The organism is Azospirillum sp. B510, from assembly GCF_000010725.1.
In the GTDB taxonomy this organism is placed as follows: domain Bacteria; phylum Pseudomonadota; class Alphaproteobacteria; order Azospirillales; family Azospirillaceae; genus Azospirillum; species Azospirillum lipoferum_B.
Genome location: NC_013857.1, coordinates 401,192 through 458,463, shown reverse-complemented (window position 1 = coordinate 458,463; position 57,272 = coordinate 401,192). Strand labels below are relative to the sequence as shown.

Sequence of the window (57,272 nt, the reverse complement as noted above, 5' to 3'; positions counted from 1 at the left end):
GCGCTGGACCATTGGGAGCGCTGCGAAGCGGATCTGCGCGCCCTGGCGCAACGGCTGGAGGAGGGCAGCGCCGCCGGCGCTTTTCCGTTCGAGCCGAAGACCGCCATGGCGCCGCTGCCGCGGACCTGCCAGTTCGTGGACGCCTCCGCCTTTCTCAACCATGGCAATATCATGGAGCGGGCCTACAACCTGACGGTTCGCAAGCAGGAGGGGGTGCCGATCCTGATCCAGCGCCAGGGCGACGATTTCCGCGGCCCCCGCGATGACTACCCGATGCTGGACGAGGACGAGCAGGGCGACTTCGAGGGGGAGTTCGCGGTCATCACCGGCGATCTGCCGATGGGCAGCAGCCCGGCGCAGGCGGAAGGCGCGATCCGGCTCGTCACTTTGTTCAACGACATGAGCATGCGCCGCCACCTGTTCGCCGAAATGCAGCTTGGTTTCGGCTTCATCAAGGCCAAGCCGGCCACGGTGTTCGCCCCGGTGGCGGTGACGCCGGACGAGTTGGGTGAAGCCTGGACCGATGGCCGCATCGCGCTGGACCTGCGCATCCACCGCAACGGCGCCTGGTTCGGCCATCCCAACGGGCGCGAGATGGATTGGAGCTTCGGCGAGCTTCTCGCCCATCTGGCGTACAACCGCGACCTGCGCGCAGGGACGATCCTGGGGTCCGGCACCGTGTCGAACCTTGACGCGGCGACGGTCGGCTCCGCCTGTCTGGCCGAGCGCCGGGCGCTGGAGGTCATCGCCAAGGGGGAGGCGACCAGCCCGACCCTGCGGTTCGGCGACCGGCTGCGGTTCGAGGTGGTCGATGCCGCGGGACAGTCGCTGTTCGGCGCCATCGACCACGCCATCGTTCCGGCGCGCCTCCCGGCGGCCGTGAACCGGTGATCGCGGGCCGATGATCCCCGGCTTTCCATCCTCCCGATTTTTACAAGGTGAGATGATGCGACGTTGCAGTGGAGCGGTGTCGGTCGCCCTGGCGGGGCTGCTTGCCCTCGGCGGCCCGGCGCTGGCCGCGCCGGTGCCCGAACCGCTCGACCGGCCCGCCACCCTGGTCCGCCAGCCGGACCGCGCCGCCTTCCAGGCGGTTACGGCGGCGGGCGGGCGGCTGGTCGCGGTGGGCGAGCGGGGCCTGATCGTCCTGTCCGACGACAAGGGCGCATCCTGGCGTCAGGCGAAGGTTCCGGTCAGCGTGACCTTGACCGCCGTGAGTTTTCCCACCCCCACGCTGGGCTGGGCGGTCGGCCATTACGGCGTCGTGCTGCACAGCCGCGACGGCGGGGAAAGCTGGGTCCGGCAGCTCGACGGGCTTGCCGCCGCCCGCATCGTCGCCGACAGCGTTCCGAAGGACGGTTCCTCCCCCCGTCTCGGACGGATCGTCGAGGAGGGGCCGGACAAGCCCTTCCTCGACCTTTTTTTCCCGACCAAGGATGCCGGCTTCATCGTCGGGGCCTTCGGTCTGGCGTTGCGCACCGACGACGGCGGCAAGAGCTGGTCGTCCCTCACCCTCGATCTGCCCAACCCGGACGGGCTGCATCTCTACGCCATCCGCGCCGGGGGCGACGCGCTCTACATCGCGGGAGAGCAGGGGCTCCTGATGCGCTCCGACGATGGCGGGCGCAGCTTCCGCCGCCTGTCCACCCCCTATCGCGGCAGTTGGTTCACGTTGGCCGCGGACGCCTCCGGCGGGGTGGCGCTGGCCGGTCTGCGCGGCAACGCCTTCCGCTCCGCCGACCGGGGTGAAAGCTGGCAGCCGATCGAGCTGCCCGGCCCGGTCTCGGTGACGGCGTCCGGACGAGCGCCGGCGGTGAACGGCGCTCCCGACCGTCTGCTGCTGGCCAATCAGGCCGGGCAGATCCTGGCGACGCAGGAGGGGGGTGGCGTGTCTCTCTCCGTTTCGCCTCTGCCCCTGCCGCCGCTGCCGATGCCGACCGGCCTTCTGGCTGCCGGCGACGGGTCGCTGGTCGTCGCCACGCTGCGCGGTTTGTGGCGGGTTCCCGCCTCCGGCGCCTCCGCCGCGCCCTGACCTCTGTCCTTCCCTGAATTCTCCGACAGTCTGGAACCACCATGGCAGTCTCCCCCACCGTCAGCCCGCCCGAGATCCAGGACCTCGCCGACTTCAATCCGCGAACCGGGTCCCGTGTCGAGCGGATCCTGTTCAACAACCGCCTGATCGTCGTGTGCCTGTGTCTGGCGATCACGCTGATCCTGGGGTGGCAGGCGTCCGGTTTGCGGTTGAACGCCAGTTTCGAAAAGACCATTCCCCACCAGCATCCCTTCATCGCCGCCTATACGGAGCACCAGCAGGATCTGCGCGGCCTGGGCAACGCCGTGCGCATCGTCGTGTCGAACGGTGGGCGCTCGATTTACGAGCCGGCCTATCTGGACACGCTGCGCCAGATCAACGACGCCGTGTTTCTGATCCCCGGCGTGGACCGCAGCTTCATGAAATCGCTGTGGACGCCCAACACCCGCTGGATCGGGGTGACCGAAGACGGCATGGACGGCGGGCCGGTGATTCCCGACGGCTATGACGGGTCGCCCGCCAGCCTCGGGCAATTGCGGGTCAATGTGGCGCGGTCGGGCGAGATCGGCCAGATCGTGGCGCTGGACGGCACGTCGAGCGCGCTCTACGTGCCGCTGCTGAGCGCGCTGCCCGATGGCAAGCCGTTCGACTATGCCGTGTTCTCCCAGCGGCTGGAGGAGATCCGCAAGCGCTTCGAGCGGCCGGGGCTGGAGCTGCACGTCACCGGCTTCGCCAAGATCGTCGGCGATCTGCTCGACGGGCTGCGCGAGGTGCTGCTGTTCCTGGCCGTCGCCATCGCCATCACCACGGGGTGCGTCCTGTGGTTCACCCGCTGTGTGCGCTCCACCGCGCTGGTGGTGGTCAGCTCGATGACGGCGGTGGTCTGGCAGCTCGGGCTGTTGCCGCTGCTGGGCATGGCGCTGGACCCCTATTCGATCCTGGTGCCGTTCCTGGTGTTCGCCATCGGCATGAGCCACGGCGCCCAGAAGATGAACGGCATCATGCAGGACATCGGCCGCGGCCTGCACAAATACGTCGCCGCCCGCCTGACCTTCCGCCGCCTGTTCCTGGCCGGTCTGACAGCGCTGCTGGCCGACGCCGTCGGCTTCGCCGTGCTGCTGGTGATCGACATCCAGGTGATCCGCGAACTGGCGATCGCCGCCAGCCTGGGGGTGGCGGTCCTGATCTTCACCAACCTGATCCTGCTGCCGATCCTGCTCTCCTACACCGGGGTCAGCCCGTCCGCCGCGGCGCGCAGCCTGAAGACCGACAACGCCCGGCAGACGACCGGCGTGAAACATCCGGTCTGGGCCTTCCTCGACCGCTTCACCGGGCGCGCCGGCGCGTCGGTCGCGGTGGCGGGCGCGGTGGTCCTGGCCGTCGTCGGTCTGTGGGGAGCCGAGGGGCTGAAGATCGGCGACCTCGACCCCGGCGCGCCGGAACTGCGTCCGGACTCCCGCTACAACCGCGACGTCGCCTACATCAACGCCCATTACGGCGCCAGCAGCGACGTGTTCGCGGTGATGGTGGAGACCAAGGGGGAGGGAAGCTGCGCCGGCTACGAGGTTCTGCGCCGTCTCGACGCGCTGGAGTGGGAGTTGCAGCAGTTGGAGGGGGTCGAGGCGACCAACTCCCTGGCGCGCCTGAACCGCGAGGTGCTGTCGGGCCTGAACGAAGCCAATCCGAAATGGATCGAGCTGATCAAGAACCAGTCGATGCTGAACTTCGTCACCGCCGGCGCGCCGCGCGGCCTTTACAACGAAGCCTGCAACCTGCTGACCCTGTTCGTCTATCTCAAGGACCACAAGGCCGACACGCTGGACCGCGTCGTCGCCCGCGTCGAGCGGTTCGCCGCCGACAACGACACGGAGACCATCCGCTTCCGTCTGGCGGCGGGTAGCGCCGGCATCCAGGCCGCCACCAACATCGTGGTGAAGCAGGCGTGGCGGGAGATGCTGTATCTGGTCTACGGCGCGGTGATGGCGCTCAGCTTCATCACCTTCCGCTCCTGGCAGGCGGTTCTGGTGGCGGTGCTGCCGTTGATGCTGACCTCGGTCCTGGCCGAGGCCCTGATGGTGGCGCTGGGCATGGGGGTGAAGGTCGCGACCCTGCCGGTGATCGCGCTGGGGGTGGGTATCGGCGTCGATTACGCGCTGTACATCCTGTCGGTGACGCTGGCGATGATGCGGGCCGGAATGGGGCTGTCGGAGGCCTATTACCGGGCGCTGATCTTCACCGGCAAGGTGGTCATCCTGACCGGCGTGACGCTGGCCGCCGCGGTCGCGACCTGGGGCTTCTCCGACATCAAGTTCCAGGCCGACATGGGCATCCTGCTGGCCTTCATGTTCTTGTGGAACATGGCCGGCGCGCTCATCCTGCTGCCCGCCCTGGCCTATTTCCTGCTCCCCGGCGCCAGGGCGGCGGGCGGGGCGCGGGGCGGGGCAGGCGACCGCGCGCCGGCGGCGGGCGTCTCCGCGCTGCCGGCGCCCTGAGGGTCAATCCAAGAAAGAGAGAGGGAGAGTCATTCCATGGCCTATCTGATGAACAGTTGGTACGTGGCCGCCTGGGATCACGAGGTGACGGCCGACCGTCCGCTGGCCCGCACCCTGCTGGATCGCCCGGTCGTGCTGTTCCGCGACGCCGCCGGGACCGCGCGGGCGCTGTTCGACCGCTGCCCGCACCGCTTCGCGCCGCTGTCGTTGGGGACGGTGCAGGGCGACAGTCTGCGCTGCGCCTATCATGGGCTCGAATTCGACGGGCGGGGGGCCTGCACCCGCAACCCCCACGGCAACGGAACCATCCCGAAGGCGGCGAAGGTCGAAGCCTTCCCGCTGGTCGAGCGGCACAGCCTGATCTGGATCTGGATGGGCGACCCGGCCAAGGCCGACCCGGCGGCGATCCCCGACTTCGGCTGTCTCGACCCGGAAAGCCAGCATGTGGGCAAGCGCTACCTGCGGGTGAACGCCAATTACATGCTGGAAAACGACAACATCATGGATCTGTCGCACATCCAGTTCCTGCACGCCAGCACGCTGGGATCGGACGCGGTCGCCCAGGCCGTCACCGAGGTGAAGGAGGAGGGGAACACGGTGTGGTCGCTGCGCACGACCCATGGCGAGATCATGCCCGATTTCCTCTACCAAGCGATGGGGATCGAACCGGGCATTCCGGTGGACCGCTGGATCGACGTGCGGTGGAACGCCCCCGCCAACATGGTGCTGCTCGCCGGAGCGGTGCCGAGCGGACGGCCGCGCGCCGAAGGGCGCGACACGCCGACCTGTCACCTGTTCACCCCGGAAACCGCGACCACCACCCATTACTGGTTCAGCATCTCCTTCCCCAAGGCGATGGGACCGTTCGGCGCTCAATTGGCCGAAGAACAGATTGACGGTTTGAGCGTCCCCTTCCGCACCGAGGATCTGCCGATGCTGGAAGCCCAGCAGAAGGCGATGGGGGATGCCGAATTCTGGTCGCTGAAGCCGGTGCTTCTGGTGGGCGACGCCGCGGGGGTCCGGGCGCGCCGCGTCCTCGACCGCCTGATCGCCGCCGAGCAACAGGAGCTTGCCCGGTCGCAGAGCGCGCCGGAGGCGGCCGGCGCATGATGGAGCTTCTGGTCACCCGCGTCCGCCTGATCGCCGAGGACATCCGGCTGTTCGAACTGACGCGGCCGGACGGCGGGCCGCTTCCGGCCTTCACCGCCGGGGCGCACATCGATGTGCGGGTGGCGGACGGACTCGTCCGGCAATATTCGCTGTGCAACTCGCCCGAGGAGCGCCACCGCTACGTCATCGCGGTCCTGCGCGACCCGGCGTCACGCGGCGGCTCCATCGCAATGCACGACCGGGTGCAGGAGGGCGACCGGCTGGAGGTCGGCGAGCCGCGCAACCTGTTCCCCCTGAACGAGACGGCGGGGAAGACGCTGCTGTTCGCTGGCGGCATCGGCATCACGCCGATCCTGTGCATGGCGGAACGGCTGGTGACGCTGGGTCGCCCGTTCGACTTGCACTACGCCGCCCGCACCCGCAACCGCATGGCCTTCCGCGAGCGGTTCATCGCGCCGCCCTTCGCCGGGCGCAGCTGGCTCTGGTTCGACGACGCGCCGGCCACGGAACGTCTGGACGCCCGGAGGATTCTGGCCGATCCGGCGGCGGACGCCCATCTCTACGTCTGTGGTCCGGCTCCCTTCATCGCCCATATCCTGGAGACCGCGACGGCGCAGGGGTGGGCGGAAGAGCGGCTGCATCGGGAGTATTTCGGCGCGGCGCCGGCCCCCGCCGTTTCGCAGGACGGCGCCTTCGAGGTGGAGATCGCCAGCACCGGCGCGGTCTACCGGGTCGGGCCGGAGGAGCGGGTGATCGACGTGCTGGCCGGGCAGGGGATCGAGATCCCGGTGTCCTGCGAACAGGGCGTCTGCGGCACCTGCGTGACGCCGGTCCTGTCGGGGATCCCCGATCATCGCGACCTGTTCCTGACCGAGGCCGAACGCGCGGCCAACGACCGTTTTACCCCCTGCTGTTCGCGGGCGCGGAGCGGCCGGCTGGTTCTGGATTTGTGAGGTCTTCATGAAACGCATCGTCATCACCGGGGCGAACGGCTTCGTCGGCCGGGCGCTGACCCGGCGGCTGCTGGTCGACGGGACGGTTGAGGCTCTGACGCTGGTCGATCTGACGCTGGATGATCGGATGGCGGACGACCCCCGCGTGCGCCGGGTGACGGGTTCGATCGCCGAGGACGGCGTTCTGGCGACCGCGCTGGAGGATGGCTGCGACGCGGTCTTCCACCTCGCCAGCATTCCCGGCGGCGCCGCCGAACGGCAGTACGAGCTGGGGTTGGACGTCAATCTGCAGGCGACGCTGGAGCTGCTGGAGCTGCTGCGCCGCCATGCGGTCGCCAACCCCGATCTGCCGCCGGCGCGGCTGGTCTTCACCAGCACCATCGCGGTGTATGGCTCTCCGCTGCCGGCCCTGGTGGACGACGCCACCCCGCTACGCCCGTCGCTGAGCTATGGCGCGCAGAAGCTGGCCGCCGAGGTCCTGCTGCGCGACTACGCCCGGCGCGGCTGGGTCGATGGCTGCGCCTTGCGGCTTCCCGGCATCGTCGCCCGGCCCCCGGCGCCGAACGGCCTGCTGTCGGCCTTCATGAGCGAGATCTTCTGGACCTTGTCGGAAGGGCGGCCCTTCGTCTGTCCGGTGTCGCCGCGGGCGGTCGCCTGGTGGATGTCGGTCGGGGCCTGCGTCGACAACCTCCTGCACGCCGCCGCCTTGCCGTCCTCGGTCCTGGCCGCCCGGCGCGAGTTCACGCTTCCGGTGCTGCGGCTGAGCATCGCCGAGCTGGTGGACGGTCTGGCCGCGATGTTTGGCGAGGATCGCCGCGGCCTGATCAGCTATGCGCCCGATCCGGCGCTGGAGGCGGGGTTCGGCGCCTATCCGCCGCTCGACGCCACGGCGGCGCAGGCAGCCGGCTTCCGCCACGATGGGGAGGTCAGCCGGTTGATCCGGCGCGCTCTGCAATCATGATGCCCCCGCTTTGGCCCAGGGAGGAGGATGCGATGGACGAGCGCCGCGAAGGACCGACGCATCAGCCTGTCTCGCGGCCGCCCGTGATCAGGCCGCTCCTCCGCCGTCTGTTCGTCCCGTGGAACCATCTGCCGATCGTGGTGAAGATCATGGTTCCCCTGGCGATCATGATGGGGGTGTCGGTGGCGACCTTGTGGTACGGCATCGCGCAGACCGCTCAGATCAAGGACGATTATCAGCGGGTGGTCGATCTGTCGGAGCGGGGCAAGGCCGCCTATGCCGCGTCCGGCGCCGCCCGCTCGATCAACGGTATGGTGCGGGAGATGGTCGCCGAGGAGGATCCGGAAAATCTCGGCTTCCTGAAGCGCGACCTGGAGACGCTCAAGCAGAGTTTCGTCGCCAATGCCGAGGTCCTGAAGCTGATCCTGCCGCAACGCGACCAGGATATCGACTCCGGCATCGCCCAGTTCATCACCCTGATGACCGTCGTGGACGAGGCGCGGGCGGAGGTGGAGAAGGGCGACCGCGCCGCCGCCGCCAATATCCTCAGCAGCGGGCGTCTCGATCCCAGCTTCGTCATTTCCCAGTTCGAAGGGTTGAGCGGCGACGTGCATCAGGCGATCGAGGCCGCCGACCGCTCGGCCCAGGCCCGCTATGACGAGACGATCCGCGTGACGGTGACCAGCGGGGCCGCCGGGGCGGGGCTGACGCTGGTGCTGGCCCTGCTGCTGGCGCTCTATTCCGTGTCGCGACCCCTGGGCCGCGCCGTCCGGGCGTTGACCCGGCTGGCCGACGGCGAGCTGGGCATCGCCATCCACGGCGTCGAGCGTCGGGACGAGATCGGCGCGACCGCCCGCGCCGTGATGGTGTTCCAGCGGGCGATGAACGAGGCCGAGCGGCTGCGCGCCGAGCAGGATCGGTTGCAGGCCGCGGCCGAGGCGGACAAGCGGCTGACGCTGGAGCGGCTGGCCGACAGCCTGAAGGCCGAAATCGCCGATGTCGTCCAGTCGGTGGGAACGGCGGCGGCGCACATGCGTCGGACGGCGGACGAGCTGGCGGCGGTCGCCGGCACCGCAAACCGGCGTTCCACCGACGCCGCCGGCAGCGCCGGCCAGGCCGCCAGGAGCGTGGACGTGGTGGCGGAGGTGGCGGAACAGCTCTCCGCCAGCATCCGCGACATCGGCGAACGGGTGGTCGCGTCGGAACGGATCGCGGCAAACGCCGTCACCGGCGCGCGCCGCTCCGAAGAGGCGATGGATGAATTGCTGAAGGCGGCCGAGCGGGTGGGGGAGGTGGTGCGTCTGATCGACTCCATCGCCGGACGCACCAATCTGCTGGCGCTGAACGCCACCATCGAGGCGGCCCGCGCGGGCGAGGCGGGCAAGGGATTCGCCGTCGTCGCCCAGGAGGTCAAGGCGCTGGCCCGGCAGACCTCCGACGCGATCCTGGGGGTGGAACGGCATATCGAGGACATCCGCGCCGCCGCCGCCAAGGCCGCCGAGGCGATCCACGGGGTCGGAAGCGTGATCGCCAGCATGTCGGAGATCTCCGGCGCGATCAGCGTCGCCGTGACGGAACAAAGCCAGGCGACCCAGGAAATCGCCGAGAGCGCCAGCCGCGCGGCCAGCGGCGCCGGCGACGTCCGCACCATCATCGACGACGTCATCGACGGGGCCAACGAGACCGGAACCATCGCCGATCTGGTGCTGGCGGCCGCCAACGGTCTGGTCGGGGAATCCACCCGGCTCGGCGCGGCGGTGGACTCGTTCGTCCATAAGGTCCGCTCCGCCGGCTGAGGCCGGACCCGGCGGTTCGATGAAACTTTCCCTATGGAAGAACTTGCCTTGGCCGCCCGACTGGCCCGTCCGACTGGCATGCACACGCCGACCCGGCGGCGCCAGCGTCATCCATGCCCGGCTTTATGGATAGCCCAACAGCTCACCTCCCGAAAGCGTTCCGCAACCGAACAAGTAACCCGGTGTCCTTTCGGCCGCGGGACGCTCCAGCCCCGGGGTGGCGTCAGCTGCTGCGGCCGCCGATCATCGACACCGCGTCGATCCCCTTCACATACTTCCAATAGGCGTCCAGGGCATTCTGCTGCGCCGCCTGATACTGCTCCGGCAAAGGCGCCTGAAGCTCATCGGGAAGAAGCGTGGTCATCAGCGTGTGGAGCAGCTCCCGCGCCGCCGGACTGTCGGCCGTACTGGTCATTTCCAGTTTGCCATCCGGGGCGGTGTAGTCGTAATACTCGACCTCCTGGCCGGCTTTCAGGGGCTGCCCGCCATTCGTGCTGGGATCCCAGAAGGCATAGGTGCCGAGCTTGCCCTGTTGCGTGACCACCCCGATGGCGTGGAACGGAGCGTTCAGGTAGTTGTAGCTGGTCGGAAACGCCTCGTCCGTCGTGTAGAGGGCGTATTTGCGGCCCGGCGCACCGGGGTCGCGCAGGATGTCGAGCAGGCGCGCCCGCGTTCCGTAGAGCGCCTTGTAAGGCTCCTCCTGCATCCATTCGGTGCCGTCGCGGGCGATCGACACCAGCAGCGGAACCAGATCGACGGAGGACGCGAGCTGTTCGCGGATGATGTCCGGCGCGGAAACCACGCCGTCCGGACGCGGATCGACGACGATCAGGGGAACGTTCAGGCATTCCTTGTAGACGCTGAAGCCCTTGCCCTGCAAACCATGGGCGCTGGCATATTCGCCATGGTCGGAGGTGAACACGATCACGGTGTTGGCGGCGAGATCCTCGGGCAGGTTGCCGATCAGCTGGCCGATCTGGATGTCCACCTGATTCATCGCCCAGGTGTACATGTCCAGCGCCTTCGTCCAATAGCCGAAGGGGGCATAGGGAACCACGCTATCCGTCACCGGGGTGGGCGCCATGGTGAAATCGGTCTGGTTGGGATCGTCGCTGACGTCGCCGGTCATCACATAGGAGAAGAAATCGCGGCCCAGCCGGGGCAGCTTCACCCCGCTTTCCAGCAGCGCGTCGGCCGGCTGCCAGTTCGCCGGCAGCTGATAGCCGTAGTCCGGCGGGTCGGACTGGCCGGCGACGATGCCGGTGTAGGCGACCGGCGCCGTCTTGCCGGCCTTCTTGTATTGCTCCTGATAGACGGCGCCCTCGATGCCGGCCCAGAAGAACTGCTTGTCATGGGGGTTCACCAGCCCAACCGTCAGGCAGAACGGCTTCTGGTTGCCGCTGCTCGAACGGCTCTTCAGCCAGTAATTCGCCTGGGCTACGATGTTCGCATCGCTCAGGACCGGGTCGGCGCCGACCGGCGGAGGGCTTGCCACAGTGGCGCCCGATCCCTGGCCCGGCTGACCCAGCGGGTCCGGCATGGTCAGCCCCTCGAAGCCGTAGGGTTCCAGGTAATCGTAGGCGGCGGCCGAGGTCGGGCCGGCGGGGTAGTTCGACATGTGCCACTTGCCGATCAGGGGTGTGTCGTACCCCTGTTCGCGCAGCAGCTTGCCGTAGGTCGGAAAGGCCGTCTCCAGGGATGGCTGCGGCGCCGCCGTGCTTTGCGCGTTGAACATGTTGGCGCGCGTCAGCATCAGCCAGGTCTGCTGCGCGTAGAGACCGGTCGCCATGACCCCGCGGGACGGCGTGCAGTCGGCCGCGGCGGTCTGGTAGTTGCTGAACTTCACCCCCTTCTCCCAAAGCATCCGGTGGGTATAGGGCATGTATTTCGCCAGGAATTCCCCGGCGGACTGGACACCGTTGGGAAATTCGCTGGGAAAGCGCATTTCATCCAGGGTCAGCAGAATGATGTTTGGCTTCGTACCGGTCTGGGTCGCCATATCCGTCTCCGCAGGAATGAGAATGGGGGCTGCCCACTGGTGACCATGCCCCGGGGTAGATATCGATAATTTCAAGAGCAATAAGGCCCGGCCAATATCTAGCTCTTCTTTGGATGAAAGGTACAGGTGATCTATATCAACAAACATCACAATATCTAACCACACCGCGGTATGCAGAATGAATAGTGATGTCTTTTGTATCATTTCGTGATTGTAATTGAATGGCTCGATGGATTCGGCGGGTATGACTTGATGTTGTTTTTGTTATCTGTGGAAGAATGCGGTTGGCGTGCAGTTCGTTCGGAAATGCCCGCAATGAATTAAGCTTGCGCGGCCCGGCAGGCCGGTGCCGGAAAAGGCGGGGGAGCGGACGGTGCGAAGGGGTGTCGTCATCGGGCTGCTGGTCGGTCCTCTGGCCGTGGCATTGACCGTGGTGCTGGCCGCGCCGTGGCTGGTCAGGGCGGTTCCGGTGGATCCGCCCCCGCCGGCGGCCCCGCTGACCGTCCGGGGGGAGGATCAGTCGCTGTCGCTGGCGGGCCATCTGGAGGTTCTGTCCGACCCGGGCGGCGGGCTGGGCCTGGACGACCTGCGCTCCGGTCCGGCGGCCGGCTCGTTCCGGCCGATTCCCGGCTTCCTCGCCCACGGATTCGTTTCCGGGGCGACCTGGGTCCGTATCCGCCTGCGTTATTCGCCATCCGACACGGCGCCCGCCGCCTCACCATCCGCCGCGCCGGCGGCGATCGACCGTCTGCTGGAGATGAAGCCGCCCTATCTGAACGAACTGCGCGTCTATGCGCCGGCCGGTGACGATGACGGCGCGTTCGTCGAGACGGTCCTGGGAGATGGTCTGCCCTATGCCGGGCGGCCGATTCCGTTTCCCTCCCTCGTCGTTCCCGTGACCCTGCGCTCCGGTCGCGAGACGGTGATCCTGATCCGCATCGCCACGGCGCGGACCACGGCGCTCAGTCTGCGGCTGTGGTCGCCGTCCGCCTTCATGACGCATGCAACGCTGGACCTGTCCGTCCTCGGCGCCTGGTTCGGCATCGCCGTCATGATCGGCACCATCAACCTCGTCTTCTGGCTGTGGCTGCGTGATCGGGTCTATGGCTGGTATGGCCTTTACGTGCTGGCGATGCTGGCGGGCAACCTGCCGGTCAGCGGAATGCTGTTCCTGCTGTGGCCATCCGGCGCGCACCGCATCGCCGACTGGCTGATCGGGACGGCGCTGTGCGCGGTCTTGCTGTTCGGGGCGCTGTTCACCGGGGCGCTGTTCGATCTGCGGCGGGGCAATCCGGTGCTGCGGGGGACGATCACCGTCATGGTCGCGGTCGGTCTGGCCGGCACCCTGGTCGCACTCGCCGGGCAGTATGCGGCGATCGGCGCCGTTATCCAGTTCGTCGCCGCCATGCTGTTCATCCTGGCGGCGCTGCTGTCGCTCAGGCTGGCGCTGCGCGGGCATCGTCAGGCCCGGCTGTGGCTGCTGGCCTTCCTGCTGCCGCTTGTCGGCGGCGTGATGCTTCTGCTGCGCAATGTCGGGCTTCTGCCGATGATCGAGTCCATCGAATACGGCAACATGGCGGGGGCGCTATTCCACATGCTGCTGATGACCCTCAGCCTCGCCCAGCGGGTCAAGCAGGCCGAGCGCGACTGGCGGGAGGCGCAGCAGGCGGCGCTGGCGGCGGCACGCGATGCCGAGGAGCATGCCCAGACCCTCGCCGCCGGCCGCACGCGGCAGCTGATGGAGGCCACGCACCAGCTCGAGGAGGCGCTGATGGCGGAACGGCAGGCGGCCCGCGACCGCACCCAGTTCGTCGACATGATCTCGCACGAATACCGCACCCCGCTGTCCGTGATCAGCGCCAGCCTGGACGTGCTGGCTCTGCGGATCGGGAGCGATATGGACGGCGTCGACCGCAGCGGGCTTGAACGCCCGCTCGCCCGCATGAGACGGGCGGTTCACCGGTTGGTCGAGATCGTCGATGTCGGCTTGCAGCGCGCGCGGATCGATGTCGACGGGCTGGCGGCGACCAGGAAGCCGATGGCCCTGTCCGAGTGCCTGGACGAGGCGCTGTCGATCGTGCGCAGCCACTCCCCGGACCGCGTGATCGTCCTGACCGAAGGCCAACCGATGGAGGACCGGGCGACGGACGGCTGGGCGATGGATGAGCGGCCGGTGGGAGGGGGCGCTGCGGATGTCATGCTGCTGGCCGACCGGCCGCTGCTGACCACGGTGTTCGTCAATCTGCTCGACAATGCGCTGAAATACTCGCCGGCCGACCGGCCGGTACGGATCGGCGTTACGATGGCGGAGGGTTGGCTGCGGGTGGAGGTGAATGATCGCGGCATGGGGATCGCCGAGGCCGATCTGCCACGGGTGTTCGGCAAGTTCTTCCGGTCGCAGCAGGCTCAGAGCATGCCGGGAACCGGCATCGGGCTGGCGCTTGCCCGGCGCATCGTCGAACTGCATGGCGGCCGCCTGTCCCTGGCGAGCCGGATCGGGGTGGGGACCACGGCAACGGTTGAAATCCCGGCATTGGACATGGGGGCGGCCGGCGCCCCGGCGGTCACCGGAGAGAGTTAGGGGGGAGGGAGATGGAAATGACCGATCCGAAGCCCGCAGGCATGGCCGGGCATGATCAAGCAGGCGCCTTGCGGCCGCGCGTGATCCTGGTCGAGGATGACGGCGACCTGCGCGAGAGCATCGAGGAATATCTGAAGCTGACGGGGTTCACCACCATCGGCGTCGGCACGGCGTTGGAGTTCTTCCAGGCGTTGGCGACCATGGATATCGATGTGGCGGTGATCGATGTCGGGCTGCCGGATCAGGAGGGATTCGAGATCGCCTCCCTTCTGCGCCGACGGCGGGAGATCGGCGTGGTGATGCTGACCGCCCGCGGCGCCTCCGAAGACCGCATCAAGGGGTTTCAGAGCGGCGCCGACCTTTATTTCGTCAAGCCGGTGGATTGTCGCGAATTGGCCGCCGCCCTGCTCAATCTGGTCGGGCGGCTGCCCAGACGGACGGCGGCGGCAAGCGAGAGCCCGGCGTCGGGCCGGGTCGCCGCCGTGGAGAGTCCGGCGGCCGACGCCTGGGTGCTGGACCATGTGGACTGGCTGCTGCGCGACCCCCGTGGGCGGACGGTGCAGGTCACCTCGTCGGAGATGCGTCTGCTCGACGCCATGCTGCTCGAACCGGGGGCGACCGTTTCGCGCGGCGCGCTGCTGGTGGCGCTGGGCTATCGCGAGGACGAGTCCGGCAACCGCAGCCTCGACGTGCTGGTTTCCCGCTTGCGCCGGAAGATAGAGATCACCATGGGCGGCAAGGCGCCGATCCAGACGGTGCACAACCGCGGCTACCTGTTTTCGGCCCCGGTGCTGGAAATCGGAGGTCCGGACAAGGCGGTCGACAGGACGAGGCCGCAATGACCGCCGGAGCGGGCAAGGGGACGGGCCGCCTCGCCCATCCGTTTCACCGTGGCTAGTACTACAGCCGGTCGCGAAAGACGGAATATGCGGCCGGGCGGCCTGTTGAGCTTGGAACCGACTGGAGGGTCCGAGCATGACCGAGATGACGGAAGCGGCGGAATGGTCCGATGCCCTGGAAGGGCTGGTCGGCGGATTGAGGTCCTTCTACAGCGCGGCCGGTCGCCAACGGGCTCTGCGTTACGTGAGAGGTCTTTTGGCGCCGCTGGATCGCAAGAATGGCTGGCAGTTGGCCGAAGCCGCCGGGGATTGCTCGCCGGCGGCGATGCAGGATTTCCTGGCCCGGACCCGTTGGGATGCCGACGCCGTCCGCGACGACCTCCAGGCCTATGTCATCGAACGGTTGAGCGACGATGAGGCCGTGCTGGTCCTCGATGAAACCGGCTTCGTCAAGAAGGGCACCCGCTCGGTCGGGGTGAAGCGGCAGTATTCCGGCACCGCCGGACGTATCGAAAACTGCCAGATCGGCGTCTTCCTCGGCTACGCCAGCCGACGCGGCCGGGTGCTGGTCGACCGCGCTCTCTATCTGCCCGAGGACTGGGCTGGCAACGACGAACGCCGACGGATGGCCGGCGTCCCCAACGCCGTCGGCTTCGCCACCAAGCCGAAACTGGGGCGGGCGATGCTGGAGCGCGCCGTGGCAGCCGGCCTGCCCTGCCGCTGGGTGACCGCCGACTCCGTCTACGGCGGGGACTACGCGCTGCGGCTATGGCTGGAGCGCCAACCGCTGGGCTACGTGCTGGCGATCACCAGCAAACAGCGCGCGCCCATGGGCTTCGATACGGTCAAGGAGCGGACGACCGGCTTCACCGCCACCGACTGGCAGCGGTTGAGTGCTGGCGACGGAGCCAAGGGGCCACGCCTCTACGACTGGGCGCACAAAACCTACGCTTCCCTGCGCGAGGGCTGGTGCCGCGGTCTGCTGGTGCGCCGCTCCATCGCCGAGCCGGACAAACTCACCTACTATCTGACCTTCGCCCCGGAAGGCACGCCGGTCGCCACATTGGTCCGGGTCGCCGGGTCGCGCTGGACCATCGAGTCCTGCTTCGAGGCGGCGAAGGGCGAGGTCGGGCTCGACCAGTACGAGGTGCGCTCGTGGACCGGCTGGCACCGCCACGTCACCTTGGCCATGCTGGCCCTGGCCTTTCTCACCGTCGTGCGCACGGCGGCCATCGGGGGGAGAGGATCAACTCGACCTGTCCGCCGATCTTCTGCCCTTGACCGTGCCCGAGATCCGCGCCCTCCTGGTCGCCTTGATCGGCCGGCCCCCCGCGCCACCCACCGCCATTATCGATTGGTCCATCTGGCGAAGACGCCACCAACAGCGAGCACGGCGCTCCCATTGGAAACGACGCACCCAAACCGATAAGGACCGGCTGTAGTACTAGGGCCTGTTGACATTCGCGTTGAGAAGGGGCTTCCGATGGTCGTAGAAATTTGATTCAAGGCTACCAAAAGGGAGGTGGCCTTGGATCGGATTGTATCGCGAGATGATCAGTGGAAGCGGATAGCGCCGCTTCTTCCCTGCAAAGTGGGCGCCCCCGGCCGCTCGGCAGCGGACAATCGCCTGTTTTTGGAGGCGGTCCTGTGGATCGTCCGCGTTGTAGCGCCCTGGCGGGACTTGCCCGCAGCGTTCGGCAATTGGAACTCGGTGTTCCAGCGCTATCGCCGATGGGCCAAGGCCGGTGTCTTCGACGAGGTCTTCGCCGCTTTATCGAGCGACGCGGACTTCCGGTACGCGATCATTGACGACCCGATTGTCCGGGTGCATCAGCACGGTACCGGCGCAAGGGGGGCTCAGGCGCAGGCCATAGGTCGCTCTCGTGGCGGGCTGACGACCAAGATCCTGGCCGTCGTCGATGCGCTGGGGAACCCCGACGCATCGCCACACGATACGACAAAACTGATACAAGCTTCGCCGCTGCCATTAACCTCGTCGCTACCATCTTGGTAACGCGGTGAACGTCAACAGGCCCTAGCAGAGATGTCCACCGATTCGGAGGAGGGTCACCTCATTCCTCCCCGACTTTGGCCGACAGCCTCGGCCCCGAGCGGTTCACCCGCCAGGGCATTCTCTTTGCCTGCTTCAGGCAAAGCCGGTGGCCGGTCAGTTCTTCAGCTTATAGCCCGTGCGGAAAATCCACCACACGACGGCAAGGCAGATCACCAGCAACAGGGCGGTCATGCCGAGGCTCAATGCGACGGGCATGTCGGAGGCGCCGTAGAAGCTCCAGCGGAAGCCGCTGACCAGATAGACCACCGGATTGAACAGGGTGACCGTCTGCCAGAACGGCGGCAGCATGTTGATCGAATAGAAGCTCCCGCCCAGGAAAGCGAGTGGTGTCACGATCAGCATCGGCACGATCTGCAACTTTTCCCAGCCGTCGGCCCAGATACCCAGAATGAAACCGAGCAGGCTGAAGGTCACCGATGTCAGCATGAGGAAGGCGATCATCCAGACCGGGTGCGCGATGGAAAAATCCACGAACAGCCGCGCCGTCAGCAGGATCAGCGTTCCAAGGATGATGGACTTGGTCGCCGCCGCGCCGACATAGCCGATCACCGTCTCGAAGGCGGAGACGGGGGCCGACAGCAGTTCGTAGATAGTGCCGGAATAGCGTGGCATATAGATGCCGAAGGACGCGTTCGACACGCTTTCCGTCAGGACCGACATCATGACGAGGCCGGGGACGAGAAACGCGCCGTAGCTGACGCCCTCGATCGATGCGAAACGCCCGCCGATCGCCGCCCCGAACACGACGAAATACAGCGAGGTGGAGATCACCGGGCCGGCGATGCTCTGGAACAGCGTGCGCCAGGTGCGGGCCAGTTCGAAGACATAGATGGCCTTGATCGCATGAAGGTTCATGCCCGCCCCCTCACCAGATTGACGAAGATCTCCTCCAGGGAGCTCTCTTCGGTGCGCAGGTTCGTGTAAGTGATGCCGTGGTCGCCCAGCTTGCGGAGAAGCCCGGCGATGCCGGTGCGCTCCCGCTGCGTGTCGAAGCTGTAGACCAGTTCCCGCCCGCCCTCCGACAGCGTGAGCGGGTAGTCGGCGAGTTCGGATGGGATGGCGTTCAAAGGGGGCTGCAATTGCAGGGTCAGCTGCCGCTTCCCCAACTTCTGCATCAACGCGGCCTTTTCCTCCACCAGGACGATCCGGCCGCCGGAGATCACGCCGATGCTGTCGGCCATCTCCTCCGCCTCCTCGATATAGTGGGTGGTCAGGATGATGGTGACGCCGCTGTCGCGCAGGCGCCCGATCATCTCCCACATGCCGCGGCGAAGCTCCACATCCACACCGGCGGTCGGTTCGTCCAGGAACAGGATGCGCGGCTCGTGCGACAGCGCCTTCGCGATCAGCACGCGCCGCTTCATGCCGCCGGACAGCGCCATGACCTTGGTGTCCTTCTTGTCCCACAGGGACAGGTCCTTCAGGATCCGCTCGATCACCGCGGGGTTGGGCGGCTTGCCGAACAGGCCCCGGCTGAAGCTGACGGTCGCCCAGACGCTCTCGAACGACTCGGTCGTCAGTTCCTGGGGGACCAGACCGATCAGGGACCGCGCGGCGCGCCAGTCGCGCCGGATGTCGTGACCGTCCACCGTCACGCTGCCCGATGTCGCCCGGACGATGCCGCAGACGATGCTGATCAGCGTCGTCTTGCCGGCACCGTTCGGACCGAGCAGTGCCAGGATCTCGCCGCGGCGGATGTCGAGATCGACTCCTTTCAGGGCCTGGAAGCCGGATGCGTAGGTCTTTTCCAACCCACGGATCTCAATTATAGGCTGCATATCTTCCCTCGGCTTGGGGCCAACTCCCGGGTGCGGACGCCACCATAGCGCTGCACGGTGCCCGGCGGAATTTTTACCTGAGTGGTATGACCCGGCGCAGGGCGACCTCGAACAGGGCGCCGCGTTCGGAGGGTAGCAGGGTGATGCTTCCGCCATGGGCCTCCACCAGCCCCCGCGCAATTGTGAGGCCGAGACCGGTGCCGCTGCGGTCGCGCGCGGTGGTGAAGAAGGGGACGAAGACCCGGTCGGCATTCGCCGGCGAGATGCCCGGCCCGTCGTCGGCAACCCGCAGGATCGCCCGCTCGCCCTCGGCCCGCAGAGTGACGGTCACCCGCGCGTCCGCGCCGGCATGGTGTCTTGCATTCTCGATCAGGTTCGCCAGGACGCTTTCCAGGGACTCCTGCCCGATGGCGACCGGCAATGACGCCGGCAGGGACGTGTCCGCGCCATGACGATCGGCCAGACGAGCGGCGACCGGCACGGCGTCGGTCACTGCATCGTCGGTCACAGTCATCACGTCGGCACGTGCCAGTTCGAGCAGGCGGCGGACGAGGCGGGACAGCCGTCCGGCCTCGGAGTCCATGTTGGCGAGGAAGCGGTCCCGCTCTTCGGGAGGCATGCTGTCCGTGTGATCGCGCAGCAGCTCGACGGTGCCGCGGATGGTCGTCAGCGGTGTCTTGAACTCGTGCGAGACGTGGGCGGCAAAGTCGCGGATGTAGTCGGCCCGCTCCTCCAGCGTCCTCGCCATCCGGGTCAGCGCGTCCGACAGTTCGGCGACCTCGCGCACCACCGGGCGCGGCAGCGGGACCATCACGCCCCGTTCGCCGTCCGCCGTGCGCTTCGCCAGCCCCGTGACCGCCCGGAGCGGGCGGGCGATGGCGACCGTCCCCAACCGCGCCAGCACCCCGACTGATGCCAGCAACAGCACCGCGAGCCCTGCGAGGTGCCAGCGCTTGCCGTAGAGGGTGTCGGCGATGCTGCGCGGCGTGCGCGACACCACCACCACGCCGACGACGCGCCCGTCCTCGAGCACGGGCTGGGCGGTGAAGACCCTCACCGACCGGCTCCGATCCGGCACGGCCGGGCTGTCTGAAGCGGACCGGTAGCTCACACGGTCGTGGCTTGTGCGTTCGCGCAGGACGCTGGCGGCCTCGCCGGCCAGGGCGCGGCGGACCTCGTCCTGCCGCGCCAGGGACAGGCCCATCTCCTCGCCGGTGCTGGCGACGACCACCCCCTGGCGATCGGTGACCCTCATGCCGGCCAGGGTGATGCGCTGCGCCTCGCGCAGGATCGGGCCGAGCGTCGATCCGGCAATGGCGGCTGTCGGGTCGCCCGCCATCGCCGGGACCGGATCGGGGGCAAGGGGAAGGATCGGATCCTCGGCAAGGTCGAGGCTGGCGAACCGCGGCGTCCAGGGCGGATCGAAGCCCGGCGGGCGTGTCCAGGCCGGATCGACCGGGGGCCCGAGCTCCTCCGCCTTTCCGCCGGCCCGGCGCCAAGCGTCGCGGTAGAAGGCGGCGACCACCCCGGCCTGGGCGATCAGTTCCGATTCCGTCTGGCGGATCAGGGCGCTTTCGTAGAGGCGCAGGATCCACAGGCCGCTCAGCGGCAGGACCAGTGCCGCCACCGTCATGACCAGCAGCACGGTCGCGATCGACGGCCGCCGTCCGAACGGCGATCTCATCGGCAGTCCGACAGCTTGTAGCCCAGCCCATGCACGGTTTCGACAGGAGCGCCGCCCACCGCCTGGAATTTGGCTCGGACCCGGCGGATATGGCTGTCCACCGTGCGGTCGGCGACATAGCGTTCGGTGGCATAGGTGCCGTCCATCAGGGCGTCGCGGCTGAACACCTTTCCAGGCCGGTCGGCGAGGGTGCGCAGCAGGCAGAACTCGGTGGCGGTCAGCACCACTTCCATCTCGTCCCAGAAGGCACGCACGCCGTCCAGGTCCAGGCGCAGGCGGTTGTTGCGAAGGACCGGTGCCGGCCCCTCTGGAACCGGCGGCTCCGGCGGGACCACCCGCCGCAGCACCGCCTTGACCCGCGCCGTCAGCTCGCGCGGCGAGAAGGGCTTGGTAACGTAATCGTCGCCCCCCAGTTCGAGGCCGAGAATTCGGTCGATCTCGTCGTCGCGCGACGACAGGAAGATGATGGGGACCCGGCTCTCCCGGCGCAGCCGGCGGCAGACCTCGGTTCCGTCGATCTCCGGCATGCCGATGTCGAGCAGGATCAGGTCGGGAGAGTCCGCCTGGGCCAGCGCCAGCCCCTGGACGCCATCCCCGGCCTCGACCACGGCGAAGCCCTCCCGCTTCAGGGCGAAGCGGACGATGTCACGGATGTGGGGATCGTCGTCGATCAGCAGGATCTTGGTCATGGCAGCGCAACCCTACCCGATAATCTGCACAAGTTCTGCACGGAGATTCCTTTCCGGCTGCACAACCGCGTCATCGCCGCGGCATGCCGGGGCGTCACGCTGGGGACCGGTTTGCCATCGCCTCGTGGAGTGTCCGAATGACCGTTCCGTCCGATTCCCCAACCAATCCCCCACCCGTGCGCCGGAACCGCCGATCCGCGAAGTTCCTGCGGATCGTCCTGCTTCTGGCGGTGACCCTCATCGCTGGCCTGCCGGTCTCCGGGATCATCGGCGAACGCTCCGACCGCCAGGCGGAGATGCAGGAGGAACTGGTGCGGAGCTGGAGCCCTGAGCAGATCGTGCGGACACCAGTCCTGGCGGTTCCCTATCTCGCCGCCGACGGCAAGACCCGCGGTTACCTGAAGATCGCGCCCGCGACCCTGGCGACGCAGGCGGCCCTGGTGCCGGAGCGCAAAAGGCGCGGCCTGTTCTCCGCGACCGTCTACACCGCGGCGCTGGAAATGACCGGCACCTTCGCGGTCCCGTTCGCGTCCAGCCTCGAAAAGCTGGTTGGGCGTAGCGGTTCCATCTCCTGGCAGGACAGTGTCTTCCTGCTTCAGGTATCGGGGCTGGCCGGCATGACGGCCGAGGACCGCGTGGTCTGGAACGGGGAGACCATCCCCTGGCGCGGCTGCCAGGAGCTGGTCGCCCGCGTCGAAGACTGCCGGGGCGCCGCGCTGGCCGCCCGTCCGACCATCGCGGCGGCCCCCGCCACCAACGTGGAGATGAAGTTCCAGGCGACGGTGACGCTGCGTGGTACCGGGGCCTTCCACCAGACCCTCGACAGTCGGCAGGCCATCGCGGTCATCAAGGCGCCGTGGCCGACGCCGAGCTTCGTCGGCACCGTGCTGCCGTCGGACCCGACCGTGACCGCCGACGCTTTCGAGGCGCGGTGGAACGTCTCCGATTATACCAGGCCGCCGCTCCGCTCCGACGCGGCGCTGCTGGACTCCGCCGAAGCCCAGTATCTCCCCTCGGTCGGCGTCGAGCTGCTGGAGGCGGTTCCCACCTACCGCATGATCAACCGGGCCTCGAAATACGCCAGTCTCTTCGTCGTGCTGTCCTTCACGGTCTATGCGCTGTTCGAGCTTCTCTCCAGCGTGCGCATCCACATCGTCCAGTATGGCCTGCTCGGGCTGTCGATGACTCTGTTCTCCCTTCTGCTGGTGTCCTTCGCCGAACCGTGCGGCTATGTTGCCGGCTACTGGATCAGCGCGGCACTCGTCCTGGTCCAGGCGACGGCCTACACCGCGGCGGTCACCCGGCGCGCAGGTCCGACCCTGGTCTTCGCGGCGGCGCTGGCGGGCCTGTTTGCCTTCCTCCACCTCCTCATCGGACTGGAAAACTACTCGCTGTTGGTGGGGACGATCGCCCTGTTCCTGGTCCTGTCGGCGGTCATGGCCGTCACCCAGCGCGTGGACTGGCAGGGAGAGGAACCGTGAGGGCTTTCGCCTGGCGGGCCGGCCGCCTGCTGCTGGCTCTCACCGGTGCCAACATCCACGATCCCTATCTGACCCCGGTCAAGGGCTGGTCGCTGCCCCTGATCGCGACGGCCGCGGCCGGCTCTCCCTGCGGCGGCCGATGCTCGTCCCGCTCTGGCTGGTCGTTCCCCTCCGCACGGTGGCGGCGCGCGGGTGTCCCGGCTGTCGCCCTGGCTGCCGCATCGCTCGGCCCCGGTGGCGCCGGCCGGCCGGCCCCTCCGACGAGCGCCGTGCCGCAGCGCGTGCTCTCGCGCAGGCGCATGGGCGGGACCTGCAATCGATCGGCGTGACCGTCAACCTCGCGCCGGTCCTCGACCTGCGCCGCGGCCGTCCGCCCGATCCGTTGGATTTCCAAAGCCTCATCGCTCAGCGGGCGATTTCCGGCGATCCGGAAATGGTGGCCGAGGTCGCCGCGACCTATGCCAGGGGCCTCGCCGACGGCGGCGTCCGCCCGACGGCGAGGCATCTCCCCGGGTTGGGGCGGGCGCAAAGCGACACCCACCATTTCCGCGCCGTCATCGGCGAATCGCGCGAGGTTCTGGAGGCGACCGACTGATTGCCCTTCCGCCGCGTGCTGGCCGGCGATCCACAGACTCTTCCGATGCCCGGCCGAACCGCGGAAAGCAACCATGCCGCCGGACTGGAGGCTTGCCTCCCCACGGCAAAGCGTCGTCAGGCGCGCTTGCCGAACTCGGCGGTTTCGCGTGTCCAGATCGCGACGTTTTCGCTCAGGCTGACGCCGAGACCGGGCCGGGTCGGAACGATCATGCGGCCGTCTCTGACCTCCAGACGCTCGTTGAACAACGGTTCGAGCCATTCGAAATGCTCGACCCACGGCTCGCGCTGCATGGCTGCGGCAAGGTGGATGTGCAGTTCCATCGAAAAGTGCGGCGCGATCTGGAGGCCGGAGAACTCCGCCAGGGTCGCCACCTTCAGGAAAGGTGTGACGCCGCCCACACGGGGGCCGTCGGGCATCAGGAAATCCGCGCCGCCCTGGCGGATGAAGTCCCAGTGCTCCAATACGCTCGTCAGCATTTCGCCGGTTGCGATCGGCGTGTCGAGTTGCGCGGCCAGGGCCGCGTGGCCGGCCGCGTCATAACAGTCGAGCGGCTCTTCGATCCAGATCAGGTTGAACTGTTCGAGGATGCGGCCCAAGCGCATGGCAGTCGGGCGATCCCATTGCTGGTTGGCGTCGACCATCAGCGGGAAAGCGTCGCCGAGATGCGCGCGCACCCTGGAAACGCGCTCGATGTCGAGCGCCCAGTTCGGTTGGCCGACCTTCAGCTTGATGCCGCCGATGCCTTTCTCGCGGGAAATGTCGGCGTTGACCAGCAACTCGTCCAGGGGGGTGTGCAGGAAGCCCAGGGCCATTCAAAGAAAGCCGTTTTTGACGGTTGCGATTGTGGCACAGCGATCTTCGGCGCATGCCATGCGGACGGCGGGGAGTGGGGCGCCGAAGAGATTGGCGATGCCCAGCATGGTGTTGCGCAGCATCGCCATGGCCTGTGGCACGGCGCCGGATCGCACCCGGCTGGCGTCTTCGCTCAAGAGGACGTCACGCCTCCAGTGCAGGCGGTTCTCGATGCCCCAGTGGTCGCGGGCGAGCGCGAGCAGCGCCGCAGGCGAGGCGTGGTCGCGGTCCAGGCTGGTGATGACGTAGACGGTTTCGTGCGAGATCGCGCCCTTGACCTCGCGGGTCCGCTCGATGCGGCAGACCTGCGCCACGCCGGGCCAGTCGAGCGCGGGAACGACCTCGCGGCTGACGGTGATGCGGCGGGTTTCGATGCGCCCGTGCCCCTTCTCCACGGTCTGCGCGCCCTCACGGTCCGGCGGCGGCCCGTCCAGGGCGGGAGGCGGGGGCTGGCCCTGGAACGCCGCCACCAGCTCCGGGGGGAAAAGCGTCACCGAAGGCGACGGCGAGATCGGCCATCAGCGCCGGTTGGTTGGCTTTGACGGTGAACAGATAATCGCCGCCGCCGTCGCGGATGGCTTGGCAGATGGCGCGCTGACAGAACACCGCATCCCCGGTGATTACCGCACCGCCCAGCGGCAGGCTCTTGAGCAGCGTCAGCGCGGCGGTGATCTCGTTGGCTTCGGGCGGCACCCGCAACTGGCCGATCACCGTCCCCAGCCGGCTGGCGAAGGCGGCCAGCAGATGCACGCCTTCGCTGCCATCGTGCCCGGCCGGCGCGCTGCCCTTCAGGCGCTTGCCGTCGAGCGCCACATGTCCGACCGGGCCGGAGCCGCGCGCCCATTCCCCCAACACCGCCTCGGCCGCCGTAACGTCCAAAGCCTTGAAGAAATAGTGGTACATGGCGTGACACGGCGCCCGCTCCAGGCCCAGCAGGTAAAGAGCCTCGGGCGGCAACCGTCGCCCCCAGCGAAAGATCGCCATCAGGTCGTTGGCCCCCGCCAGCATCGCCGAAAGCGCCAAATCAAAACCGATGCCAGAGGGTACTGCCGCCCCTTCCGGCCCCGGCGATCCGGGATCGCTCCCACAACCTCCCACAACGTCCGCGGTCCACCCCTCATCGCTCCGACTCTCCGGCTCGGTTCCTGCCGATAGCCTTGTGAATCAACCGACGACTCGCGTCACCCGAATTTCATCCACCTTCTCTGAATCGCCCTGGCAGGAAGCCGCCGGACGTGTTGTAGCAACGCACCGACTCGCGCTGGGCTCCCAGCAGCTTCGCCAGAGAAAGGCCGGCGCGCTTGGCCTTCAGGTCCCACAGGGCCACGTCGAAGGCGCCGATCGCCTGAGCCGCGAGGCCGGTCCGGCCGACGGAGGCGCCGGCCCAGCACAGCTTGTCCCAGGCCTTGGCGATGTCGCTGGGGTCTTCGCCGATCAAAGCGGGGGCGATCTCCTTGGCATGGGCGAATTGTCCGGGACCGCCCGCCCGCTTGGAATAGCTGAAGCCCAGGCCACGGTTCCCCTCGCTGGTCTCGATCTCGCAGAACAGGATGGCGATTTCCGTCATCGGCTTCTGGCGCCCCGTCAGCACCTTGGCGTCGCTGATCGGGTTCCTTAGCCGCCTTTATTCACCAGGGTGGCGAGCGGTCTGGTCGCCGCGTTGAGATGATCAACGTTGGGCTGTATGGGCGCGCGTCGTCGGCCGCCGCGCTGACGGCGGCGTGACGGTGTCGGAGTTGGTGGTGGAGGGGATTGGGTGACGGCTGGGGCACGCTGCCCCGGTGCTCAGCAGATGAGCCGGGGCATGCGGCCGAGGGCGAGGTGGATGATCGCCTGATCAGGCGCGCTGGTCGGCAGGTGCACCTTGATCTGCGTCTTCATCTCCACGATACGCGCGGCGGTCTTCACCAAGCGCAGCCGCAAGGTGTCGAATTGCACCGTGCGCCAGCGGGAGCGTTTCGGCATCAGCGAGCGCAGGCTCCACAGCAGCCAGTACGCCCCGGCGTGCAGGAACAGGCGGAACTGGTTGGCCGTCGCCTTGGTGCAGGAGGTCCGGTCTGCGGCAAGGTGGGATTTCCAGGCTTTTATATGATTTTCCGCCTGTCCCCTCGCGCAATACAGGCCGGCATACAGCCAGCGACCCGTGCCGTGGCGTAGGTTGGTGACGATGAAGCGGCTGTCGGTGCCCTGGTCTCCTGCCTCGACGCGCGCGACGATGCGGCGGACCCGGCTCCAGGTGCTGGCCCCGTCATAGAATTCCTTGAAGCGGCGCACCTTGTCGGCTCCGGGCATGGCCTGGAAGCGCGCCGCGGTGCTGGCCTCCAGCGTGGTGACGTGACGGCGCAGTGTGCTGCTGGTCGGCAGACCGAGCACGTAGTCGAGCCCCTCCGCCTCGCACCAGTCCAGCACCTCCGGGCAGGCGTAATGGCCGTCGGCGCGCAGCAGGATCTCGGTCTTGGGCCAGTTTGCCCGAATGGCGCGGAGCAGGCGACGCAGGAAGGTCCGGATCTCCGTCCCCTTGGGCCGCTTGGCTGGGCGCAGCACAGCGGTGACAAAGCGGCCGTTGCCGTCGAAGACAACGATGGGCTGGAAGCCGTACTCGTCATAATGGGCGTTGAACAGGCGCAACTGCTGACCGCCATGCACCGTGTCGAAGGTGTCGTCTACATCCAGCATGATGCGCTTGGGCACCTGGCGAAAGGACGCGCAGTAGAGATCGACCATGGCTCGGCCCATGCGCAGCAGTGCGCGGGTATCCGGCAGGTTCTCCAGGCGCGAGATGGTGGCTTGCGAGCAAAGGTCACGCTCGGACGGCAGGCGTTCCAGGGCCATCTTGAACAGCGGGTCGGAGCGTAGGCTGCCGGCGTCGTTGCCGTCCTCGTAGCCCGCCGCGATGGCCAGCAGGCGAAAGCCGATGATGTCGGCCAGCGAATGCACGGTGCGCGTTGGATCGCGCGGGTCCTCAATACAGGCGGCCAGCCGATCGGCAATCCGCAGCCGCTTCGCCACCTCCCGCAGCACCAGCAGCCCGCCATCGGAGGACAGGCGGCCGCCATCAAAGCGCCCGATCACCGGCTTTCCAGCAACGGGTGACAGGCCGGGCAGCGGCAGGGTATGATCAACCATGGCGGGTGGGCGCTCCGGAAACGGCAGGAGTTGGCGTCAGCACCCAAATCCTACGGCCGCTCAACGGATGCCGCTACACCCGCCAACCCTCATGAATTTTCCCGGTTAGCGGCAGAAAGGTCGATTGCAGCTTGATCCAGCTTACGGCTTCGTTTCGAGAAGACATCGTGTTCGTCCTTGTGGGCTTGTCGCCGGGGCGTGGGCGCTCCGGTCGGGCAAAGGGCGCGCGCCAGCACGTCATCCTTCGCGTTCAATTTATGTTATCGTTATTATATTATTCCATTGCGAGCAATCGTGTTCTGGCGCGAGGGGTGGTCTTGGCGCCGATTTCAAGAGGTATATCGGAAATAAATCCGAGAATCCGAGCGACCATTGGCATGAGCTGTCCATGGCCGCTATATGTGATCGATATCATCCGGGGGGTGAGTGTAGTCGAGTTTGCTGACCGCGGCGCGTGATTCCGGCGCTTGCCGTTCTCGACCGATGATAGAATGACGGAAGTTGACCCATGGATGGACTGATGGATTCCCGGACACCCCCACGAGCCCAGCGCCAGCAGAAAAAGCGAGGCAAGGAAGCCAGCGCGGTAACGCTCAAGGAGGTCGCGCGCCTTGCCGGCGTTTCCACGATGACCGTGTCCCGCGCCATCAACCAGCCTTCCATGGTGTCCGAAGAGACACTGACATCCATCCGTAGATCGATCGATCAGCTCGGTTACGTTCCGAACCTGATGGCCGGAGGGTTGAGGTCGAACCAAAGCCGCCTTGTCGCCGCCATCGTTCCGAGCATTGGAACATCCATGTTCGCGGAAGCGGTCGAAGCGCTGACCGATCGCTTGAGCGGCGCCGGATACGAGGTTCTTCTGGGCCTCTCTGGGTTCGACGGCTCACGCGAGGACAAGCTCCTGTTGGCTGTGTTGAGCCGGAAGCCGGATGCGATCTTCGTCACCGGCATCGACCACTCGGCGCGTACGCGCCAGCAGTTGCTTGCGGCCGGGATCCCCATCGTCGAGAGTTGGGATTTGACACCGAACCCGATCGACATCGCCATCGGTTTTTCCCACGAAGCCGCCGGGCGGGCTGCGGCGAGGCACTTTTTCGGCAAGGGCTATGATCGCATCGCGGTCGTTTCGGCGTCCGATAAACGCGCCCTTCGGAGGCGCGACGGGTTTTTGCGGGCCTTGGCGGAGCATGGAAAGAGCGACGTCGCGGTCAGGTTGACCGGGACGCCCGGCAGCTTGGAGCGCGGTCGAGCCGCTCTGGCGGATCTGCTGAACGCCGGGGTCCGGCCGGACGCCGTCTTCTGCACCGTCGATCCCCTGGCCCAAGGAGCCATCACCGAGGCACAGGTGCGAAAGCTGGACGTGCCGGGGGACATCGCCGTCATGGGATTTGGAGACTTCTCCTTCAGCGCGCACATGCATCCCTCCCTTTCCACGATCAGCTTCAATCGCCGGAAGATCGGCGAGCTTGCCGCCGAACTCATCCTCGCGGAGCTGGGCGGAACGCCATCATCGGATCGTGTCGTCGACATTGGTTTCAGCCTTGTGGAGCGGCAAAGCACGGCGTGACGGCGAATCTTCAATCGGGGTGCCAGCAAACTGCCGCGACGAGCCACGAACGATCAGCCTGGGGCGGAAGCTGCGCGGAGTCCGCGGCGTGTCGGGCGCCGACGTTGCGTCGAGGGGAAGCGTCAGCCATTCCTCCATCATCGCCACGCAGTCTTCGACCATCTCGCGAACCGGCAATTCCATCGCCGTCATTCCCCCGTCGAAAAACGTATACTGATGTGATGTGGTGGACGGCCCTTCCACCTTCTGGGATCGGTGGCGAGCTGGAACGTGGCGCGTGAAATCTGAAACTCCAGCGTCCGTCTGTTTTTTCGTGCGATTCACGCTTCGGACGATTCCATCTGAACCGATCGCGCTCTCGCAGTCCGGATTTTTAGGCGGGGGCCGGCATACCGATCGATGCCGCCATGCATGGCGCGCCACCCCCTTTGCCGGAGTGGCACTTGATGTCGTCAGGCCCCGGAGTTCCGCAGGGCCGTGGCGGGGCTCACGCGCAGGGCGGTCACGGCCGGGATGATCGAAACGATGGCGGCGACGGCCATGCAACCGAGGGCGAGGAGGAAATCCTCGGCGGCGAATTCGACGGGCATCGGAACCGCGGTGGTCTTCGCCAGCCAGAAGCCAAGTATCCGAGCCGCGCCATAACCGATACCGATGCCCATGACCAGTCCCACGGCAAACAGCACGAACAGTTCGCCCCAGACCAGGGCGATGATCGATCTTGCCGGCGCTCCAAGCGCCCGAAGCGCCCCGATCTGCCGCCGCCGGTTGCCGAGATGCATGATCGTCACCAACAGAATGGCGGCGACGACGATGGTCTGGGTGCCCATGGCGATCGCCATCAGCAATCGGCGCGCATCGCCGAGCGTGGCGTAAAGGCGCGTCAGCACCTCCGCCGGGAAGACCGCCAGCGTGGTGGCTGCGCGATATTCCTGCCTCAATCGGTAGGCGTCGGAAATCCGTCTCGGCTTGACCAGCACGGCAGGCACATCCGGTGTCGCGGCGCCGAACCGCTCGTCGATCGGCGCATCGGCGTCGACGGTGGCGGTTTCATGGGTGCCGGCTTCGCGTGTGGCGGCGGCGCGCTGTGGCGCGGGGGTACCGTCATGGGCATCCCCGTCCACATGATCGTGATCGGAGCCATGATCATGCTCCTCATGGTCATGATCATGGTCTTCATGCCCATGATCATGGTCCTCTCCACCGGCCATGCCGTGCAACCGCCAGACGGCCATGATCGGCACCAGGATCGCCCGATCCCAGGCCGTGCCCGTCGATGCCAGCCGTCCGGTTACCCGGAAGGTCAGGCCGCCATGCACATGGCCGTGCGATTCGGCCGTGCCATGCATCGGCTTGATGCCGCTGCCGAGCGCGAGCGGCACGTCCGCCCCTATCACCGCGTCGCCGAGCCGGACGAAACCGGCCCCCTCCGCCAGTGTCGGCGACAAAGCGGCGACCAGCGCCGTCGTCGTGCCGACGATGGGAAAGCCGGAGGCGGAATCCCCGAACCCGATGGGGGCGGCAAGGGAGACGCGGGGGTCCGCCGCCAACTTCGCCAACACCGCTCCAGGCATCAGGGGCAGGGGGGCGGGCTGCAAGAACACCGTCGAGAGCGTGAGCTGCGTCTCGCTGCCCGCCGCGCCGACAACGAGGTCGAACTTCTCGGCCGCGCGGGCGCTTCCGAGCCGCAGGGCGCGCTCCTGTAGGGTCACCGTCACGCTGAGGGCGACGGACAGCGCCAGCAGCAGCACGACCGCGGCGGCGCCGGCTCGGAAACGCCACAAATCGGCCAGGATGAACGCGATCATGCGGATGCCGCCTTTGCGATGTCCTGATCGATCCGGCCGCTTGCCAAGCGGATGCACCGGTCCAGACGGTCGGCAAGGAACGGATCGTGTGTCACCACGATCAGCGTGGCCCCTTCCTCCACCGAAAGGCGGATGAGGAGTTCGGACACCTCTTCGCCCGTGCGCCGGTCAAGGCTGGCCGTCGGCTCGTCCGCCACCACGACGCCCGGGCGCGACAGCAGCGCGCGGGCGACCGCGACACGCTGCATTTCGCCGCGCGACAGGGTTTCGATCTTCTGCCGCGGTCGTTTCAGACCGGTCGCGGCCAGCAGATGACCGGCGCGGTCCGCCTCCTCCCGCGTCAGCCGGCGGGCGAGACGCACCGGCAGAACCACGTTGTCGAACGCCGAAAGCCCGGGAAACAGATGGAAATCCTGCATCACCAGGCCGATATTGCGGGCGCGGAAGGAGTCGCGCCCGCCGGCCGTGAGGGTCGTGATGTCGGTTCCGTTCCAGGAAACCCCACCCCGCGCCACGGTCTCCATGCCGGTGATCGCATTGACGAACGTGCTCTTGCCGGAGCCGGAGGCGCCGGTCACGGCAAGCCTGCCGCCCGCCGGCAGATGCAGCCGCTCAATGGCCAGCACCGGCTCCGGAAGGCCGGGAAAACGCATTTCCAGGCCGGTGACGTCGAGGGCGAGCATGCGATCAGACGGTCCGGAACGAGGCTTCCCGCAAGCGCAGCTGACTGACGAAGCCGGTTTCCGGATCCGTCCAGCCGCCGAACTCCAGAACGCCGCGGGCCCGGATCGGCGCGTTGTACTGCACGAAGGTCTGTTTCGCCGCCAGATAGACGACCAGGATGTCGTCCGGCCAATCGGCGTCGGAAGAACAGAACGGGCAAAGAGCCATCGGAATACGGGTCAGGACGAAGAAGGCCGCTTCCGCCTTGAGCGGAGGGGCCATGAAGCCCTCGATGGCGACATCGCGTCCGGAAAGGCGCTTCACCTTCTCGGAGAACTCGAGTCCGAGCACGCCGAAGCTGCGGTAAAGCTCATCGAACCCGAGCGGCTCCGCGGCGAAGCCGAGGGAGGCCGAGAGCAGGACCGGAGCGCCCGACAGCATGGCCAGGGCCCGCCGGCGACGGATCGGACTCGACAATACCGTTGCCCGTGTTCTGCCGTTCATCGCCATCCTCCGTCAGAATGAAGGCGGGCGGCGTGATGCCGCCCGCACCGCCATCGTGGCACAGCCTTTTACGGCGCCTTCGGAGTACCGAGCGCGAAGACGTCCGCCAGGACCTTGTAAACGTCGCTCTGTTCCATGTAGCCCCGCAGGCCGTCCGCGCCGGGACCGATCGCCTGGAGGACCACGTCGTCGACCGCATGGACGCCGCTGTCCTCGTCGCGCGGGATGTTGCCCTGGACGAAGACCGCACCCGGAACGGATTTATACGCCTCGTTGGCGACATATTCCTTCTTCTCGTTCTGGATCGCCGGAACGAACGGCCCCTCCATCTTCGGGCGGAAGGTCTCGTAATGATCGGGGCCGTTGTTCGCGGCCATGAACAGGCGGCGGGACACGTCGACGCGGTCCGGATAGCCGTCGCCGTCCTTGTCCTCGTAGTTCGGGAAGCCGGCTGCGGCGTAGGTGCCGACCTTCTCGCGCATCTCCGTGCCCGGCTTGTCATCGTCCACGGTACCGATGAGCGAGACGCCGTGGGTGTGGTCGCCGGTGACGATGATCAGCGTATCGGGGTTCTTCGCCGCGAAGTCACGGGCGAGACCGACGGCCTTGTCGAATTCGATCGTCTCGAACAGGGCGCGTTCCCAATCGAGCGGATGGCTCATCTTGTCGATCGAAGCGCCTTCGATCATGAGGAAGAAGCCTTCCGGATTCTTCGACACCTGGCCGAGGGCGGCCTTGGTCATCTCGACCAGACCCGGCTGGTTGGGATACTTGTCCACCGTCCCCTTCTTCAGGAACTCGCGGTCCAGCGTCACGTCGATGTTGGCGGGATGGAACAGGCCGAGCAGCTTGCCGGAGGTCGCGCCGGATGCCGCTTCCAGCTCCTTCTTGTCGGTCGCCAGCGTATAGCCGGCATCCTTGAACAGCTGGATGTAGTCCTTGTCGTCCTTGCGCTTGGAACCGGGGACGGACTTGGCCAGGAAATAGGCGGAGCCGCCGCCGAGCAGGACGTCGGGCTTCACGTTGTAGAGCATCTCGACGATCTCGGCCTTGTCGCTGCGCTTGCGCGTGTGGGCGACCAGGGCGGCCGGCGTGGCGTCCTCGACCTCGGCGGTGGTGACGATGCCGACCGACTTCTTCGTCTTGCGGCGCAGCGCCTCGGCGATGGTCTCGACCTTGGGATCGTCCAGGCTGTCGGGCGTGCGGTCGGCATAGACGCCGAGCGCGTTCACCGCCGATTTGTGACCGGTCATGTAGGCGGACATCGTGTTGGCGCTGTCCGTCGCGATCGACGAGGTCGAAGAGGTGCCGATGAAGGCGACGGGCGGCACATCGTCCATGTAGAGCCGGCCATTGGCCTTGCCTTCGGTCATGCCCTTGGACATGATCCGCGCGCCGGTGCGGTGAGCGACGGACATGCCGTCACCCAGCAGGAAGATGATGTTCCTGGCCTTCGGGGTCGCAGCCGTGGGGTAGACATCCCAGTCGACCGATTTCCGTTCGTCGCCGGCCACCACCTCGACCTTGTACTTGCCGGGAGTCTCGATCCGCAGATCGCGCAGGAGCAGGGCCGAACCCAGCAGCTTGCCCTTGTCGCCCTTCTCCTCCGCGACGAAGCTCGCCTTCCTGCCGAAGACGGCCTCATAGTCCTGGCCGTTCACCGTGACCTTCACGTCCTCGGGCTTGACCACCTTGTCGAATTCGACCTTGAGGTCGAAGGGCGAACCGACAAGCACCGTGGCCCGGTCGAGCGGGTAGATGACGGCGGCATTCGCGGCACTACTCAGAATTGTCGCGGATGCCAGGGCGAGGAGAAAATTGCGCATCTTTCTGACCCGATTTAAGTATCGCTGGTTTCACTGCAATATGAGCGATTCATAACAAAACCATGACATAACGGTGAATGTCCGGTGAATTTGAGGATGTCTGGCCGGCCCCGCCGGACTCATCGTGATTGCCCTCCTCCTTCCAGGGGATGGGACTTCCGCCCGAGCCGGAGCGGTTCACTCGGCAGAGGGGCCTTCAATTCGTTCCGACGGTCAGAGTCGCCGACATGCCGACACGTATGCGTTGTTTCTGCGCGTCCGACAGGGGGGACAGCGCCACGCGAACGGCGAAGGATGCGCCGGGCGAAGCCCCGCCTTCGGCGACGGTCGCCTGCTGCGCGATCCAGGCGACTTGCCCGGACAGCGGATTGTCCGGAAAGGCATCGCCGGTGATGTCGACCGGCTGGCCGACGCGCAGGCGGTTGACGTCCATCTCGTCGACCTGCGCCACCACCGCCAGGCTGTCCATCTCGGCGATCATGAACAGGCTTTGGTTCTGGGACAGCCCGGCGCCGACCTCGATCGCCGTGACGCCGGACGCATTGGCCGAAGAGGCGGTTGGCGCTTTCATGATCATGCCGGATGCCGGCGCCTTGACCACCGCACGCTCCAACTGCCGGCGCAGATCCTCGGCCTTCGCCAGCGCGCTCGCATGCTCCAGCTCGGCCATGCGGACGGCGTCGGGTCCGCCCCGCTTCGCGGTGGCGGCCAACTCCTCCTCCGCCGCAACGCGGTTGAGTCCCTGCGCGTCGGCCTGCCTTTGCAGATCCTCATATTCCTGTCGGGGAATGATGCCCTGGGCGATCAGGGGCTTGGCATCCTGTACCCGGCGCAGCGCCTGCTCGGCTTCCCGCCTTGCGGCGGCGGCCTGGCGTTGCGCGCGCGCCATCTCCGCGCCGGTGGTCCAGGTCCTGGTCTCGTCCAGACGCTGCGCCGCCTTGAGAAGGGCGGCCTCCGCATCGCGCACGCGCATATCCATATCGAAGCCATCGATGACCAGCAGGATCTCACCGGCCTCGACCCGCTGGCCATAATCGAACCGCTTCTCCTTCACCGATCCGGCGAAGGGGGCGACCACCGTCACGGTGCGGCCCGGCTCGATCGTTCCGGCCACGGACAGCGCGGGGATCGGCGTGGTCAATTCCTGTGCCGCCTGCTGTGGAGGTGGTGCGGCCTTCGGCATCGCGGCGCGCTCGCCGGCCAGCGTCGCCTGCGCGTCCTCGAACCAGGACGGGCTGGTCAAAGCAAGACCGGCGCACAGGGCGCCGCCGCAGAACCATGCGAGCCTGTCCAGCCACCGGCGCGACCCGCCGTCCGCCGGTCGTGGTCCTTCCGCCTTCATCGACCAACTCCTAGCCTTCGTGGCGACAGCATCGGCGCTCACTCTCCCCGCAACGCCGCGACCGGCTCCAGGCGGGACGCCTGCACCGCCGGGTAAAGTCCGAAGAACAGCCCGACCCCGCTGGACATGCCGAGCCCCAACGGCAGGGACAGGATGGACGGCGCGAACGCCCACCCGGCGTTCCAGGCATAGAGCGCCGCCGCCGCGAGGCCGAGCAGGACGCCGACCATCCCGCCGCAGAGCGAGAGCGCCAGCGCCTCGGCCAGGAACATCGCCCGGACATCGATCGGGCGTGCGCCCAAGGCGAGGCGCAAGCCGATCTCGCGTCGCCGCTCGACCACGCCCATCAGCATCACATTCATCACCCCGACCCCGCCGACGATCAGCGACACGCCGCCGATGGCGGCCAGAAGCAGGGTGTGGACCCGCGCCTGATCGGTCATGGCGACGATCAACTGGCGGGCGCTCTGCACCATCACCGTGCGGGGACGGGGGCCGGCGGAAAATTCCTCGATCAGCGACCGCCGCACCGCCTGATCGTCGGCGGACGACGCCTTGCGGACCACGAGGTTGGTGATGTCGCTGTTGACCGACACCCGCCGCGCTCCGGACAAGGGCACGAAGGCCGTGCTGTTGACATCCAGCGGCAGTACCGGGTTCGGCACGCTGTCCGCCAGCACGCCGACCACCGTATGATTGTAGCCGCCCATCCGCAGCAGGCCGCCCGGCGCCGGGGGCTGGCCGTCCTCCGCCAGGCGGCGGGCCAGCCCGGCTCCGAGAACGACGACGGTCTCGGCGCGGTCCTGTTCCGTCAGCGTCCGTCCCTGCGCCGCCTTGGCCTGGACCAGCGCGAACAGCTCCGGGGTGACGCCGGCGACGGGGCTGGGCAGACGGGTGCGCCCCTGGCGGATCTCCACCCCCAGCATCGCCACCGGGGCGACCTCCTCGATGCCGGGGACGGTCCGCAGCCGCTCGACATCGGCGCGGGTCAGGGTCGCCGGCCGGCTGGACAGGCTGAAATCCTTCTGGACCGTCAGGATGTCGGCCCCCATGGCGAGGAACTGGCGCATCGAGTGTTCCCTGGCATTCTCGCCGATGGAGATCAGGGCGACCACCGCCGCCGTTCCGATGGCGATGCCGAGCAGGGCCAGAAGCGAGCGCTGCCGCATCGCCCCCAGATTGCGCAGCGCGTCGGCCGCCAGCGCCCGCCACAGGCGTCCGCCGCTCTCCCCGTCCTCCCCCGGTCTGACGCGCCTCATGCGACATCCGCCGGCATCAGGCTGTCCAGGCGCCCGTCCCGCATCATCAACTGACGGCCGCAGCGCGCCGCGATGGCGGGATCATGGGTGACGAGCGCCACCGTCACCCCCAGCTCGGCGTTCAGGGCGAAGAACAGGTCGATGATCTGGCGGGCGGTGGCGCTGTCGAGATTTCCCGTCGGCTCGTCGGCCAGCAGCAGGGCGGGCTCGCCGACCACCGCGCGGGCGATGGCGACGCGCTGGCGCTGGCCGCCCGACATCTCCTCCGGCCGGTGATGCAGCCGGTCGCCCAGCCCGACCCGCTCCAGCATCGCCGCCGCGCGGTCACGGCCCAGGCGCGGCGGCACGCCGCGATACAGGAAGGGCAGGGCGACATTCTCCAGCGCCGTCAGCCGGGGCAGCAGGTGGAAGGCCTGGAAGACGAAGCCGATGCGGCGGTTGCGCAGAGCCGCCAGCCGATCGGCCGAGGCCGCCCCGACCTCCTCCCCCTCGAAGCGGAGCCGCCCGGAATCGGGCCGGTCCAACAGCCCCATCAGCGAGAGCAGCGTCGATTTGCCCGACCCCGACGACCCGACGATGGCGCAGACCTCGCCCCGCCGGATGTCCAGCGACACGTCGCGCAGCACCTGGACAGCGCCCGCCGCGCGGCCATGGCTCTTGTGCACGCCATCAAGCGCGAGGATGGTCATGCGCGCCTCATGGAGCGGCGGAAGGCGGGCTGTCGGCCGGCGGCACCAGCCGGAGGGAGACCCCCTCCTCGCCGGTCGGGCGGGCGTAGGCCGCCAGCGGCAGCCCGCCGGTGGAAACCGCCATGTCCGGCGCGGCGGCGCGGGGGAGCGGAATTTCGGGTGGCGCGCAGCCGCCGGCCGCCAGCGCGCACAGCAGCGCCAGCCGCCGCCGGAGAGGGAAACGGGACGGACCCATCATGGCGGCGGATCGTTCAGTTGGATGCCCCAGGTGTCGATGGTGGTGCCGACCTGGAGGTCGAGCAGGACCAGCGCGTCGAGATAGGCGACCAGCGCCGCCAGCTCGCCGCTTTCGGCGGAGCGCAGTTGGTCCTGGAACGACACGACCTGGAAGTTGCTCGACCGCCCGGCGCGCAGCTTGGCCATCTCGCCGGCGAGCGTCCGTTCGGCCAGTTCCCGCACCTGCCGGCTGAGGGCGTATTGACGCCACATGGCGTCGACCGTCCGCACCCCGTCGCGCACCTGCTGGTCGACCTGGGCGCGCAGCTGTTCCAGCAGAAGCTCGTTCTGCCGCAGGCCGACATTGGCCTGGACCTCCTGCTGTTTCAGCGACAGGTCGTTGATCGGGATGTTGAGCTGGAGCCCGGCCCGCAGATCGGTCTTGGTGTTGGGCAGATTTTCCGACGCCCGCCAGCCGCCGCGCCCGGCGCCCGGCACGCTGACCCCGGCGACCACCGACACGTCCCACAGCCGTTGGTTGCGGGCGACGTCCAGCCCGATGCGGGCGCTTTCGATGGCGATCAGTTGCGACAGGTAATCCGGCCGGTTGTCGAAGGCCAGCGCCCGCACCTCGTTCACCTCAATGCGCACCGGCTTGGCAGTCAGCCGGTCGGCGGGAACGACCCGCGTGTCGAGGTCGAGCGCCAGCAGGGTCAGCAGGGCGAGCCGGGCGGCGTCGAACGCGCTTTGCGCCTGCGACAGCGCCAGCTCCTGCGCCGCCGTGGTCGCCTGGGCCTGGAACAGCTCGACCGCGGCCATCCGCCCGGCGGCGATCAGGGCCTGGTTGGTGGCCTCCAGCTCGCGGGCGCGTCGCAGCGCGCCGTCGGCCAGGACGATCTGCTGGCGGGTTTGCACGAACTGGTGATAGGCGCGGGCGATGTCGGTGACGGTGGTGGCGACCGCGCTTTTCAGGCGAAGCTGGTTGTAGCGCTCCTGCAAGCGCGCGGTGCGCACCGGGGCCATGGCGGTGTCATAGCCGGCGCCCTTCAGCAGCGGCTGGATGACCGACAGGGTGAGCGTCGATTCCCCGCGCGCCAGCCCCCCCTCCGCCTGCCGCCGGCTGCTCTGCCGAAGATCCCAGCCAAAGGCGATGATGGTTCCCAGCGGGGTCAGCGTCCGCACCGTCGGCGTCAGCCCGACGGCGACGCCCCGGCCGCCGCCGGTGCGGTCGGCGTCGAAGGTGGAGAGCAGATTTCCCCGCGGGGTGAAGGCCGATTCCGCGACATGGAGATTGTAGGCGTCGAGCACCCGTTGCAGATAAGCGGTCTGGACCCCGTGATTCCGGCGTAGCCCGAGATAAACCGCCTCCGGCAGGGTCAGGCGCAGCTCGGGACCGCTCAACGGCGGCGGCGGCCCGCTACCTTCATGGGCATAGCGCGGCTGCGGAGCCATCTGCGCATGCCCGACCTCCGCGCCACCAGCGGCGGCCACCAGGGCCAGGGTGACCATACAGCGTATGATCGCGGGAAATGCGGTCGGCGCGCTCATAATCGCCACGGAAACACCCTTGACACAACCAGAACTGTCCACAGCATACGCAATGCGCCACGGACAGGCAAAGACCGAACGGAACGGGCGATGGCGCCGCTCCCCAGCCGGGCGGTGGTCAAGCCTTCAGATCGACGGGCTTGTAGGCGGGCGGGGACGCCGCCGCGTCCGAGTTTGGGGCGGAGGGTTTGTCGGTGGCGGGGGCTTTGAGGGAAGAGATCAGCAATTCGGCGGCGCCGGCAGCTCCGGACTGGTCGCGCCCGGTGGCACCCTTCAGCAGCCGTTCGGCAAGCCGTGCCGTGTCCTCGCTCCGCGCCTTCATCCGATCAAGCCGCGTGCCGCCGCCCGATGCCGGCGAGGATCCGTCACCTTTTTCTCCTCGCAACTCCTTTTGCTGAGCTTCGTACGCCGCTTTTGATTCCTCCATGCCTTGAACAATCTTGTCGTATTGATCTGGCGGAAAATTTTTTCTAACAAACTGAAGATATTCTTCATCAGTCATTTTGGCAGCTTTTGTGCCAAGAACGTCATTCATTTTATTCATGCTTGAGATAAATCGATCAACATCGTCTCCGCTATCTGTTACCCCTTGAACGCCTGCTCCATGAGATACTTGGTATTCTTTATCCTTTGTATCGGCTTCATAGAAAAGGCCATATCCAGATTTCCCATTATCCTCAGTCATGGCTCTTGATGTGATTTTGACAGAAATTTCACCGTCAGCAGATGTAAAGTTTGCGTTAAATCCTGCGACACTTCCGGTTTCCTCGATTTTCTTTTTGGCGGCAATGGCGGTGCTTTCCATGAATTTCTTCAGGGCAGAACCACCCGCAAGCGTGACGTTGGGGCCGTTGTAATCCGTGATCGCTCCAGCCATTTTCGGCACTCCGTCAGCGGGATTATCGGCGCGCACGGCATCGAGGCGCGGCCGATGTGTGGTGCTGTTCTGTCCCTGCTCAAGCCTTCAGATCGACGGGCTTGTAGGCGGGCGGGGACGCCGCCGCGTCCGAGTTTGGGGCGGAGGGTTTGTCGGTGGCGGGGGCTTTGAGGGAGGAGATCAGCAATTCGGCGGCGCCGGCCGCTCCGGACTGGTCGCGCCCGGTGGCACCCTTCAGCAGCCGTTCGGCAAGCCGTGCCGTGTCCTCGCTCCGCGCCTTCATCCGGTCAAGCCGCGTGCCGCCGCCCGATGCCGGCGAGGATCCATCACCTTTTTCTCCTCGCAACTCCTTTTGCTGAGCTTCGTACGCCGCTTTTGATTCCTTCATGCCTTGAACAATCTTGTCGTATTGATCTGGCGAAAGGTTTCTTTTTGCCCACTGAAGTTCTTCTTCTTCTGTCATGTGGCCTGATTTTGTGCCAAGGCTGTCATTTGTTTCGGATATCATTGAGACGAATTTATCTACATCGTCGCTGTTGAAAGTTGTGCCAATTATGCCTTGACTTCCTGCGACCTGAACACCTTGATCATTTGTATCCAGGCTGTAAAATAGGCCGTATCCTGAGCGACCACTGGATTCTATGATAGGTTTCGATGTGATGTTTATAGATATCTCGCCGTTTGCCGACGTGAATCCCGCTTTGAATCCCTCAACGCTTCCGGTTTCCTCGATTTTCTTTTTGGCGGCAGCGGCGGTGTTCTCCATAAATTTTTTCAAGGCAGCACCACCGGCAAGCGTGACGTTGGGGCCGTTGTAATCCGTGATCGCTCCAGCCATTTTCGGCACTCCGTCAGCGGGATGATCGGCGCGCACGGCATCGAGGCGCGGCCGATGTGTGGTGCTGTTCTGTCCCTGCTCAAGTCTTCAGATCGACGGGCTTGTAGGCGGGCGGGGACGCCGCCGCGTCCGAGTTTGGGGCGGAGGGTTTGTCGGTGGCGGGGGCTTTGAGGGAGGAGATCAGCAATTCGGCGGCGCTGGCCGCTCCGGACTGGTCGCGCCCGGTGGCACCCTTCAGCAGCCGTTCGGCAAGCCGTGCCGTGTCCTCGCTCCGCGCCTTCATCCGGTCAAGCCGCGTGCCGCCGCCCGATGCCGGCGAGGATCCATCACCTTTTTCTCCTCGCAACTCCTTTTGCTGAGCTTCGTACGCCGCTTTGGATTCTTTTATGCCCTGAACAAATATTTTGTATTGATCTGGAGAAAGACTTTCTTTTGCGTTTTTCAGTTCCTCTTCCTCTGTCATGTTTGAAGATTTTGTGCCGGCCCAGTCATTTAATTTTCTAGCGCTTGATATAAATTCATCAATATCCTTGCCGCTGTCGGCGATGTCACTGCCGCTTTCGCCCCCGGCCACTTGGATGCCGTTGTCCGCTGTCTCCAAGCGATATGATAAGGCATAGCCAGATTTTCCATTCAGGTCAGTTCCAAACTGTGACGTGATATTTATAGATATCTCGCCATTAGCGGACCTAAAGCTTGCCTTGAATCCCTCAACGTTCCCAGTCTCCTCAATTTTTTTTTTGGCGGCAGCGGCGGTGTTCTCCATAAATTTTTTCAAGGCCGAACCACCGGCAAGTGTGACGTTGGGGCCGTTGTAATCCGTGATCGCTCCAGCCATTTTCGGCACTCCGTCAGCGGGATGACTGGCGGGCATCATTTCTGGATGCCCGCCATTGCATATTACTGGATGGTGAACCGCACCGTGCCCGAACAGCTGGGGGAGGGCTGCTGGCTAATCACCGAATTGCCACAATTCCAAGAGCCTACCCCAAGATTCGTAGAGAAACTGGTCAAAGTCCCGCAAAGCGGGCCATTCTTGACCTGCTGCCCCGGGCGCGACCATGAGAAGCTGCAAGACTTCCCGCCCCCCGACACGGTGAGAACACCGTTGTCCGGCTGACCGGAGGAAAAGCTGGATACGCCCGATCCCGAGCTGCCGTTGGCGATCGAGGTCGGAAGGCCCACGCTGGTCCCCGACACGGTGACAGTTTGGCCGGAAAGATTCTGTACAACGACATTGGTGCTTCCCGCCAGCGCCGGCACGGCGAACAGCAGGGAGGCGGCGAAACCCAACGCTCCGGCAAATTTAAACGACATACCGATTCCTCCAATTTTCTTGGTGTCAACGCCCCGGAACTCCCGGAGGGGTGGTTCACGGAGAGAAGATAAACACTTTTATAGCGCAATTTTCCGCCACGAAACAATACGAAAAAATGCAGAACCCTAATATACCAAACCCTTAGATAGCAAACTTATCGTTTTCCCCTGGTCCCGCCCAGGACCATTCCCGCGCCATCGCATGGCTGGACATCCGTCAGTCCCGCGAAGTCTGGAACGGATCCCGGTGTTTCCCACGCGGAACCGATGGGGAAGCCGGGATTCCCATCCTCGGGGGCGGCGAAATCCTCCCTTTGAGCCCAGATGCCCGCGAGGGTTGGAGTTCCGCGCCTCCCGCAATGTTTTCAAGGGCGTGGCGGGGTCGGCCGCCCCGGCGTCATCGCCCCAGCAGACGGTCCACCCGCCGCAGGGCCGGAAACAGCACCGCCCACAGGCCGGCGAGGCCGACGGCGCCGACGCCGCCCAGCACCACCGCCGGAACGGCGCCGATCAGGGCGGCGAGACCGCCGGACTCGAACTCGCCCAACTGGTTGGACGCGCCGATGAACAGCGAGGTGACGGCTCCGACCCGGCCGCGCATCTCGTCGGGGGTGGAGAGCTGGATCAGCGTCTGGCGGACGAACATGCTGATCTGGTCGGTGGCACCGACCGCCAGCAGGGCGATGAAGGACAGCACCGGATCGGCCGACAGGCCGAAGGCGATGGTGGCGACACCGAAGCCGGCGACCGCGACCAGCATCCGCCGCCCGGCATGGCGTTTGACTCCCCAGCGGGTGATCACCATCGCCATGGCGAGCGACCCCAGCGCCGGGGCGGAGCGCAGCAGGCCGAGGCCCCAGGGCCCGACATGCAGCACGTCGCGGGCGTAGATCGGCAGCAGCGCCGTCGCCCCGCCCAGCAGCACCGCGAACAGGTCGAGCGAGATCGCCCCCAGAATCTCCGGCCGGCGGCGGATGAAGGCGGCGCCGGCCAGCATGCTGGACAGGCTCATGGCGCGCCTGGTCATCGTCACCGGGCGGGGCCGGCAGGCGGCGATCAGCAGGACCGACAGCGCCAGCATCGCCGCGCTGACGCCATAGACCGCCGCCGGGCCGGCGATGTAGAGCAGCCCGCCCAGCGCCGGGCCGGAGATCTGCGCCACCTGGACGCCCGACGACTGCCAGGCGACGGCGTTCGGCAGATCCTCGACCGGAACGGTGGCCGACAGGATCGCCTGGTTCGCCGGCCCCTCGAAGGATTTGGCGAGGCCGATCAACGCCACCACGGCGAAGATGGCCTGGGGCGACAGCGCCCCCGCCATGGTCATCAGGAACAGGGCGGCGACCGCGACCGCCTCGATCGACAGGGCGCCGAACAGCACGGTCCTGCGGTCGTTGTTGTCCACCACGTGGCCGGCGACCAGCACCAGCGCCAGGGTGGGCAGGAACTGGAACAGCCCGACCAGCCCGAGGTCGAGCGGATCGCCGGTCATGGCGTAGACCTGCCAGCCGACCGCCACCACCTGCATCTGGATCGCCAGCATCGAACAGACCCGCGCGCTCCAGAACAGGGCGAAGGCGCGGTGACGGAAGGCCGACCGGAAACCATCCCCGGCCGTGTGGGCGCTGGTCATTCAAACAGGCTCCAGAAGTGTGGCGAGTCCCAGCCCGCCGCCGATGCCGAGCGTGGCGAGCCCCCGGCGCGGCGCGGCGCCGGCGGCGGGGAACAGCAGTTCGCTGAACAGGCGCGTCACCAGGATCGCCCCCGACGCGCCATAGGGGTGGCCGAGCGCCAGCGCGCCGCCGCCGACCGACACGCGGGCCGGATCGATGCCGAGCGCGTCGAGGCAGGCCAGCACCTGGGCGGCGAAGGCCTCGTTGAACTCGACGAGGTCGATGTCGGCGATGGTCAGGCCGGGGTTGCGGGCCAGCAGCCTGCCCACAGCCGGGATCGGGCCGGTGCCGAGACGCCTGGGATCGACGCCGGCCGCCGCGCTGTCGACCACCGCGAGGCCACGGGTCAGGCCCAGCGCGCGGAACTTCCGCTCCGACATAACCGCCACCAGCGCGGCGCCGTCATTGACCGGGCAGGCGTTGCCGGCGGTGACCGTGCCGTCCGGCCCCAGGATGGGACGCAGCGCGGCCAGCCGCTCCAGGCCGCTGTCGGGGCGCGGGCATTCGTCGCGCTCGACGACGCGGCCGTCGCGCAGGGCGAGGGGGACGATCTCGCGGGCGAACCGGCCGGAGGCTTGCGCGGCCACCGCCTTGCGGTGGCTGTCCAGCGCGTAGCGGTCCTGGCGGGCGCGGTCGATGCCATGGGCGGCGGCGACGGTCTCCGCCGCCTCGATCATCGACGGGTCGCCGATCCCGTCGGGGGCGAAGCGGGCGCGGTCGTAGAAGGCCGGCGTGCGGTAGAGGCTGGATGGCTTGACGATCCGCCAGGGCGCGGTGCTGGTGCTCTCCACCCCGCCGGCCAGCACGACCTCGCAGGCGCCGGACTGCACCAGCCGGGCGGCGAGGTTGATCGCCTCCAGCCCCGACCCGCATTGGCGGTCGACCGTGACGCCGGGCACCGACACCGGCAGTCCCGCGGCCAGCGCCGACAGCCGCGCGACGTTGCCGCCGGGACCGACGGCGTTGCCCAGCAGCACCTCGTCCACCTCCGCCGGCTCGATGCCGGCATCGGCGAGCACGGCGCGGATGACCGGGGCGGCGAGATCCTCGACGGCAAGCTCGCGCAGGGCGCCGCCGATGCGGCCGACGGCGGTGCGGCGGGCGGCGGCGATGATCGGGCGGCCGCTCATTCCACCACCTCCAGCCCGCCGGCCCTGGCCCGCTCGCGGACATCGGCGCGGGCGATCTTGCCGCTGCCGGTCAGTGGCATGTCGGCCGCGGCGAAGACGCGGCGCGGCGCCTTGTAGGCCTCCAGCCGCTCCTGGCACCAGCCGCGCAGGTCGGTCAGCGTCGCCCGGCCGGTGCCGCGCCACCAGACCACGGCGGACAGCGCGTCGCCCCAATAGGGGTCGGGCAGGCCGAACACCACCGCCTCCGCGACCGCCGGGTGGGCGCGCAAGGCCGCCTCGACCTCCGCCGGATAGACGTTCAGGCCGCCGGTGATGACCATGTCGCCGGCCCGGCCAACCAGCCGCAACCAGCCGCCGCCGTCGATCCAGCCATAATCGCCGACCGTGCCCCAGCCGTCGCGCTCGCGATAGCCGGCGCCGTCGGTCCTGCCGAGATAGCCGTCGCTCAGCATCCCGCTCCGCACCCAGACGGTGCCGGGTTGGCCGCGCTCCACCGCGACGCCGTCGTCGTCGCGCAGGCTCAGCTCCACCCCGTGGAAGGGGCGGCCGACGCTGTCGGCGGGCGCGCCTTCGAGGGAGGAGCGCAGGCTGACGAAGCTCAGCTCCGACGCGCCGTAATATTCCAGCACCGCCGCGTCGGGGCACAGCGCCGCCAGCCGGTCATGCACCGCCGGCGCCAGCTTGGCACCGGAACAGACCACCCGGCGCAGGGCGGGGAAGCGGCGGCCGGCGCGTTCGGCGGCATCGAGGATGCCGACCAGCATCGTCGGCACCAGCACCAGCGTGGTGACGCCGCAGCCGGCCAGTTGCGCCGCCGCGTCGTCGGCGTCGAATTTCGGCTGCACCCGGACCGTGGCGCCGGCCGACAACCCCTCCACCGCGCCATAGAGGCCGAGGCCATGGACCAGCGGCCCCGGCACCAGCACGATGTCGTCGGGGCCGATGGCGAACTCCACCCGGCTCGCCGCCAGCGTCGCCAGCCAGGAGCCCTGGTTGCGGATGAAGGCCTTCGGCCGCCCGGTGGTGCCGGAAGTGAAGCCGACCAGGAAGGGCGTCTTCGCACCGACCGCCGGGATGGTCCAGCCCGCCGGTTGGGCGGAGATCCAGCCGGCGGCGGTCTCCAGCCTCAGATGCAGGTCGGGGAGAAGGGTGTCGAGGGCGGCGGCGGTCTGCGCTTCGCTCCATTTCGGGTCGAGCAGCCCGACGATGCCGCCGGCCGCGACGATGCCGAGAAACAGGACCAGCAGGTCGGGATGGTTGCCCAGGCTCAAGGCCACGCGGGGAGGCTGGCCGTCGCGGCGCAGGGCGGCCACGCCGGCGCCCGCCCGCTGGACCCGGTCCAGCAGGGCGGCATAGGACAGGCTCTCCCCGCCGAAGACCAGCGCCGGATGGCCGGGCGCCCGCGCGGCGGCCAGGGCGAAGGGGCGGGCGAGGTTGTCCATCCCCTCGATATCATCGCTCATCGTCATCGGTCGTCGTCGCCGGTCATCAATGGCCGATCAGGCATGGATCGGCAGGATGCCGGCGCGGCGGACGCCGGAGGCGGCGACGGCGGCGATGCCGGCCTTGATCAGGTCGCCCGGCACGAAGGCCAGGGACCCGAAGACCGCCTTTTCCACCGGCAGGCCGGCGACCAACGACAGCCAGGGAATGCCGCCGGCATAGACCACCAGGATGCCGCCGACGGCGCTGACCAGGAACAGGCGGAACGGGTTGGCGCCGGTGGCGAAGCGCTCGGCCAGCCAGCCGGTGACGAAGGCGCCGACCGGCCAGGACAGCACGAAGCCGCCGGTCGGTCCCATCAGCACGCCGATGCCACCGCGCCCGCCGGCCAAAAGCGGCAGCCCGGCCGCGACCAGCAGCACGAAGAGCAGGGCGGCGATGCCGCCGCGCTTGGCGCCCAGGATGGCGCCGGCCAGCATGACGCCCAGCGTCTGCGCGGTGATCGGCACCGGCAGGAAGCCGAGCGGGATCGGCGGCGCCATGCCGAGCCCGCCCAGCAGGGCGGCGAACAGGGCGCAGAGGACGAGGTCGCGGGTGGACAACATGGCGGGCGTTTCCTTCGGAAGGTGGGTTTATCGTTGGGGACTGTTCTTTGTTTGGCCGTCTTCAATTCCGGTTTCGGCCGGGTCGTAGCCGCGCGCCTCCAATGCGGCGGTCAGATCATCGGCGATGGTGAGGATCTTGACCAGCAGCGGAACGAACAGGGCGGCCATGTCGCGTTCGACGCCGCGGGCGCGCTGGGCCATCCGCACCTCGCGCACCTGCTCGCCGAGCAGGGGGATGAAGCGGATGGTCAGGGCCAGCATCAGCGCCATCTTGGCCGGATTGACCCCGAGCGGGCGCAGCAGGCCGAACAGCCGCTCGAAAAGGTCGACCATGTCCATCACGCGGGTGGTCAGCGTGACCAGCGTCGCCAGCAGGATCAGCGCGGCGAAGCGGGCGACGGCGATGGCGGTTTCCTCCCAGCCGCCGCCGGCCAGCAGCGCCTGGAAACCGAATAGAAACGTCAGCATGGCGACCGGTCCCCGCAGCTCCGCCAGCACCCGGCGGACCGGCAGCCGCCCCGCCGCGAGCAGCGCGGCGCCGATCAGGCCGGCGGCCAGCGCCCCCCAGGCGCCGGGCAATGCCAGCACCGCCACCGTCACCAGCAGCAGCCCGCCCAGCTTCGCCCACGCTGGCAGGCGGTGGACGGCGGAGTCCCGATGCAGGTAGAGCCCAAGCATCAGCCGAGCCGCCGCACATAGGCTGGCACCGCCTCGGCCGGGGGGGCGTCGGTGACGATACGGCCATCCTCCAGCACCAGCGCCCGGTCGAAATCCATCACCATGTCGAGATCGTGGGTGACGACGATCAGCGTCTGCGGCAGTCCGCGCAAAAGCTCGATCACCTTGCGGCGGTTGCGCAGGTCGAGCAGGGTGGTCGGCTCGTCGAAGATCACATAGGCGGGATCCAGCACCAGAACCCCGGCGATGGCGAGCAACTGTTTCTCGCCACCGCTCATCTGGTGGGCCGGCTGGTGGCGGTAGCGGTCGAGGCCGTAACGCTCCAGCGCGCCGGCGACGCGGCGGGCGATCTCGTCCTTCGGCAGTTTGCGCGCCTTCAGTCCGAAGGCCAGATCCTCCTCCACCGTCGGATAGACGATCTGGGTGTCGGGATTCTGGAAGACGAAGCCGACCCGCTGGCGCACGGCGCGGCCTTCGGTCCGGGTGTCGAGCCCATCGACGGCGACGGTGCCGGCGGTCGGCAGGATCAGCCCGTTCAGCAGCCGCGCCAGCGTGCTCTTCCCCGAACCGTTGCCGCCAAGGATGGCGATGCGCCGTTCCGCCAGCCGCAGCGACAGGTCATGCAGGACGGGACGATCGCCATAGGCGTGGGAGACGGAGCGGAGCTCGATCATCGGAGGGACAGAGCCTTCATTGCGGTTCTGTTGCGTGTGCGAAAGGTTATTAGCGGGTTTGCCGGCGGGGTGCCAGAGGGTGGTGACCGCTTTGCCGCTCGACCTGCCCCAGGGGCGGCTTTTATAGTCGTGGCCCGATTCCGTCTCCACTCCAAGGATCGTGAATGCAAGCCCGCCAACTGGAAGTCTTTTGCATGTTGATGCGCTGCGGAACGGTGACGGGGGCGGCGGCGATGCTGAATATTTCACAGCCGGCCCTGAGCCAGATCCTGCTCCATGCCGAGGATCAACTGGGGTTCAAACTGTTCGACCGGGTGCGCGGTCGGCTGGTGCCGACGCAGGAGGCCAACGAGCTGTATCCGGAGGCCGAGCGCATCTTTTCCGAATTGGGCGCCCTGCGCCGGCGTACGCTGGACATGCGCCATGGCCGTACCGGCCTGGTCCGGCTCGCCGCCTCGGCGCCACCGTCGATGTCCATCGTTCCCAAGGCGCTGACCGCCTTCCGCGAGGCGCATCCCGACATCGTCGTGCGGTCGCTGGTCGCCCCGCTGGTGAGCATCCTCGACATGCTGCGCAGCGGCGACGTGCTGCTGGGGGTGGCGATGGACGACATGCCCCATCCCGACCTGCATGTCGAAACCGTCGGGCATGTCGAGCTGGTTTGCCTGATGCCGGAGGGGCATCGGCTGGCGGCGCTGGCCGACATCGGCTTTGCCGATCTGGTGGAGGAAACGTTGATCTCCTACCGGGTCGACACGCTGCCCGGCCGGTTGCTGGCCGGGGCGATCGAGGCGGAGGGGGGCGTCTATGCCCCGGCGGTGGAGATCGACCTGTCGATCACCGCCCTTCCGTTCGTCCGCGAGGGGATCGGGGTGGCGGTCGTCGATGGGCTGCTGCCCTGGAGCCAGTTTTCCGGCCTGGTCCAGCGGCCCTTCCGGCCCGCCATCCGCATGCCCATCGCCATCCTGACCAGCAGGGAACGGCCGTTGTCCGGCAGCCACGCCCTGATGCGCGACTGCCTGCGCCGGGCCGCCGGCACCCTTGGGCCGCCTGCTCCGGGGCCGGGCGGCGCCGAACGCGCTTGAGTTTGAGGGGGCGTCCGACCGCTCAGAAATCGGCGACCTTGCCGGCGGAGAAGCCGGCGAAACGCTCGGGATGATAGGGCTTGGGATCGACGATCGGGGCTTGGCCGGTGATCAGGTCGGCGATCAGATGGCCGGCGCCGGGGCCGATGCCGAAGCCGTGGCCGCTGAAGCCGGCGGCCAGGATCAGGCCGGGCAGGCTGCCGACCTCGCCGATGGCGGGGACGCCGTCGGGGGTGCTGTCGATATAGCCGCCCCAGGCGGCGGTGATCGGCGCGTCCTTCAGGCCGGGCAGCAGGGCCACCGCCCGTTCGTGGGTGAGCCGGATGGTGCCATGGTCGGGGGTGGGGTCGAGCACCCGCATCCGCTCCATTGGCGTCGCACGGTCGAGCCGCCAGCGCCGCAAGGTCTCATGGCCCGAGCGTACGCCCTCCGGCCCGCCGGGCAGCAGGCTGCGCCAGCGCCGGGCGAACATCGGCAGGAACTGCGGGGCGAAGCGGATCTGTTGCAGGGTCGGATCGACGCGCCCGCGCCCGCTGATCGCCAGCGTGTGGCCACCGTCGCCGCGCCGGGTGATCGACACCGCGGCGGTGTGCAGCGCGTCGGGCAGGCCGGCCGAAAGACCGTTGGGATTGGGGCCGACCGACAGGATCGAGGAGCGGATCGAGGCGAGCGGAAGCCGCACGCCGATCTGGTGGCAGAAGGAGGAGGCCCAGGCCCCGCCGGCCATCACCACGACCTTGGAGCGGATGGTGCCGTGTTCGGTGACGACGCCGCTGACGCGCCCGCCACTGGTCTCCAGACCGCGCGCGGCGCAGCCCTGATGCACCGAGCCGCCCAGTTTCATGACGGCCCGCGCCACGGCGGGGACGGCGCGCGCCGGATCGGCGATGCCGTCGGACGGCGAGAAGACGCCGCCCTTCCAGGAGCGTCCGGTCGCCCGCCCGCGCTCCGCGGCTTCGGCGCCGGACAGCATGTGGGTGGTGACGCCGACGGTGCGGGCGAAATCGCGCCAGCGCGCCCAACCCGCCAGTTCCTGGTCGTCGTTGCTGAGATAGAGCAGGCCGCAGCGGGTAAAGCCGGTATCCTCGCCGCTCTCGGCGGCGAAGCGGTCCCACAGATCCAGGCTCCTGGTCGCCATCGGCAGTTCGCGCGCGTCGCGGTTCTGCTGGCGGCACCAGCCCCAGTTGCGGCTGGATTGCTCCGCCCCGACCTGTCCCTTTTCCACCAGGGCCACCGACAGACCGCGTTGGGCCAAGTAATAGGCCGTCCAGGCGCCGACGATGCCGCCGCCGATCACGACGACATCCGCCTGATCGGGCAGGCTCGGGGTGGATGCGATGATTTGCAAAGGGGCGGGCATGGGGCGGGTCTCCGGTTTCGGCGTTATCCAGTCTAGCCACGGCGGGAGGATCGGCGGGCGCTTCTTTGGCCGATCCAGCGGCATTATCTACTGTCGATGCTTGGAAAGACGATGCTTTGTTCTGTCGAAGAAAAGCTTGTTGGTCGTGGACAGCATGCGTGCGCGTGCTAAGCTTTCAGAGCCCGGCCGGCAGAATTTTCTGCTGCCCTTCTCCGTTCCCCTGCCCTCGAACCGGATGGGTTCCCTATGAAGCTGGACCGCATCGACATCAAGATTCTGCATCAGCTCCAGAAGAACGGCCGGATCACCAACGTGGAGTTGGCCGAGCTGGTGAATCTCTCGCCCAGCCCCTGCCTGATGCGGGTCAAGAAGCTCCAGGCCGAGGGCTACATCGAAGGTTACACCGCCCAGATCAATGTCAGCAAACTGGGCCAGACCCTGACCGTCTTCACCGAGGTGACGCTGAAGAATCACCGCCAGGTCGATTTCGCCCGCTTCCTGGCCGCCGTGAAGAAGATCGAACAGTTGCTCGAATGCCATCTGGTATCGGGCGGCTACGACTACATGCTGAAATTCGTCACGTCCGGTATTGGCGAATATCAGGAGATCATGGAAAAACTGACCGACATGGACATCGGCATCGACAAGTATTTCAGCTATGTCGTGCTGAAATCGCCGATCGTGCGGGCACACATGCCGCTGACCACGCTTTTCCCGATGTGACGCGCCGGTGGACGCCAGCGCGGCGGCCTGCCGCGCTGGCGTCCCGGCGGATCAGGCCACCCGCATCCGGTCGGCGTCGATGTCCAGGCTGTCGAGCCAGGTCGGGTCGAGTTTCGGCACCGACGAGAACAGCAGCTTGGAATAGGGGTGCTGCGGCTGCTGCCGGGCGGCCGGAACGATGGTTTCGACCGTCTGGCCGCGATACATCACGATGATCTCGTCACAGATCGCCTCGATCACCGACAGGTCGTGGCTGATGAAGACATAGGACAGGCCGAGCTCGCGCTGCAATTCCTTCAGAAGATCGATGATCGCCGCGGCGACCACGGTGTCGAGGGCCGAGGTGATCTCGTCGCACAGGATCAGCTTCGGCTCCGCGGCGAGCGCGCGGGCGAAATTCACCCGCTGCTTCTGGCCGCCCGACAGTTCCGCCGGGCGGCGGTGGCGCATGGCGCGGGGCAGGTGGACCATGTCGAGCAGCGCGTCGATGCGCGCGTCGCGGGCCTTGCCGCGCAGCCCATGATAGAAGGTCAGGGGACGGCCGATGATGTCTTCGATCGATTTGGCCGGGTTCAGCGCGGTGTCGGCGTGCTGGAAGACGATTTGCAGGTCGCGCAACTGCTCCCGGTTGCGCTGGCGGGCGCTGTGCCACAGCTTCCGGCCCTGGAACTGGATGGTGCCGCCGCAGGCGGGCAGGATGCCGGCGATCGTGCGTGCGAGCGTCGACTTTCCGCAGCCGGACTCGCCGATAATGCCGAGGTTGGCGCCCCGCTTCACCTGGAGACTCACCCCCTTGACCGCGAGGGCCAGCGGCAGCCCGTTCGATTGGGGCGGGCCGTAACCGGCGCTCAGCCCGTTGATCTCCAGCAGCGGGGTGGCATTGCTGGCCAACGCCTCCGCGGCGGCGGCGCGTCCGCCGCTGTCGGGGTGGAAGGCATGCAGCAGCTCCCTGGTGTAGGGATGGGTCGGGCGGGTCAGGATGTCGTCGACGCTTCCGGTTTCCTGCACCGCCCCGTTGCGCAGGACCATGATGCGGTCGGCGATCTGGGCGACCACGGCCAGATCATGGGAGACATAGACGCAGGCGATCCGGTGCTGGGCGGTCACCGCCTTAAAGGCGCGCAGAACCTCCACCTGGGTGGTGACGTCGAGCGCGGTGGTCGGTTCGTCGAAGATGACGACCTTGGGATCGCCGATCAGCGCCATCGCCGCCGCCAGACGTTGCAACTGACCGCCCGACACCTGATGGGGGTAACGGTCACCGATGCTGTCCGGGTTGGGCAGCGACAGGGCGCGGAACAGGGCGATGGCCCGGCGGCGGGCCTCGTCCGGCGGCATCAGCCGGTGGATCCGCGTCACCTCGATGACCTGATCCATGATCGTCGCCGCCGGGTTGAAGGCGGCCGCCGCACTTTGCGGCACATAGGCCACGGTGGTGCCGCGCAGGGCGGCCCGTTCCTTTTCCGACAGCGTCACCATGTCATGGCCGTCGATCTTCACCGTGCCGCCGGAAATCCGGCAGCCCGGACGGGCGTAGCCGAGCAGCGTCATGGCGGCGGTGGTCTTGCCGGAGCCGCTTTCGCCGATGAAGGCGACGGTCTCCCCGGCGGCGATGTCGAGGTCGATGCCCTTGAGGATCTGGATCCAGCGTCCGGAATCGGTGGTGGCCTCGACCGTCAGGCCGCGGATTTCGACGAGGTTCGTCATCAGGAGGCACTCCGGTCCCGGATCTTCTGCGGAAGATTGTCGATCAGCAGATTGACGCTGATGGTCAGGGTGGCGATGGCCAGCGACGGCACGATCACCGCCGGTGCCGCGAAGGGCAGGCCGCCGATGTTCTCGCGCACGAGAGCGCCCCAGTCGGCATAGGGCGGCTGGACGCCCAGCCCCAGGAAGGACAGGCCCGACAGCAGCAGCACGATGAAGACGAAGCGCAGACCGAGGTCGGCCAGCACCGGGCCGATGATGTTGGGCAGGATCTCCGCACCGATCAGATAGGGCAGTTTTTCACCCCGGATGCGGGCGACCATGATGAAATCCATCGTGTCGATGTTCACCGCCAGCGCCCGGCTGAAGCGGTAGGCGCCGGGGACGTAGATGACCGACAAGGTCAGGATCAGCACGGGGATGGAGGAGCCCACCGCCGCCACCACCATCAGGCCGAACAGCTTGCTGGGGATGGAGTTCATGGCGTCGAGCACGCGGCTGACCACCATGTCCACCGGCCCGCGCAGCACCGCGGAGGTCATGCCCAGCACCACGCCGGTGAAGCAGGCGATCGACACCGCGGCCAGCGAGATGCCGACGGTGTAGCGGGCGCCGTAGATGATGCGGGACAGCATGTCGCGGCCGAGATAATCCGACCCCAGCCACAGGCCGGGCCGCATCGGGCCGAAATAATCGATGTCGATCATCTCCCCCACCGAATGGGGGGCGATGGTGGGAGCGAGGAGGGCGACCAGCGCCCAGAACAGCACCACGCAGAAGCTGACCAACCCGACAAGGTTGATCCGGTAGCCGGACCATGTCGCGAGGGAACCGGTGGAGGAATGTGTCTTCATCGGAGCCTCGGGTTCGACAGGATGGCGACGATGTCGGCGGCGGTGATCAGGAGCAGATATCCCAGGCAGAAGATCATCGCGCAGGACTGGATCAGCGGAAGATCGCGGGTGGACACCGCGTCCACCATCAGCTTGGCGATGCCGGGATAGTTGAAGATCGTCTCGACGATGATGACGCCGCCCACCAGATAGGACAGCGACAGCGCCACCGCGTTGGCGATCGGGCTGAGCGCGTTGGGCAGGGCGTGGCGCAGCACCAGCCTGGGCCGCGAGGCCCCTTTCAGCAGCGCCATCTCGACATAGGGCGTGTTCAGCGTTTCGATCACGGCGGCCCTGGTCATGCGGATCATCTGCGCCGACACCCCGAAGGTCAGGGTGATGACCGGCATGGCGTAGGCCCGCAGCAGCCCGGCGAAACTGTCGATCTGGTAGGTGAAGGACAGGGCCGGCAGCCATTTCAGGTAGACGGCGAACACCAGGACGGCCAAGGTCGCCAGCACGAATTCCGGGACGGAGATGACGCCGATGGTGGCGACGGTGACGATGCGGTCATAGAGCGTGCGCCGCCACATGGCGGCGGTGATGCCGAGCGTCAGCGCGAGCGGAACCGAGACCAGGGTGGTCAGGCCCGCCAGCTTCAGCGTGTTGACCAGCCGGCCGGCGATCAGCGTCGCCACCGGCACATGGTTGGCGTAGGAGGTGCCGAGATCGCCCTGGAACAGCCCGCCGATCCAGTAGAGGAAACGCAGCAGGGCCGGTTCGTCGAGATGCATGGCCGTGCGCAGGCCGGCGATCGCCTCGGGTGTCGCCGCCTGCCCCAGCAGGATCGTCGCCGTGTCACCGGGCAGCAGGGTGGTGGCGAAGAACACCGCGAAGGACACGATCGTCAGCGTGACCAGGGCGATGAACAGCCGGCCGAGGATGAGGGAGGGAACACGTGATTTCATGCCTGGCCTCTGAGAGGTGAGGCGCCCCCGGAGGGGTTGCCCGGAGGGGCGACGATGGGGCGGGGGCGGCCGGACCTGTGGCCGCCCCGCCGATCCATGCTATCAGGCGGCCAGCCAGACATACTCGGCGAACGCATAGCCCATCATGCCGCCCAGCGGGTTCGGGGCGAGGCCCTTCAGCTTGTCGGTGATGGCGTCCACGTTGGAGATGTAGGCGGGGATGATGGTGCCGGCCTCCTCCGCGATCATCACCTGCATCTCGCCATAGATTTCCTTGCGCTTTTCCCAGGCGAGCGTGGCGCGCGCCTCCAGCATCATCTTGTCGAACTTCTCGGACTTGTACTGGCTCTCGTTCCACGGCGCTTCGGAGGCGTAGAGCAGGGAGAACAGGATGTCCGGCGTCGGGCGCGGGTTGATGTTGCCGAAATGGACCGGGGCCTTCAGCCAGTAATTGCTCCAGTAGCCGTCGGACGGCACCCGCTGGATATCGAGCTTCATGCCGATCTCGGCGCCGGCCGCCTGGATCACCATCGCCATGTCGATGGAGGAGGACGCGGCGTCCGACGCCACCACCGGGATGGATTGCCCCAGCAGGCCGGACTTCTTGAACAGGGCCTTCGCCTTGTCGGGGTCGAAGGGCTTGGGCTTCAGCGCCGCGTTGTGGAAGGCGCTGGCCGGGGAAACCGGCTGGTCGTTGCCGACCTCGCCGAAGCCGCGCAGGGCGGATTTGACGATCTGCTCGCGGTTGACGAGATACTTCATCCCGTCGACGAAATCCTTGCGGCTGCCCGGCTCCATGTCCAGGCGGATGTTCAGGTCGGTGTAGTTGCCGGACGTCGTCTTGGACAGGACGAAGCCCTTCTGCCCGTCCACCAGACGCGTGGAGCGCGGGTTGATCGCGGCGGCCAGATGGATGTCGCCGGACAGCAGCGCGTTGACGCGGGCGTTGTCGTCGCTGATCGCGAAGAATTCGAAGGAATCGACGTGCGGGCCGCCCTTCCAGTAGTTCGGGTTGCGCACGCCGATGGAGCGCACGCCCGGCTCGAAGCTCTTGCAGATGAAGGCGCCGGTGCCGTTGCCCTTGGAGAAGTCGGTGGTGCCGTCGGCCACGATCATGAAGTGATGCATGGCGAGGATGGTCGGCAGGTCGGCATTCGCGCTGGCCAGCGTGATGGCGACGGTGCTCTTGTCCACCGCCTTGATGTCGGTCATCTGGGCGGCGATCTTCGCGACCTTCGACCCGACGGCCGGATCGAGGTGGCGCTTCAGCGAGAACACCACGTCGTCGGCGGTCAGCGACTTGCCGTCGTGGAAGGTCACGCCCTTGCGGAGCTTGATCGTCCAGGTCTTGGCGTCCTCGGTGTCGATGGACTGGGCCAGCTCCATCTTCGGGATGCCGGCCTTGTCGAGGAAGGTCAGGCGGTTGTAGAAGGCGCAGCAGCGGACATAGTCGGTGGACAGCGACGCCTTCGCCGGGTCGAGCGTGTCGGCGGTGGACGACGACCAGCCGGCGGCCTTCAGCGAGCCGCCCTTCACCGGCTCGTCCGTCACCGCGGCATGGGCGCGGCCGATGACGAGATCGACGGCGGACAGCGACACGCCGCCCGCCAGCAGCATCTTCAACAGATCGCGGCGGTTGGCGCCCCGCCGGATGGCGCTTTCGACCATGCCGTCGTCGGCACGGGTCCAGCTATCAGGCATCTTGGTCATGTCAGCCTCACTCTGTTCGTGTGTTGTTCGTTCGTTTCTTTTTTGGCGCGTGCCGGTTGTCCGGTTACGCGGAGACCGTCGATGGCGCCTGTGCGGCGTCCACGGCGTCGGCCAGTTCCGCCATCGAGCGGAAATGATAGTCCGGTTCGGTGAATGCGGCGGGTTCGATGGTTCCGCCATAGCCTTTCTGGGCGTGCCGCCGCTGGATCCAGCAGTTGGTCAGCCCCAGGCGGCGGGAAACCCCGATGTCGTGATACTGGCTTTGCGCGACATGCAGGATGTCGTCCCGGCTGCCGCCGTCGCGTTCGACGAAGTCGAACACCTGTTGGAAGAAGGCAGGATCGGGTTTTTCGACACCGGTGTCGTCGACGGTGAAGCCGGCGAAGAACGGGTCGCCCAGTTCGCGGGAGAAGTGAGTGAAGGCCCAGCGCCGCGCGTTGGTCATCGCGATCAGCTTGTAGCGCTTGGCGAGACGGGCCATGGCCTCCCGGCTGTCGGGAAAGCCGGCCCAGGCCGCCGCCGAATCCCGCAGCCGCTCGCCGTAACGCGCGCCGGCGGGAAGGCCGAGCTTCGGCGCGATGACGGAATAGACCCGCGCCAGATCGTCGGGGAACAGGTCGGCATCCGCGGCGTAGCGCGCTTCGCGGTAGAGACTCAGCGCCACCTCGCCGTCAACCGTTGTTCCCGCTTCCGCCGCGATCGCGGCGAGGCATCCGGTGATGCCGGCTTCGAAATCAATCAGGGTGCCGACGACGTCGAAGGTCAGATACTTGAAGTTCGGCAGGGGCTTGGTCAGGGCTTCGGGCAACGCACCAACTCCTCAGTCAAGGACCGCGCGGACCGGGTCCGGCTGGTCGTTTCAGGTCCGGCGGCATCCTTCGCCGGGGCATCGGGCCGGCACGCCGTGCCGCCTTGGCATCTTCGGAGGTGGCCCGGTTGGCCGGTCTTCATCCCGGCACCGGTCTTGATCCTGGTCAGTGTGGTCGCTATCAGTGTGGTCGATGGACGCAATGCCGGTCTCTCGATCATTGCCATCAAAACAGCAGAAAATGCTGGATACGGGGGGCTTCGCGGATTCTTCCACGGCCTCTTCCATGGCCCCCCGTCCGGTTTATCGCAGGGCCCGGCGGATGTCGGGATCCTCCAAGGTCTGGTCGAGCGTAAGGGCGGTGCGCTCCAGGATC

49 protein-coding genes and 3 pseudogenes (2 of these 52 running past the window's edge) are annotated in these 57,272 nt (G+C 67.3%); 16 read left to right on the top strand and 36 right to left on the bottom strand.

Annotation, left to right across the window (positions count from 1 at the left end; translation table 11 throughout):
* From AZL_RS26480 to AZL_RS26450, 7 genes are all read left to right on the top strand, one after another.
* Positions 1-891 carry the 3' portion of a fumarylacetoacetate hydrolase family protein gene (locus AZL_RS26480; RefSeq protein ID WP_012977493.1) on the top strand. It extends 111 nt beyond the left edge of the window, so 891 of the gene's 1,002 nt are visible here — the last part of the coding sequence; its start codon lies beyond the left edge, outside the window; it ends in the stop codon at positions 889-891.
* Positions 892-943: 52 nt separating this feature from the next.
* Positions 944-2,029 (top strand): WD40/YVTN/BNR-like repeat-containing protein, encoded by a 1,086-nt coding sequence (locus AZL_RS26475; RefSeq protein WP_042445707.1) that lies wholly within the window; start codon positions 944-946, stop codon positions 2,027-2,029.
* Between the two features lie 41 nt (positions 2,030-2,070).
* Positions 2,071-4,521, top strand: coding sequence for an efflux RND transporter permease subunit (locus tag AZL_RS26470; protein ID WP_012977491.1), 2,451 nt, complete (start codon positions 2,071-2,073; stop codon positions 4,519-4,521).
* Between the two features lie 36 nt (positions 4,522-4,557).
* The gene (locus tag AZL_RS26465; protein ID WP_012977490.1) at positions 4,558-5,631 is read left to right on the top strand and encodes an aromatic ring-hydroxylating dioxygenase subunit alpha; all 1,074 of its coding nucleotides are present in this window, start codon (positions 4,558-4,560) and stop codon (positions 5,629-5,631) included.
* Positions 5,628-6,584 carry a PDR/VanB family oxidoreductase gene (locus AZL_RS26460; RefSeq protein WP_012977489.1) on the top strand — a complete coding sequence of 319 codons (957 nt, stop codon included), beginning with the start codon at positions 5,628-5,630 and terminating at the stop codon, positions 6,582-6,584. The genes AZL_RS26465 and AZL_RS26460 overlap by 4 nt, the downstream gene beginning before the upstream one ends.
* A 7-nt stretch (positions 6,585-6,591) precedes the next feature.
* A complete protein-coding gene (locus AZL_RS26455) occupies positions 6,592-7,545 on the top strand; it encodes an NAD-dependent epimerase/dehydratase family protein (protein ID WP_012977488.1) in 954 nt (317 codons plus the stop codon).
* An 83-nt stretch (positions 7,546-7,628) separates the two neighbouring features.
* Positions 7,629-9,341 carry a methyl-accepting chemotaxis protein gene (locus tag AZL_RS26450; protein ID WP_012977487.1) on the top strand — a complete coding sequence of 571 codons (1,713 nt, stop codon included), beginning with the start codon at positions 7,629-7,631 and terminating at the stop codon, positions 9,339-9,341.
* A 223-nt stretch (positions 9,342-9,564) separates the two neighbouring features.
* Here AZL_RS26450 and AZL_RS26445 read toward each other — a convergent pair whose 3' ends face one another.
* The gene (locus AZL_RS26445; protein WP_052293786.1) at positions 9,565-11,340 is read right to left on the bottom strand and encodes a sulfatase-like hydrolase/transferase; all 1,776 of its coding nucleotides are present in this window, start codon (positions 11,338-11,340) and stop codon (positions 9,565-9,567) included.
* Between the two features lie 373 nt (positions 11,341-11,713).
* Between AZL_RS26445 and AZL_RS26440 the strand changes: the two genes are divergently transcribed.
* From AZL_RS26440 to AZL_RS26425, 4 genes and pseudogenes are all read left to right on the top strand, one after another.
* Complete coding sequence (locus AZL_RS26440) at positions 11,714-13,921, top strand: sensor histidine kinase (protein ID WP_148219654.1); 2,208 nt, start codon at positions 11,714-11,716, stop codon at positions 13,919-13,921.
* A 17-nt stretch (positions 13,922-13,938) separates the two neighbouring features.
* The gene (locus tag AZL_RS26435; protein WP_052293785.1) at positions 13,939-14,763 is read left to right on the top strand and encodes a response regulator transcription factor; all 825 of its coding nucleotides are present in this window, start codon (positions 13,939-13,941) and stop codon (positions 14,761-14,763) included.
* A gap of 133 nt (positions 14,764-14,896) precedes the next feature.
* Positions 14,897-16,189, top strand: coding sequence for an IS701-like element ISAzs6 family transposase (locus AZL_RS26430; protein ID WP_012973655.1), 1,293 nt, complete (start codon positions 14,897-14,899; stop codon positions 16,187-16,189).
* A 93-nt stretch (positions 16,190-16,282) separates the two neighbouring features.
* A pseudogene (locus AZL_RS26425) lies at positions 16,283-16,782 on the top strand (IS5 family transposase).
* 145 nt (positions 16,783-16,927) lie between these two features.
* On the opposite strand, the gene AZL_RS26420 reads toward AZL_RS26425, so the two are convergent.
* The 4 genes from AZL_RS26420 to AZL_RS26405 all read right to left on the bottom strand — a co-directional run bounded on the left by AZL_RS26420 (position 16,928) and on the right by AZL_RS26405 (position 20,985).
* Positions 16,928-17,689 carry an ABC transporter permease gene (locus tag AZL_RS26420; RefSeq protein ID WP_012977482.1) on the bottom strand — a complete coding sequence of 254 codons (762 nt, stop codon included), beginning with the start codon at positions 17,687-17,689 and terminating at the stop codon, positions 16,928-16,930.
* Positions 17,686-18,612, bottom strand: a complete 927-nt coding sequence (locus AZL_RS26415; RefSeq protein WP_012977481.1) for an ABC transporter ATP-binding protein — start codon at positions 18,610-18,612, stop codon at positions 17,686-17,688. Before AZL_RS26415 ends, AZL_RS26420 begins: the two co-directional genes overlap by 4 nt.
* Before the next feature lie 73 nt (positions 18,613-18,685).
* Positions 18,686-20,296, bottom strand: a complete 1,611-nt coding sequence (locus AZL_RS26410) for a sensor histidine kinase (RefSeq protein ID WP_012977480.1) — start codon at positions 20,294-20,296, stop codon at positions 18,686-18,688.
* Entirely contained in the window at positions 20,293-20,985 is a 693-nt protein-coding gene (locus AZL_RS26405) for a response regulator transcription factor (RefSeq protein WP_012977479.1), read from the bottom strand. Before AZL_RS26405 ends, AZL_RS26410 begins: the two co-directional genes overlap by 4 nt.
* A gap of 137 nt (positions 20,986-21,122) precedes the next feature.
* Between AZL_RS26405 and creD the strand changes: the two genes are divergently transcribed.
* Together creD and AZL_RS37445 are read left to right on the top strand one after the other, a co-directional pair.
* On the top strand, positions 21,123-22,466 hold the full coding sequence (gene creD / locus AZL_RS26400; RefSeq protein ID WP_042445704.1) for a cell envelope integrity protein CreD: 1,344 nt from the start codon (positions 21,123-21,125) through the stop codon (positions 22,464-22,466).
* Between the two features lie 139 nt (positions 22,467-22,605).
* On the top strand, positions 22,606-23,061 hold the full coding sequence (locus AZL_RS37445) for a glycoside hydrolase family 3 N-terminal domain-containing protein (protein WP_148219653.1): 456 nt from the start codon (positions 22,606-22,608) through the stop codon (positions 23,059-23,061).
* A 116-nt stretch (positions 23,062-23,177) separates the two neighbouring features.
* Here the strand turns inward: AZL_RS37445 and AZL_RS26385 are convergent.
* From AZL_RS26385 to AZL_RS26365, 4 genes and pseudogenes are all read right to left on the bottom strand, one after another.
* Positions 23,178-23,867: pseudogene (locus AZL_RS26385) on the bottom strand (mandelate racemase/muconate lactonizing enzyme family protein); the annotation flags it as partial.
* A gap of 9 nt (positions 23,868-23,876) precedes the next feature.
* Positions 23,877-25,014 (bottom strand): ISAs1-like element ISAzs22 family transposase gene (locus AZL_RS34800; RefSeq protein ID WP_076611334.1). Its coding sequence is split into 2 segments (ribosomal slippage): positions 23,877-24,401 and positions 24,403-25,014, totalling 1,137 coding nucleotides; the frame shifts between segments, so codons are not numbered across the junction.
* A gap of 121 nt (positions 25,015-25,135) precedes the next feature.
* Positions 25,136-25,534, bottom strand: a pseudogene (locus AZL_RS26370) (hypothetical protein); the annotation flags it as partial.
* A gap of 167 nt (positions 25,535-25,701) precedes the next feature.
* Positions 25,702-27,042: an IS1380-like element ISAzs3 family transposase gene (locus tag AZL_RS26365; protein ID WP_012977036.1), complete on the bottom strand. Its 1,341-nt coding sequence runs from the start codon at positions 27,040-27,042 to the stop codon at positions 25,702-25,704.
* Between the two features lie 508 nt (positions 27,043-27,550).
* Here AZL_RS26365 and AZL_RS26360 point away from each other — a divergent pair.
* Entirely contained in the window at positions 27,551-28,612 is a 1,062-nt protein-coding gene (locus AZL_RS26360) for a LacI family DNA-binding transcriptional regulator (RefSeq protein ID WP_012977474.1), read from the top strand.
* Here the strand turns inward: AZL_RS26360 and AZL_RS35860 are convergent.
* From AZL_RS35860 to AZL_RS26270, 20 genes are all read right to left on the bottom strand, one after another.
* Positions 28,553-28,936: a hypothetical protein gene (locus tag AZL_RS35860; protein ID WP_148219652.1), complete on the bottom strand. Its 384-nt coding sequence runs from the start codon at positions 28,934-28,936 to the stop codon at positions 28,553-28,555. The genes AZL_RS26360 and AZL_RS35860 overlap by 60 nt on opposite strands.
* Positions 28,937-29,064: 128 nt before the next feature.
* Positions 29,065-30,420: an ABC transporter permease gene (locus AZL_RS26355; RefSeq protein WP_012977473.1), complete on the bottom strand. Its 1,356-nt coding sequence runs from the start codon at positions 30,418-30,420 to the stop codon at positions 29,065-29,067.
* Complete coding sequence (locus tag AZL_RS26350; RefSeq protein WP_012977472.1) at positions 30,417-31,103, bottom strand: ABC transporter ATP-binding protein; 687 nt, start codon at positions 31,101-31,103, stop codon at positions 30,417-30,419. The genes AZL_RS26355 and AZL_RS26350 overlap by 4 nt, the downstream gene beginning before the upstream one ends.
* Positions 31,104-31,107: 4 nt before the next feature.
* A complete protein-coding gene (locus AZL_RS26345; RefSeq protein WP_012977471.1) occupies positions 31,108-31,593 on the bottom strand; it encodes a hypothetical protein in 486 nt (161 codons plus the stop codon).
* A 62-nt stretch (positions 31,594-31,655) separates the two neighbouring features.
* On the bottom strand, positions 31,656-33,413 hold the full coding sequence (locus tag AZL_RS26340; protein ID WP_012977470.1) for an alkaline phosphatase: 1,758 nt from the start codon (positions 33,411-33,413) through the stop codon (positions 31,656-31,658).
* Positions 33,414-33,609: 196 nt separating this feature from the next.
* Complete coding sequence (locus AZL_RS26335; RefSeq protein ID WP_012977469.1) at positions 33,610-34,755, bottom strand: HlyD family secretion protein; 1,146 nt, start codon at positions 34,753-34,755, stop codon at positions 33,610-33,612.
* 38 nt (positions 34,756-34,793) lie between these two features.
* On the bottom strand, positions 34,794-36,014 hold the full coding sequence (locus tag AZL_RS26330) for an ABC transporter permease (RefSeq protein WP_012977468.1): 1,221 nt from the start codon (positions 36,012-36,014) through the stop codon (positions 34,794-34,796).
* The gene (locus AZL_RS26325) at positions 36,011-36,703 is read right to left on the bottom strand and encodes an ABC transporter ATP-binding protein (protein ID WP_012977467.1); all 693 of its coding nucleotides are present in this window, start codon (positions 36,701-36,703) and stop codon (positions 36,011-36,013) included. The genes AZL_RS26330 and AZL_RS26325 overlap by 4 nt, the downstream gene beginning before the upstream one ends.
* 7 nt (positions 36,704-36,710) lie before the next feature.
* Complete coding sequence (locus AZL_RS26320; protein WP_042445693.1) at positions 36,711-36,941, bottom strand: hypothetical protein; 231 nt, start codon at positions 36,939-36,941, stop codon at positions 36,711-36,713.
* Positions 36,938-38,428, bottom strand: coding sequence for a TolC family protein (locus AZL_RS26315; RefSeq protein WP_052293784.1), 1,491 nt, complete (start codon positions 38,426-38,428; stop codon positions 36,938-36,940). The genes AZL_RS26320 and AZL_RS26315 overlap by 4 nt, the downstream gene beginning before the upstream one ends.
* 157 nt (positions 38,429-38,585) lie before the next feature.
* Positions 38,586-39,344, bottom strand: a complete 759-nt coding sequence (locus tag AZL_RS34795) for a hypothetical protein (protein ID WP_247894471.1) — start codon at positions 39,342-39,344, stop codon at positions 38,586-38,588.
* A gap of 79 nt (positions 39,345-39,423) precedes the next feature.
* Positions 39,424-40,182: a hypothetical protein gene (locus AZL_RS34790; protein ID WP_247894470.1), complete on the bottom strand. Its 759-nt coding sequence runs from the start codon at positions 40,180-40,182 to the stop codon at positions 39,424-39,426.
* A 79-nt stretch (positions 40,183-40,261) separates the two neighbouring features.
* Positions 40,262-41,020 carry a hypothetical protein gene (locus tag AZL_RS34785; protein ID WP_247894469.1) on the bottom strand — a complete coding sequence of 253 codons (759 nt, stop codon included), beginning with the start codon at positions 41,018-41,020 and terminating at the stop codon, positions 40,262-40,264.
* A 62-nt stretch (positions 41,021-41,082) separates the two neighbouring features.
* Complete coding sequence (locus tag AZL_RS35855) at positions 41,083-41,499, bottom strand: hypothetical protein (RefSeq protein WP_148219650.1); 417 nt, start codon at positions 41,497-41,499, stop codon at positions 41,083-41,085.
* Between the two features lie 397 nt (positions 41,500-41,896).
* Positions 41,897-43,132, bottom strand: coding sequence for an MFS transporter (locus AZL_RS26295; RefSeq protein WP_012977463.1), 1,236 nt, complete (start codon positions 43,130-43,132; stop codon positions 41,897-41,899).
* Positions 43,133-44,302 (bottom strand): thiolase family protein, encoded by a 1,170-nt coding sequence (locus tag AZL_RS26290; RefSeq protein ID WP_012977462.1) that lies wholly within the window; start codon positions 44,300-44,302, stop codon positions 43,133-43,135.
* On the bottom strand, positions 44,299-45,765 hold the full coding sequence (locus AZL_RS26285; RefSeq protein ID WP_148219649.1) for a class I adenylate-forming enzyme family protein: 1,467 nt from the start codon (positions 45,763-45,765) through the stop codon (positions 44,299-44,301). The genes AZL_RS26290 and AZL_RS26285 overlap by 4 nt, the downstream gene beginning before the upstream one ends.
* Positions 45,766-45,801: 36 nt before the next feature.
* Complete coding sequence (locus tag AZL_RS26280) at positions 45,802-46,347, bottom strand: biotin transporter BioY (RefSeq protein WP_042445881.1); 546 nt, start codon at positions 46,345-46,347, stop codon at positions 45,802-45,804.
* 30 nt (positions 46,348-46,377) lie between these two features.
* Positions 46,378-47,028, bottom strand: coding sequence for an energy-coupling factor transporter transmembrane component T family protein (locus AZL_RS26275; RefSeq protein ID WP_012977459.1), 651 nt, complete (start codon positions 47,026-47,028; stop codon positions 46,378-46,380).
* The gene (locus AZL_RS26270) at positions 47,028-47,702 is read right to left on the bottom strand and encodes an energy-coupling factor ABC transporter ATP-binding protein (protein ID WP_012977458.1); all 675 of its coding nucleotides are present in this window, start codon (positions 47,700-47,702) and stop codon (positions 47,028-47,030) included. Before AZL_RS26270 ends, AZL_RS26275 begins: the two co-directional genes overlap by 1 nt.
* A 164-nt stretch (positions 47,703-47,866) precedes the next feature.
* Between AZL_RS26270 and AZL_RS26265 the strand changes: the two genes are divergently transcribed.
* The gene (locus tag AZL_RS26265) at positions 47,867-48,787 is read left to right on the top strand and encodes a LysR family transcriptional regulator (protein ID WP_012977457.1); all 921 of its coding nucleotides are present in this window, start codon (positions 47,867-47,869) and stop codon (positions 48,785-48,787) included.
* Between the two features lie 22 nt (positions 48,788-48,809).
* Here the strand turns inward: AZL_RS26265 and AZL_RS26260 are convergent, their stop codons facing one another.
* Positions 48,810-50,147 (bottom strand): NAD(P)/FAD-dependent oxidoreductase, encoded by a 1,338-nt coding sequence (locus AZL_RS26260; RefSeq protein WP_012977456.1) that lies wholly within the window; start codon positions 50,145-50,147, stop codon positions 48,810-48,812.
* Between the two features lie 246 nt (positions 50,148-50,393).
* On the opposite strand from AZL_RS26260, the gene AZL_RS26255 reads away from it, so the two are divergent.
* Positions 50,394-50,870 (top strand): Lrp/AsnC family transcriptional regulator, encoded by a 477-nt coding sequence (locus AZL_RS26255; RefSeq protein ID WP_012977455.1) that lies wholly within the window; start codon positions 50,394-50,396, stop codon positions 50,868-50,870.
* 51 nt (positions 50,871-50,921) lie between these two features.
* Here the strand turns inward: AZL_RS26255 and AZL_RS26250 are convergent, their stop codons facing one another.
* From AZL_RS26250 to AZL_RS26225, 6 genes are all read right to left on the bottom strand, one after another.
* Complete coding sequence (locus AZL_RS26250) at positions 50,922-52,577, bottom strand: ABC transporter ATP-binding protein (RefSeq protein ID WP_012977454.1); 1,656 nt, start codon at positions 52,575-52,577, stop codon at positions 50,922-50,924.
* Complete coding sequence (locus AZL_RS26245; RefSeq protein WP_012977453.1) at positions 52,577-53,431, bottom strand: ABC transporter permease; 855 nt, start codon at positions 53,429-53,431, stop codon at positions 52,577-52,579. Before AZL_RS26245 ends, AZL_RS26250 begins: the two co-directional genes overlap by 1 nt.
* On the bottom strand, positions 53,428-54,378 hold the full coding sequence (locus tag AZL_RS26240) for an ABC transporter permease (protein WP_012977452.1): 951 nt from the start codon (positions 54,376-54,378) through the stop codon (positions 53,428-53,430). Before AZL_RS26240 ends, AZL_RS26245 begins: the two co-directional genes overlap by 4 nt.
* 102 nt (positions 54,379-54,480) lie before the next feature.
* Complete coding sequence (locus AZL_RS26235; RefSeq protein WP_012977451.1) at positions 54,481-56,088, bottom strand: ABC transporter substrate-binding protein; 1,608 nt, start codon at positions 56,086-56,088, stop codon at positions 54,481-54,483.
* Positions 56,089-56,152: 64 nt separating this feature from the next.
* A complete protein-coding gene (locus tag AZL_RS26230) occupies positions 56,153-56,896 on the bottom strand; it encodes an HAD-IA family hydrolase (protein ID WP_012977450.1) in 744 nt (247 codons plus the stop codon).
* Between the two features lie 303 nt (positions 56,897-57,199).
* Positions 57,200-57,272, bottom strand: partial view of an aspartate aminotransferase family protein gene (locus tag AZL_RS26225; RefSeq protein WP_012977449.1) — the end only. 1,304 nt of this gene lie beyond the right edge of the window; 73 of the gene's 1,377 nt are visible here — the last part of the coding sequence; the start codon falls outside the window, past its right edge; the stop codon is at positions 57,200-57,202.

Bases quoted from the DNA above. Each gene is read 5' to 3' on its own strand.
- AZL_RS26240 (WP_012977452.1), bottom strand. From the start codon at position 54,378: ATGAAATCACGTGTTCCCTCCCTCATCCTCGGCCGGCTGTTCATCGCC.
- AZL_RS26405 (WP_012977479.1), bottom strand. From the start codon at position 20,985: ATGACCAAGATCCTGCTGATCGACGACGATCCCCACATCCGTGACATC.
- AZL_RS34785 (WP_247894469.1), bottom strand. From the start codon at position 41,020: ATGGCTGGAGCGATCACGGATTACAACGGCCCCAACGTCACACTTGCC.
- AZL_RS26460 (WP_012977489.1), top strand. From the start codon at position 5,628: ATGATGGAGCTTCTGGTCACCCGCGTCCGCCTGATCGCCGAGGACATC.
- AZL_RS26320 (WP_042445693.1), bottom strand. From the start codon at position 36,941: ATGATGGGTCCGTCCCGTTTCCCTCTCCGGCGGCGGCTGGCGCTGCTG.
- AZL_RS26430 (WP_012973655.1), top strand. From the start codon at position 14,897: ATGACCGAGATGACGGAAGCGGCGGAATGGTCCGATGCCCTGGAAGGG.
- AZL_RS26335 (WP_012977469.1), bottom strand. From the start codon at position 34,755: ATGAAGGCGGAAGGACCACGACCGGCGGACGGCGGGTCGCGCCGGTGG.
- AZL_RS26255 (WP_012977455.1), top strand. From the start codon at position 50,394: ATGAAGCTGGACCGCATCGACATCAAGATTCTGCATCAGCTCCAGAAG.
- AZL_RS26360 (WP_012977474.1), top strand. From the start codon at position 27,551: ATGGATGGACTGATGGATTCCCGGACACCCCCACGAGCCCAGCGCCAG.
- AZL_RS26420 (WP_012977482.1), bottom strand. From the start codon at position 17,689: ATGAACCTTCATGCGATCAAGGCCATCTATGTCTTCGAACTGGCCCGC.
- creD (WP_042445704.1), top strand. From the start codon at position 21,123: ATGACCGTTCCGTCCGATTCCCCAACCAATCCCCCACCCGTGCGCCGG.
- AZL_RS26250 (WP_012977454.1), bottom strand. From the start codon at position 52,577: ATGACGAACCTCGTCGAAATCCGCGGCCTGACGGTCGAGGCCACCACC.
- AZL_RS26295 (WP_012977463.1), bottom strand. From the start codon at position 43,132: ATGACCAGCGCCCACACGGCCGGGGATGGTTTCCGGTCGGCCTTCCGT.
- AZL_RS26315 (WP_052293784.1), bottom strand. From the start codon at position 38,428: ATGGTCACCCTGGCCCTGGTGGCCGCCGCTGGTGGCGCGGAGGTCGGG.
- AZL_RS26290 (WP_012977462.1), bottom strand. From the start codon at position 44,302: ATGAGCGGCCGCCCGATCATCGCCGCCGCCCGCCGCACCGCCGTCGGC.
- AZL_RS26270 (WP_012977458.1), bottom strand. From the start codon at position 47,702: ATGATCGAGCTCCGCTCCGTCTCCCACGCCTATGGCGATCGTCCCGTC.
- AZL_RS26470 (WP_012977491.1), top strand. From the start codon at position 2,071: ATGGCAGTCTCCCCCACCGTCAGCCCGCCCGAGATCCAGGACCTCGCC.
- AZL_RS26475 (WP_042445707.1), top strand. From the start codon at position 944: ATGATGCGACGTTGCAGTGGAGCGGTGTCGGTCGCCCTGGCGGGGCTG.
- AZL_RS26445 (WP_052293786.1), bottom strand. From the start codon at position 11,340: ATGGCGACCCAGACCGGTACGAAGCCAAACATCATTCTGCTGACCCTG.
- AZL_RS26365 (WP_012977036.1), bottom strand. From the start codon at position 27,042: ATGGTTGATCATACCCTGCCGCTGCCCGGCCTGTCACCCGTTGCTGGA.
- AZL_RS26345 (WP_012977471.1), bottom strand. From the start codon at position 31,593: ATGGCGATGAACGGCAGAACACGGGCAACGGTATTGTCGAGTCCGATC.
- AZL_RS26245 (WP_012977453.1), bottom strand. From the start codon at position 53,431: ATGAAGACACATTCCTCCACCGGTTCCCTCGCGACATGGTCCGGCTAC.
- AZL_RS26340 (WP_012977470.1), bottom strand. From the start codon at position 33,413: ATGCGCAATTTTCTCCTCGCCCTGGCATCCGCGACAATTCTGAGTAGT.
- AZL_RS26465 (WP_012977490.1), top strand. From the start codon at position 4,558: ATGGCCTATCTGATGAACAGTTGGTACGTGGCCGCCTGGGATCACGAG.
- AZL_RS37445 (WP_148219653.1), top strand. From the start codon at position 22,606: ATGCTCGTCCCGCTCTGGCTGGTCGTTCCCCTCCGCACGGTGGCGGCG.
- AZL_RS34790 (WP_247894470.1), bottom strand. From the start codon at position 40,182: ATGGCTGGAGCGATCACGGATTACAACGGCCCCAACGTCACGCTTGCC.
- AZL_RS26355 (WP_012977473.1), bottom strand. From the start codon at position 30,420: ATGATCGCGTTCATCCTGGCCGATTTGTGGCGTTTCCGAGCCGGCGCC.
- AZL_RS26265 (WP_012977457.1), top strand. From the start codon at position 47,867: ATGCAAGCCCGCCAACTGGAAGTCTTTTGCATGTTGATGCGCTGCGGA.
- AZL_RS35855 (WP_148219650.1), bottom strand. From the start codon at position 41,499: ATGTCGTTTAAATTTGCCGGAGCGTTGGGTTTCGCCGCCTCCCTGCTG.
- AZL_RS26435 (WP_052293785.1), top strand. From the start codon at position 13,939: ATGACCGATCCGAAGCCCGCAGGCATGGCCGGGCATGATCAAGCAGGC.
- AZL_RS26235 (WP_012977451.1), bottom strand. From the start codon at position 56,088: ATGACCAAGATGCCTGATAGCTGGACCCGTGCCGACGACGGCATGGTC.
- AZL_RS26415 (WP_012977481.1), bottom strand. From the start codon at position 18,612: ATGCAGCCTATAATTGAGATCCGTGGGTTGGAAAAGACCTACGCATCC.
- AZL_RS34795 (WP_247894471.1), bottom strand. From the start codon at position 39,344: ATGGCTGGAGCGATCACGGATTACAACGGCCCCAACGTCACGCTTGCG.
- AZL_RS26285 (WP_148219649.1), bottom strand. From the start codon at position 45,765: ATGAGCGATGATATCGAGGGGATGGACAACCTCGCCCGCCCCTTCGCC.
- AZL_RS26260 (WP_012977456.1), bottom strand. From the start codon at position 50,147: ATGCCCGCCCCTTTGCAAATCATCGCATCCACCCCGAGCCTGCCCGAT.
- AZL_RS26275 (WP_012977459.1), bottom strand. From the start codon at position 47,028: ATGCTTGGGCTCTACCTGCATCGGGACTCCGCCGTCCACCGCCTGCCA.
- AZL_RS26410 (WP_012977480.1), bottom strand. From the start codon at position 20,296: ATGAGATCGCCGTTCGGACGGCGGCCGTCGATCGCGACCGTGCTGCTG.
- AZL_RS26455 (WP_012977488.1), top strand. From the start codon at position 6,592: ATGAAACGCATCGTCATCACCGGGGCGAACGGCTTCGTCGGCCGGGCG.
- AZL_RS26350 (WP_012977472.1), bottom strand. From the start codon at position 31,103: ATGCTCGCCCTCGACGTCACCGGCCTGGAAATGCGTTTTCCCGGCCTT.
- AZL_RS26330 (WP_012977468.1), bottom strand. From the start codon at position 36,014: ATGAGGCGCGTCAGACCGGGGGAGGACGGGGAGAGCGGCGGACGCCTG.
- AZL_RS26325 (WP_012977467.1), bottom strand. From the start codon at position 36,703: ATGACCATCCTCGCGCTTGATGGCGTGCACAAGAGCCATGGCCGCGCG.